The sequence below is a fragment of the Achromobacter sp. RT286_PF genome (genome assembly GCF_059760425.1).
Genome location: NZ_JCBAMR010000005.1, coordinates 172,441 through 227,576 on the forward strand (window position 1 = coordinate 172,441; position 55,136 = coordinate 227,576).

Here is a 55,136-nt window from a genome sequence, read left to right on the forward strand (position 1 = left end):
CAGCTGTGCAAGTAGCCGATGGGTTCAAGTCCCAGCGCCTCAAGCTTGTCTTCGGCCACGATCAGGCAGGCCGCCGCCGCGTCGTTCTGCTGGCAGGCGTTGCCGGCCGTCACGATGCCGTCTTTCATGATGGGCGTAAGGCGTGCCAGCTGTTCCAGCGTCAAGTCGCCGCGGATGCCTTCATCGCGCGATACCACGATGGGCTCGCCCTTGCGTTGTGGCACGCGCACCGGCACCACTTCGTTTTCGAACTTGCCGGATTCCCAGGCGGCCAAGGCGCGCTGGTGGCTGCGCAGCGCAAAGGCGTCGGCCTCTTCGCGCGTGATTGCGTACTCGCGCGCCAGATTCTCGGCGGTTTCTATCATGCCGCTGATCGTGCCGAACCGCGAAACAGGCTGCGAGCGTTCGCGGCCGCGTTCCAGCCGATCGTGAAAGCGGACCGTGCCCGCGCGCTTGCCCCAACGCATATCGGTGGTGTAGTACTCGACGTTGCTCATGCTTTCCACGCCGCCGGCCATGACCACGTCGGCCACACCGGTTTGCACCATCATCGCGGCGGTGGCGATGGCTTGCAGGCCGCTGCCGCAACGCCGGTCCAGCTGCATGCCCGCAACCTCGACGGGAAAGCCCGCTTGCAAGGCGACCCAGCGGCCCGTGCAGGGCACTTCGCCGTTGGCGTATGAATGCGCGAACACCACATCTTCAATGCGGGCCGGGTCCAGCCCGGTGCGTTCGATGATGGCGCGGGCAACGGTGGCGCCCAGCTCTTCCACGGGTACGGGGCGCAACGCGCCTCCGAATGCGCCGATGGGCGTGCGTAGGGGGGATACGATAGCGGCGCGTTTCATGCGGCCTCCTGGAGATGAGATCGAATCGGATCGAAGCAATGTCTGCGCGGTGCGATTGCCGCGCGCAAGTCCGGCAAAGCGTGGGCGTCAGCCATGTTCATGTCCCTGCCGCGCATCATGCAGCGCGTCCGGGAACCGGGGCGTTTCCTTGGCTAGAAAGGCGCGCACACCCTCGCGGGCTTCCGCCGAGGTAAATGCGCGTTCGGATAACGGCAGCGCGCGCGCAATCGCGCCGGCTTCCGTGTCGTCCCAGCTGTAGCCGATGGCGGTCTTGCACAAAGACATTGCCAGTGGCGGCCGTGCCCCAAGGCCCCCCGCCAAGGCCAGGGCCTGGGCCTGCGCCTGGCCCGCCTGCGAAACCCGATTGACCAGGCCCCACGCCAGCGCCGTCGCGGCATCAATGGGCTCGCCCAGCAGCATCATTTCCTTGGCGCGCGTCACACCAATACGGCGGGTGACCCGTACCGGCCCACCACTGCCCGGAAACACGCCCAGCTTGATTTCAGGCAGCGCAAAACGCGCCGCCGGGTCCGCCACGATGAAATCGCAGCACACGGCAATTTCCAGGCCGCCGCCGAACGCCACGCCATGCACCGCGGCCACCGTGGGCTTGGGAAAGTCAGCCAGCCGCGCGAACACCCGGTGCTGAAGCTCCAGCTTTTCGGGGCCGATGCGTCCGGGCTGCATCAGGGGTTGGAATTCGGCAATGTCCGATCCCGCGCAAAACGCCCTGCCCGCGCCGGCGAGCACCACGGCGCGGACGCGGGGCTCCACGGCCAACGCGTCCAGCGCCTGGCCCAGCGCCACCGTCAAGCCTCGGAACACCACGTTCAGCGGCGGGTTGTCCAGCGTCAGCACCGCGACGCCGTCGTCGCGGATGTCGCAGCGGATGGGCATGTAATCAGCCATAGCGACCACCCGTGACGTGCAGCACCTCGCCCGTGATGAAGCTGGCCGGCTCCGACACCAGGAATGCCACGGCGTTGGCAATGTCCTCGGGCTTGCCCACGCGTTTGATCGGCTGCATCTGCACCGCGCGTTCCTTGATGGTGTCGTAGGTGGGCAGCGCCTGCACCATCTCGGTTTCCATGAAGCCAGGCGCCACGCAGTTCACCGTGATTCCATAGCGCCCTTCTTCGATGGCCAGCGCCTTGGCCATGCCGATCAGGCCTGCCTTGGCGGCCGAGTAATTCGCCTGCGTCGGGTTACCGAAATACGCGCGCGAACTGATATTGACGATGCGGCCCCAGCCTTGCTCGATCAAGTGCGGCATGACCGTCTTGCATGCCAAAAAGGCGCCTTTCAGCATGACTTCCATGACCAGGTCCCAATCCTGCTCGCTCATCTTGACCAGGTACTTGTCGCGCGGAAAACCCGCGTTGTTCACCAAGATGTGGACGCCGCCAAAGGTGGCGATGGTCTCGTCAACCAGGCGTTGCACGTCAGCCGCCTTGGTGATGTCGGCCACGATGCAATGCGCCTGCAAGCCGTCGGCGCGCAGCGCGGCGGCGGTGGCTTCGGCCTGCTCGGCCAGGACGTCGGTGATCACCACACGCGCGCCTTCAGCGGCCAGCTTGCGGGCGGTGGCCGCGCCCAGGCCCCGGGCGGAACCCGTGACGATGGCCACTTTGTCGTTGATCTGCAGATCCATAACGGTCTCTCTTTATGCAAGGTAAGGCGCGCGCGGCATCGCGTGCGCGCGGATTCAGTCGGACAAGTCGATGCGGCCGGAACCGAGCACGACGACGCGGCGTTCCATGGCGGTAGTGCGCAGCGAGACGACGCCACCGTCGCGCCACATCTCGGTGCGCAAGGTGTCGCCCGGCAACACCGGCGCGGTAAAGCGCACCCGCATGCCGCGCACGGCACCGGCGTCATAGCCCAGCAGCGCGCGCAGCACGGCGTGCATGGCCACGCCCATCGTGGCCAGCCCATGCAGGATGGGCCGCTCAAACCCCGCCGCGCGTGCCGTGGCCGGGTCCGCGTGCAAAGGGTTGGCGTCACCGTTCAGGCGATACAGCAGCGCGGCCTGCGGCAAGGTGGCCAGGTCGCAAACCGCGTCCGCAGCCCGGTCGGGCAATACATGCGCGGGCAGCGGCGCGCGGCCATGCGTTGCCCCCTGCGTTGCGCCGAACCCGCCGTCGCCGCGCAGCATCGTGGTCTGCGTCACCGTGGCCAGCAGCTCGCCGCTGGCGCCGTCGACGATGCGCCGGTCTTGCAGCATCAGCGCTCCTTTTTCGGCGCCCTTGTCGTGCAGGCCCACGATGCGGTTTTCGCCGACGATGTGGCCGCTGGCGCGCAAGGGGCGTTGGAGTTCGATGTGCTGTTCGGCGTGCACCAGCTTGCGCCAGGTAATTCCGGTGTCGGGCTGGTCTGCCCAGAATCCGAAGTAGCCCAGGATGTTCGCCAGCGTCGGCAAGGCGCAAAGCCCGCCCGGCGCGTGTTCGTACACATAGCGAAGCTGGCCGGCATCCAGCGGATCGGCGCCCAGGCCGCAACCCAGCGCATACAGCACGGTGTCGCATTCACGGTAGCGATGCGAACGCGGTTCGAACGGCCGGTTCAACAGGAGGTCGGGATTGATCGGCATGATGGCCACCTGATCAGAGCGTGCCCGGGCCGGGGCCAAGGACAACATCCGCGCGCGCATCCCCGTCGGCGGCCAGTTCGATTACCGCGTCCACGGCATAGGCCCCCTGCCCCGCGGGCAAGGCGATCACCGGGTTGAGGTCTATCGATTGCAGGCGCGGCCCGGCCTCGTGTGCGAAGTGCGACAAGCGCGACAGCATGATGGCCAGTGCCTTCACATCAGCAGGCGGCTTGCCGCGCGCGCCTTGCAGCAGCGGCGCCCCTTTGATGGACAGGATCATCTGTTCAGCGGTGTCGATGTCGAACGGGCAGCGACGCAGGACGACGTCCTTCATGATCTCGACGAAGATGCCGCCCAGTCCGAACATGGCCACCGGGCCAAAAACCGGGTCGCGCTGGGTGCCCAGGATGCACTCGACGCCACCCGACAATTGGCGCGCGACCAGCACGCCTTCAATGCGTGCATCGGGTGCCGCCGTTGCCGCACGCTCCAGCAACCGGGCATGGCCCGCTTGCACCGCTTGCGCGTTTGCAACGTCCAACAGCACGCCGCCGATTTCCGACTTGTGCAGAATGTCTGGCGACAGGATCTTCATGACGACGGGGTAGCCGATTTGTTCCGCCGCCGCGACCGCCGCCCGGGCATCGGCGCACACGCGCTCTTCGGCCACGGCGATGCCGGCCTGCGCCAGGATTTGCTTGGCCGTGGCTTCGCTGGGCGTGGCGTCGGGCAGCGGGATCGACACGGGCGTGGATGGCGTCTTCTGCCCAGCCGGCCGCGCAAACGCAGCGCCGAATCGTCCCATGGCTTCAATGGCGGCCACGGCGCGGGCGGGGTCTTCGTAGACCGAGAACCCGTCGTCTTCGTACTGTTGCACCCGATCGCGCGAGGCCAGAATGCACAGCACGAACAAGCGGTCCGGATGCCGCTCACGCACTGCGTTCAGCTGCGCGCGCAGGCCGTCGGCAATCGAAGCCGCCCCAACGGTGTAGGTGAAGAATCCAAGAATGGATTGATAGCCGCCCTCTTGGACCACGGCATCCGCGAAGCGGCCCGCAATGGATAGGTCGTTCATGAACTGTGCAGTGCAATCCACAGGATTGCGCGGCGCGCAGAACGGAATCAATTCCTTCAAATGCCGTTGCGCGGCGGCAGGCATTTGGGGCATGGGCAAACCACACAGCTCGGCCGCGTCCGACACGATCACGCCGGCGCCGCCGCTTACCGTGATGACGCCCAGGGAATTGTGCACGGGGTAAATGCGGCGCGTAGCCAGCCGCGCCACGTCCAGCATGTGTTCGGTGGACCGGGCGCGCACCACGCCGTGTTCAGCCAACACGGCGTCCGTCACGGCGTCGTTGCCGGCGATGGACGCGGTATGCGATTGGGCGGCCGCGCTGCCCACTTCACTGGTGCCCACCTTCATCATGACCACGGGCTTGCGGGCCAGCCGCGCGGCTTCCAATGCGGCCAACAAGCGCTGCCCGTCGCGGATGCCTTCGGAGTACACGGCGATGACGTCGGTGTCGGGATCATCGACAAATGCCTGCACCATGTCGCCCAGGCTGATGTCGCTTTCATTGCCGCTCATGACGCAGGCGGACACGCCGATGCCGTAGTCGCGCGCAAGGCCCAGGATGTGGCTGCCATAGGCCCCGGACTGGCTGGCGATTCCGACGCGGCCTGCTTTGGGAAAACCGCTTTCCACCACCGACGTAAAGCTGCCGTAGAACCCGATGCGAGGATTCAACACCCCCAAAGAGTTAGGCCCTAGCAAGCGCAGCCCGTAGCGGCGCGCGGCGGCGATCATGCGGTCTTGCAGCGCCGCGCCCTGCGCGTCGGCCTCGGCAAAACCGGCCGAAAATACGATGGCGACACGCGTGCCGCGCTTGCCCAGTTCCTCGACCACATCGGGCGCCAGCTTGGCGGCCACGGCCACGATGGCCAGGTCGGGCGTTTCCGGCAGGTCGGCCACGCTGGCATAGGCGGGGACGCCTTGAATCGTGGAACGCTTGGGGTTCACGGGCATCAGCCGGCCCTGGTAGCCCTGCTGGCGCATGTAGGCAATGGGGCGGCCGCCGATACGCAGCGCGTCGTCGGAAGCACCGATGATGGCGATGGATCGTGGATGGATCAAAGACGCCAGGGCGTGACGGTCAGACATGAAGGGACGACTCCGGATTGAATGGCGGGTCAGGCGGCCGCAATGATGGTGGCCGCCCGGCATGGCTTACTGGACGGTGGCGCCCGACGCTTGGACAACCGGCGCCCAGCGCTTGATCTCGGATGCGATCTGCTTGTCGAAATCGGCCGGCGTCGACCAACTGGCGGGGAAACCCTGCGCGTCCAGGCGGGCCTTGATGTCGGGGTCGGCCAGCACCTTCTTCAGTTCCGCGTTCAAGCGGTCGACGACGGGCTGCGGAGTTTTTGCGGGCGCCATCAGGCCATTCCAGACCTCCGCGTCGAACCCGGCCACGCCGGATTCCGCCACCGTGGGCACGTCGGGCAACAGAGGCGACCGCGCCGTTCCCGTGATCGCAATGGCCTTCAGGCGGCCGGACTGCACCTGCGGCAATGCCGAGAACATCAAGTCCAGAACGACTTGCGTATTGCCGGCCATCACGTCCGACATGGCTGGCGCGCTGCCATTGAACGGCACATGGGTCAGCTTGATGCCGGCCTTGCTGGCCAGTAGTTCGGTCGTCAGGTGGGTGGACGAACCATTGCCCGCGCTGGAAAAGAACATTGCGCCTGGCTCGGCTTTCGCGCGGGCGATCAGGTCCTGGATATTGTTGATGCCCAGCTTGGGGTTGACCATCACCAGCATGGGGCCGCTGGACAAGCGGCTCACGCCCATCAGGTCTTTCGTGATGTCGTAGCGCAGGTTCTTGTATAGCGACGGATGAATGGCGTGCCCGGTCGTAACCAGCAGCAGCGTGTAGCCGTCGGCCGGCGCCCTGGCCACGCTTTCGGCGCCGATGTTGCCCGACGCGCCTGCCTTGTTTTCGACGATGATCGGCTGCCCCAGTTGTTCGCCCAGCTTCTTGCCGACCAGGCGCACGACGATGTCGTTGGTGCCGCCGGGCGGATAGGGAACGATGATCTTGATGGGCTTGTCGGGGTAGTCCGCGGCCTGTGCGGCGGCATGTGCGGGGGCAAGCGGCAAGGCGGTGGCGGATAGCGCGGCAAAGCCTAATGCAATGGCGGCCGACACGCGGCGGGCGAGTTTCATAGGGTTGTCTCCAGGTGTTATGACCGCGCCGTCATGGACGGCGCAGGGGCTGTTTTAGGTGCCCATCCTAGAGATGCCACCCATACTTGATCAAATACTTTGCATGTACACTTCTATTCATTCTGTGTATACCTGGCCGGCGACTTGGTCCGCGCCGCCCCCGCCCTGCCCCGCCTCACAAGGTCAATCACGATGGAACTGCGTCAACTCAAACAATTCGTGGCGGTTGCCCAGACGCAAAGCTTCAGCCGCGCCGCTGAACGCCTGTTCATGGCGCAGCCGCCGCTGTCGGTCGCCATCCGCAAGCTGGAAGACGAAATCGGCGTGGCTCTGCTAGAGCGCGGGTCGCGCGGCGTCAAGCTGACACCGGCCGGGCATGCGGCGCTGGCGGCGGCGACCAAATGCCTGGATAGCGCGGCCGATGTCATCACCGCTGCGCGCCAGGCGGCCAACGGTGAAAGCGGCGGCTTGCGCATCGGCTTTATCGGGTCCCTGACCTTCAGCCTGCTGCCGCGCCTGATCCAGCATTTCAGCCGGCGCTTTCCCCACATCAAGCTGGACCTCAGCGAATCGACCAACCTGGGCCTGCTGTCGATGATCGACGCGGAAACCGTGGACGTCGCCTTTGTGCGCGAACCGACCACGCATCCCAGCAACATGGTCTTCGAACCCATTTCGCGCGACGTGTTCTGCGTGGCCATGCCCGCGGATCATCCGCTGGCGCGCAAGCAATCGCTGTCGCTACAAGAGTTGCGCGATCAGGATTTCATCGGCTATACGCCGTCGCGCGTAGGCGGCCTGAACGCCGCCGTTATGCATTTGCTGCGCGAAGCCGGCGTGTCGCCGCGAGTGACGCAGGAAGCCGTCCAGGTGCAAACCGTGGTGGGACTGGTGCGCAGCGGCTTGGGCATCGCGCTGGTCCCGTCGATTAACGCGGAGTTCATGCCGGCCGACGTCGAATTCCGGCCCCTGAACGACTTGCCCGAATCGTCCAACATCGGCATCGCGCTGGTTTATCGCGAGCGCGACACCAATCCCGTCATCGCAAGGTTTGTCGCCAGCATTCAGCAAAGCATCGCGGACCATGGAGCGAGTTTGCAGCGCTAAGCCGCAATGCGTTCCCGACCCGTCCCGTTGCGGTAGACGCTTCCCAGCGTTGGAAGCCCCGCCGCCCCCACCGGGCGCGCCGGCGGCATGCCCACGGCAGGTAAACTCCCGCCTTCCATTTCATGGGACCTTTCTATGCCTCCAACCCAACGTGTTGCTCTTGTCACCGGCTCAACGTCAGGCATCGGCGCCGCCATTGCGCGCCGGCTGTCCAAAGACGGCTACGCAGTCGTTCTGCACTCGCGCAGCTCGGTGGACGTGGGCATCTCCATGGCGCGCGAACTGGGTCTGGCGGCTTATGTGCAAGCCGACCTTGCCCAAGACGCAGACCGGGTCCGCCTGGTGCACGAAGCCGTGGGGCAATGGGGCCGCCTGGATGTCGTCGTGAACAACGCGGGCATCAGCCGCGTGGTGCCGCATGCGGATATGGCAGCAGCCACCCCCGACATCTGGCGCGAGTTGCACGAGGTCAATGTCATCGCGCCGTTCCGTATCATCGCGCTGGCCGAGGCCGCACTGCACGCGTCCGCCGCAACCGGCACACCGGCCTGCGTGGTCAACGTCAGCTCGCATGCAGGCGTTCGTCCCAAAGGCGCGTCTATCCCCTACGCCGCAACGAAAGCGGCGCTAAACCACGTCACGCGCTTGCTGGCGGTCTCGCTCGCCCCGGATATACGCGTGAACGCCATCGCGCCAGGCTTGGTCGATACGCCCCTGACCGCCGACTGGACCGCAGCCCAGCAGTTATGGCGCGAACGCGCACCGATGCGGCGCGCCGCGAAGCCGGAGGATATTGCGCAGGCGGTGTCGATGCTGGTTGAGTCGAACTATCTGACTGGGGAAATTCTGCTGTCGGATGGTGGGTTGAATCTGACGTGATCCCGGGCAACGCCGAGTTGACAATCAACCCTCTGTACCCCGTTCCAGCGTCTCTGCGAACTTGCGCATCAGACGCACCAAGTCCGTGATGTCTTCGGCGGTCCAGTCCTGAAAGATGTCTTTTGCCAGGCGCTCGCGCGCCTGATCAAGCTTGTCGGTCACGGCCTTGCCTTCGGATGACACCACCGTTTCGCGCATTCGGCGGTCGTCCGGATTCTCGTGCCGCATCACCATCCCCATGCGTTCCAGCTTGGCGACCTGGCGGCTAATGGTGGTGTAGTCCCTGCCAAGCCGGTCCGCCAGATCGACCACGCCGATCGGCCCCACCCGTTCAATCACCACCAATAGGCGAAACAGCGCCTGGTCCAGCTGCACGCCGGCTTCCGCGATCAGGCGTTCGTCGTTCCTGGGGCGGTTCATCACGCTCACGATCGTGATCAAGGACCGATGAAGATCCTTCAGCTGCGCGGAGATATGTGTATCTTGCACTTTCTTTTTGGTGACCATAGACTCCCCTTTTAATGTGTGCATATTACACATACTTGGAGAGCGACATGCGTAACCCCGTTGACGTCCTGATCTGCGGTGCCGGCGCTGCCGGCCTGACCCTGGCAATAGAACTGGCGCGGCGCGGCGTGCGCTTTGCCCTGATCGAAAAACTGGCTTCCCCCTTTGCGGGCTCGCGCGGCAAAGGGATTCAACCGCGCACCCAAGAAGTATTTGAAGACCTGGGGATCCTTGACCGGGCCATGGCCGCCGGTGGCATCTACCCCACGATTCGCAAATACTCGGCCGACGGCAGCCATGTGGATCAGGAAGTCACGACGGTTGCCGAACCTACGCCTGCCGAGCCCTATCCGCTTCCGTTGATGGTTCCGCAGTTCAAGACCGAAGCGATCATGCGAGAGCGGCTGTTGGAACTGGGCCGTGCGCCGCAGTTTGGTGTCGAGCTGGTCGGGATGGAGATCAACGCCGACGGAATTGAAGCCGTGCTGGCCACCCCGGACGGGAAGCAGAGGGTCCACGCTCGCTACCTGGTGGGCGCGGACGGCGGGCGCAGCACGGTACGCAGCCACCTGGGCATCGGCTTTCCGGGCAAGACGTTAGGGGTGCGCGCCATCGTGGCCGATGTCGTGCTGGAAGGCTTGTCGCGCGATAGGTGGCACCAGTTCAACGGTCATGGCGCGGGTCCGCTGGCCATCTGCCCGCTTGCAGGCACCGACCTGTTCCAGATCCAGGCGCCGGTTTCTCTTGAGGGCGACGTCGACCTGTCCGCTGCCGCGCTGACGAAACGCGTTGCCCTGCACACCGCGCGCACGGACATCACGGTCCACTGCGTTGCCTGGTCTTCGACCTACAACATGAATGCCAGGCTGGCAGATCATTACCGGCATGGCCCCGTGTTCCTGGTCGGCGATGCGGCGCATGTCCATCCGCCCACCGGCGGGCAAGGCTTGAACACCAGCGTGCAAGACGCCTACAACCTGGGCTGGAAACTGGCCGCCGTACTCGCCGGCGCGCCCGAGGCGCTGCTGGAGACCTACGAAGCCGAACGCCGGCCCGTGGCCGCGAACGTGCTCGGCTTGTCCACCCGACTGCTTGCGGGTTTCAAGACCGGGGACAACAGGCGGACCCGTGAAGTCCAGCAACTGGACATCGGGTATCCGACCTCGCCGCTATCGCTTCCATTGCAAGCTGACAGCCGACTTGAGCCGGGCAGTCGCGCGCCCGATGCCGTTGTGCGCGGCGCGGGCGGCAGCCCAACGCGGTTGTTTAACCTGCTCAACGGCACGCACTGGACCTTGCTGGTCAACGGCGCATCAACCTTTCCGCCGCGCGCCGGCTTGCACATCCACTGCATTGGAGCCGGCCTGGAGATCGAAGACCCTCTGGACCAGTTCGCCAGCTTCTACAGTTTGGCCAAGGGGGCCGCCGCGCTGATCAGGCCCGACGGGTATCTGGCGGGCGTCTTTGCCCGGGATAGCGCCGCCGTGCTGCAAGCGCACCTGGATCGGTACTGCAAGATTCTGTGAAAAGACGCTGGCGTCGTGCCGGCAAGGTGGACAGGCTGCCGGGCCGGCCAAGCACAACGCCGCGCGACCGCCTCGATGTGAACGTTCATGGGAGTTCAGCGCGCGTCTCGGCTGGCGCCTGGGGGCAGACCGGTAACACGCTTGAACGCACGGCTGAATGCTGCTTGCGACGTATAGCCCAAGCGCTCGGCTACCGTGTCGATCGGTAGCCTGTCGTGCGTCAGCCATTGCCTGGCAAGACGCATCTTCAACTCGTTGGCGTAGCGCAGCGGTGGCGTTCCCACCGTTGCATGAAATCGCTCGGCAAAAACAGAGCGAGAAATATTGCACTCGCCCGCCAACTCAGCCAATTTCCAATCTCGGGCGGGTTGGCGGTGCAAGGCGAGGATGGCGCGCGCAAGCCGTGGATCCCGCAGCGCTGCGGCCAGGCCGGAGGCATTGTCGCAACCGCACTCGATCCATCCCCGGACAATCATCGCGGCGACCACTTCGGCCAGTCGCGCCAGAATGTCCGCGAACCCCACGCGTCTGGAACAGATCTCGCCTTTCATCGCGGACAGAATCGGGACCATGCCAGGAAAGCGGTCGCTGTCGGCGTTCACGCACATGACATCCGGCATCAGCTGCCCCAAAGCCCGCATGCCGCCAAGGTCGAATTCCATGCAACCGTAAAAGAAAATTGCGCTGGGGACGCTGCTGGTGCTTGGACACGCATCCACGTCGGTGACGGAATTGCCGATCAAGGCGGCTTCAAGCGTATCGATATCCTGCAAGTCCGCGTCCTCGGCGGAAAGCCATTGATGAGCTTGCCCATGGGGCAGAAACACCGCATTGCCGGCACTCAATTCGTGCAAGCCGCCCTCAGCGGTACGTAGTACGGCCGAGCCCACCGCCAAGTAGTAGAAGAAACCGTGGCCGGCCTTCGCGTCAATGCTTAGTCCAAAACTAGGCCCGGTCTGCACCCGCCGGTACTGCACCCCGCGCAGACGCATTCCGGCAAGCAGCTCACTAATCAAGTGCGGAGGAAGCGCGTAATTCTGTGAGGCCAGCATCGGATTTTCTATCAAAAACTTAGTACGCCGCATCATAGATCATCCCAAGCACACGTCCTAGACTGCACTCACTGATTTTTTAGGATGAGTGCAATGCGTAGTGTTGTTGATGTTTCAAACCCCGAAGGTTCAGCCAGCCCGGTGGACATTGAGCCGGTGTCAGCGGCATGGACCGCAGTGTTCTCGCTGGCGATGGGTGTATTCGGCCTGTTGACCGCGGAGTATCTGCCGGCAAGCCTACTGACGCCCATGGCAGAAGCTCTGCACGTATCAGAGGCCATGGCGGGACAGGCTGTGACGGTGACTGCGGTGGTGGCGTTATTTGCAGGCTTGCTGGTGCCCGGTCTTACCCGCGGCCTGGATCGCCGTACGGTGCTGCTGGGCTTTTCCGCTTTAATGATTGTGTCCAACCTTCTGGTTGCAGCGTCGTCGCAGATGTGGGTGCTGCTTTTGATGCGCGTTCTACTTGGAATCGCCCTGGGCGGGTTCTGGAGCATGGCGGCAGCTGTCGCCATGCGACTGGTGCCGACGGCGCTCTTGCCACGCGCGTTATCGATCATCTTCAGCGGCATTGCCGTGGGCACAGTGGTCGCCGTGCCGTTGGGTAGCTATCTTGGTGGCCAGTTTGGATGGCGCAGCGCCTTTGTCGCCGCCGCGGCGGTGGGTGTATTGACCCTGGCATTCCAATGGTTCACGTTACCGAGGATGGCGCCGCGCCGGCCCGCGCGGCTCCGAACGATCTTGGACGTTCTCTTGCGGCCCGGCATCGCGCTTGGCATGTTTGGCTGCATTCTGGCGCATACGGGCCATTTCGCTCTCTTCACCTATATTCGGCCGTTTCTGGAAAGCACTGCCGGCGTGGGAACGACCGGGCTGGCGCTGATGCTGCTTGGCTTCGGCGTGGCGAATTTCGCAGGCACCATGCTCGCAGGCTGGTTGATGCAGCGCAGCCTATCTGTGACCTTGGCCCTCATGCCGGCCCTGGTCGGTGGCAGTGCCTTGGCGATGGCGCTTTTCCCCGCGTCCCTACCGGGTCAGGCAACGCTGATTGCGGCATGGGGCCTCGCGTTCGGTGGCGTGCCGGTTGCATGGTCAAACTGGGTCGCGCGCGCCGTGCCGGATCAGGCTGAAAGTGCCGGCGGAATGGTGGTGGCGTCGGTGCAATCCTCAATCGCCATGGGCGCCGCGGCAGGCGGTGCCATGTTCAGCCTGACAGGCATTGAGGGCGTTTTTGTTGCGGGAGGCTGTGTCATGCTGCTTGCCGGCTTGTTCATCTGGATGCGCGTAACAGTACCCGCGCCTTCGATCAGAGCAGCCGCAACACCCGCCGTTCATCTGTGACCCTGTCGCCATAAAAAGCCAACCCTCCTTGCTCAATGCAGCTTGTGTAGCTTGTGTAGCTGCCTTCGTCTCGGTTCGGATCATCTTGGCGACTCGACACCTGTCGACGCTATGATGCGTCCGACCGATCGAATGGAAAGTCCAGTTGCCCACCGCCAACACAACAATGTCCAACCAAACACATGCCCGGTTTTCTCAAGCACAACCCCGTCGTGGTACGTAAAGGCAAGGTCATCGTGGTGGGCGGCGGCATCATGGGCGCGTCGGCAGCTTGGCATCTGTCCAAAGCGGGCGCATCCGTCACGTTGATCGAACGTGCGCCCGATTGCCTCATCAGTGCAACCGCCTGTTCTTTCGGCTGGGTCGGTGGCAGCGCCAGCACGCCTTCTGACAACCAGGCAGCGTTCGCTGAAAGATTGAAGGCGCTGGAGGAGTTCGCGTATATCGAGCGCGAGCTCAGCCCGCTGCCGATCGCAGCGCGCGGCGCGCTTCTCTGGCGGTCCACGGAGGACGAAACGGCAGCCATGATCGCAGAGCATCGGGCCGCCGGCACCCGAATCGAGCGGCTCACTCGGTCCCAAATTGCCGAGAAGGAACCGACGATTTCGAATCCGCCATCGCTCGCCGCCTGGGCACCAAGCGACTTCGCACTGGAAGCGGGCGCATTGGCACGCCAGCTGCGGGCAGGAGCGCAGGCCGCCGGGGCTTGCGTCCGCCGGGGAACGGTTCAAGCCGTCAATGCCGCAGGAAATCGGATCACGGGAATCGTCGTGGACGGAAAGGAATTTCCGGCCGACATTGTCGTGCTCGCCAATGGCTATCGCTCGCGCGCCCTTGCTCTGACGGTCGGCGTGGACCTTCCGATCTATGAGTCGCCGGCAGTGTTGCTTCGATTCGGTACTGAAGTTGCCGGCCTTCTTCACCTGGTTTGCGCGGAAGAAATGGAGCTGCGCCCATCCTTGGCAGGCGGGCTCGTTTCTGCCGCTGACTATCCAGAATGCGGCGAAACCGGCCTTCCCGCACTAGCCGCGCAAACCGGAAACGCGATTGCCCGACTGTTTGGGACCGCGGCGGCGGCTTCCCTGCTTTCCATAACCGCTGCGATGCGTCCTATGACGACCGACAGCAAACCGCTTTGCGGCCAGGTGGGAAGAATGGAGGGCCTATTTGCATTGGTCGGACATCCCGGCGTCATCCTTGCCCCCCTGCTTGCTCGCCGTTGCGCCGAAGCGGTTCTGCGTTCTTGATTCGACTATCACGGCTCCGGAATATTTTCCCGGAAGATGACCTGAAGCCGCGGCAGGTAGCTGGGTTCGGGCGCGCCCTTCACGGCCGCCACCAGCAGCTTGACGATTTCGCGTGCCTCGACGCGCGGGTTCTGGTCGATCACGGCGTCCATGGTGCGATCGAGCAACAGTCGGCGCGTGGCTTCGGTGAGGTCGTGACCCACGAAGACAATGCGATGAGCCGAGGCTGCCTGGTTTGAGCGAGCCTCGTTGGGCCATGCCTCGGTAAGCCGCGCCTCGGCCGGCCGCGCCTCTGCCGGCCGCGCCTCTTTCAGCGCCCGCGCGATGCCTTGATTGCCGGCGCCGATGTTGTAAATCGCGTGCGGCGGCTCGTTGCGCAGCAGCTCCTGCGTGACGGCAAAGGCGCGGTCGCGGTCGTCGCCGATCTCAAGAATGTGCGCAATGCGCAGGTGCGGAAACTCTTCGCTCAGCAGTGAGCGAAAGCCCATCTCGCGCTCTTCATGGCCGCGATACGCCAGTGACCCCACGAACACCGCGACCTTGCGCTCCGTATGCTGTGGCAGAAATCGGCCCAGCAACAGCGCGGCCAGGCGGCCCGCGGCGCGGTTGTCGATGCCCACGTAACCCAGGCGCGCCGAGATCGGAATGTCCGACACCAGGGTGCTCACATGCACGCCGCTGTCGCGCAGCGCCATGATGGCGTCGCGCACCTGTGGATGGTCCAGCCCGACCAGGCCAACGGCCTGGGTCTGGCCGCGCAGCTCGTAGAGCTTTTGCGCGAGCTTATTGGCGTCGAATCCCTCGATCAAATGCAGGCGTGCGCGCACATCGGGGCGGGTGGCGGCTTCTTCAAGCAGGTGCTGACCCAACGCGGTCATGAAGCTGTTGGTGCCGGCGGGCAACACGAAATCGACCCGCACATCCTGGCTTGCGGCATCGGCGCCCTGGACGAAGTAGCCAAGGCGATTGGCGATTGCCAGCACGCGGTCGCGTGTCTTGCCGCGCACGCCGTCGCGGTCGTTCAGCACCCGGTCCACGGTGGCGGTGGACATGCCGGCTTCACGGGCAATGAGGGAAATGGTGGGGCGCATGCGGGACCAGGCTGTCAAGACACCATCAGGACGATGGCAGCGAGGCGATCATAACCCATCATTTGCAATCATTCTGGATCAAAAAGGTAACGTTGCTGCCCTATGGGCGCCAGCCGCCTTTACCCCTGATTGTTTTGATGTGATTATCGCGGCTCAATAACATCAAACACAGCACGGCAGGATGCCAGGCAGTCGACAGTGCATACCAAGCCGGCAGGAGGAGCACATGTCGCACCCTACCCTGGTGCCCGACCCGCCCATTCGGGAACGGCGCTTTCGCATCGGCTGCATCGGCGCCGGCATGATCATGGCCGAATGCCATCTGGCGGCCTATCAGCAGGCCGGCTTCACGGTGGCGGCAATTGCGTCACGTACTCGCAGCAAAGCGGCCAAGGTCGCCGAACGCTACGGCATCCCGCTAGTGCATGAGAATCCCCTGGCCCTGATCGCCGATCCGCGGATCGAAATCGTGGACATCGCGTATCCGCCCGATATGCAGCCCGAGCTGATCCGCGCCGCCTTGCGCGCCCCGCACGTGCGCGGCGTGCTGGCGCAGAAGCCGCTTGCCCTCTCGCTGGATGAAGCCCGCGCCCTGCGCGACGAGGCTCGTGCCGCCGGCAAGATCCTGTCGGTCAACCAGAACATGCGTTACGACCAATCGATGCGCACGCTCAAGCAGCTGCTGGACCAGGGCGTGCTGGGCACGCCGGTGTTCGCGCAGATCGACATGCACGCGATCCCGCACTGGCAGGACTTTTTGCGCGGCTATGACCGGCTGACGCTCTCGAACATGAGCGTGCATCACCTTGATGCCCTGCGGTATCTGTTTGGCGAGCCCACCGAGATCACCAGCATCACCCGCCCCGATCCGCGCACCCAGTTCGCGCATCAGGATGGGCTGGTGAGCACCACGCTGCGCTTTGGCAACGGCCTGCTGGCGCTGTCGCTTGAAGATGTGTGGTCGGGCCCACGGGCCGAGGGATACCCCGACGACCAGCACATTCGCTGGCGCGTGGAAGGCACGGAGGGCGTCGCGCGCGGCACCATCGGCTGGCCCACCGGCGAGCCGTCGACCCTGAGCTACGCCTCACGCGCGGCCCAGGGCCATACCGACGGGCGCTGGGTAACCCCCACGTGGGACACGATGTGGTTTCCGCATGCCTTCATCGGCGTGATGGAGCAGTTGCAGTACGCGCTGGCCAGCGGCACCGAGCCTGCGTTGAGCGTGACCGACAACGTACGCACCATGGCGCTGGTCGAGGCCGCGTATACGTCCATCGCCGAAGGCCGCACAGTACGGCTGCCGGCTGTTGAATAACCAGACAAAAAACAGACGGAGACAAGCATCATGATCCAGACCGGAATCTTCTCGGGCTACTTTCCCTATGAGCTGGAGCGCACCGCCAAGGTGATCCGCTCGCACGGCTTCAACACCGTGCAGCTGGACCTGCATTTCAAGGACATGGAACTCGGCCCGGGGCAGTTGACCGCGCAGAAATGCACGCAGATCCGCGACACCTTCCGCCACTACAACCTGCCGGTGTCCTGCATCTCGGCCTATACCAATATCGTTCACCCGGATCCCGCCGAGCGCCAACGCCGCAACGGCTATCTCAAAGAGATCCTCACGCACGCGCGCCAGCTCGGTTCGCCTTACGTGATATCGGAAACCGGCACGTTTGCCACCGACAGCGACTGGGTGCATCACCCCAAGAACAAGACCGAGGAAGGCTGGGACCAGTGCCGCACGGTGATCGCCGAGCTATCCCAACATGCCTATGACCATGGCGCGGTGTTCCTGCTTGAAACCTACGTGAACAACGTGGTGGGATCCGTCGAGGAAACGCTGCGCATGTTCGCCGAGGTGGATCACCCCGGCCTGGGCCTCTTGATGGACCCGACGAACTACTTCGAAGCGCACAACATCGACCAGATGGACCGCACGCTGAATCAGGTGTTCGACGCGCTTTCCGACAAGATCTGCATCGCGCATGCCAAGGACGTGAAGCGTTCGGGCGATGACAAGTCGGAAAAGCACAGCGACATTGGTGACGACGGCGCGGCCGAAAGCCATACCTTCCGTGGCGTGGGCGAGATCGAGCTGCCGGCGCCGGGCCTGGGCGCGCTCAATTACGACCTTTACCTGCAACGCCTGGCCAAGAAGCACCCCAACATTCCCATCATCATCGAACACCTGACCGAAGACGACGTGCCGCGCGCCAAGACCTTCCTGGACGAGCGGCTGCGCGCGAACGGCCTGTAGGCCGCCCGCCGCAACAGAGGCGCGCCGCGATGCATCTTTGCATAAGGTCCCCGGCACGCCCGCGAACACGACTGCGAACACGATTCTGAACACCGACACCGGCAAACGCGCACCCGCGCCTTTGCCAGGGAGAACTCATGCCTGACATTTACGGAACCTGGATGACGCGCCGCGACGTGGAGGCGCGCACCGGGCAGCTTGCGCAGTTTGCCGGCGTACGCCTGATGACGCTGGACGACGGGCTGGAGCGCGGTATCCGCATGCTGGAGTTCCGCAGCGGTACGGGCCTGCGTTTCACGGTGCTGGTGGATCGCGCGATGGACATCGCCGATTGCGACTACCGCGGCTTCGCCATGGGATGGCAGTCGCCGTCGGGCTTTCGCCATCCCGGCCTGCATGACTACGAAGGCGAAGGCGGACTGGGCTGGATGCGCTCGTTTTCGGGCCTCATGATTACCTGCGGACTGGACCACATTCTGTTCATGTACGACGCGCCGGCCGACAACTACGTGTACGGCCCGCGCAAGACCGCCAAGCAGTCCATCCACGGCCGCGTGGGGACCATTCCGGCGCGCCTGACCGGCTACGGCGAACGCTGGGACGGCGATCGCTGCGTGCTGTGGGCAGAGGGAATCGTCAGCCAGGGCACCGTGTTCGGCGAGCACCTGGAGTTGCACCGCCGCATCGAGATCGAGGTGGGCACCAACGATATCCAACTGTCTGACCGCGTGGTCAATCGCGGCTTCTACCGCACGCCCCACATGCTCTGCTATCACATCAACCTGGGCTATCCGGTGCTGGACGCCGACTCGCGCTATCTGGCGCCGATCCGCGATGTGGTGTGGGCCGCGCACGAGCAAACCTACCGCAAGCAGGGCGTGGGCTACCGCCGCATGCCGGCGCCGCAGTTGGGCTTTCATGAGCAAGTGTGGCAGCACGAGATGGCCGCCGCCGCCGACGGCAGCGTCCCGGTGGCCCTGGTCAACGACAAGCTGGGCCTGGGCATGCAGGTCAGCACCTTCAAGCATCAATTCCCTTGCCAGTATCAATGGCAGAACCTGCAATCGGGCCAGTATGCGATGGGCATCGAACCCTCGACCAACCATGTGCTGGGCCAGGGCGCGGCGCGTGAGCGCAACGAGCTCATCTGGCTTGAGCATGGTGAAGAGCGCCGCTACGACACCACGTTCAGCGTGCTGGGCTCGCCCGCCGATATCGCGGCATGCGAAGCCCGCATCCGCGCGATCGCGGTGCAGCCCGAGGCCGATTATCCGCCGTTGTCGGGGCGCTTTGCGCCCATCGCGGGGCGCACATGAGCGCGCGCTTCTCATTGCAAGGCCGCCGCGTTTTGGTCACGGGCGCGGCGGGCGGCTTCGGTGTGGACACCACGATTGCGCTGCTGGAAGCGGGCGCCCGCGTGATCGCGCTCGACAACCACGCCGGGCATATCGATCGCCTGCGCAGCACCGTGCCCGCGCGGTTTTCCGGCCAGCTTCACATCGTGCAGGTCGATCTGGCCGACGCCCGCGCGCTGCAATCGCAGCTTGAGCAGCTGACGGCCCAGGGCCCGATTGATGTGGTCATCAACAACGCGGCCATCTACCCCTCGCGCCCGTTCGAGGAGTACAGCGACGCAGAGCTGGCGCGCGTACACCGCGTGAATGTGGAGGCGGCGATTCAGATCGTCCGCGCGGCGCTGCCCGGCATGCGCGAGCAGCAATGGGGCCGCGTGATCAACATCTCGTCGATCACGCTGTCCGGCGGCTGGGAAAACCTGCTGCCCTACGTGCAATCCAAGGGCGCGATGGTGGGCGCCACGCGCGCATTCGCCCGCGAGTTCGGCAAGTGGGGCATCACGGTCAACGCCATTTCGCCGGGCGCGTTTCCCACCGACGCCGAGAAGATTCATCCCGATCCCGAGGGCTACAACCGCATGGTGCTGGAACGCCAGTCGGTAAAGCGCCGTGGGCACGCGGGCGACATCGCCGCGGCCATCGTTTTCCTTGCCTCGGACGAGGCGGGTTTCATTTCCGGACAGACGCTGGCGGTTGACGGCGGCTGGGTCATGCATTGAAGCGCATCGGCGCACGCAGAGGGTAGAAGCATGAGTATTCTTTCTGGCTACAAGGTTCTGGACTGCTCCATCGCCATGGCGGGGCCGTTCGCGGCGCAGCGCCTGGGCGACCTGGGCGCCGACGTGATCAAGATCGAGCCGCCCACCGGCGAATGGCAGCGGCACGCGCCGGCCGGCGGCATCACGGGCAACAAGATCAACGTGTCCTTTCTTTCGCTGAACCGCAACAAGCGCTCGCTGGCGATCGATCTGAAGAGTGCCGGCGGCAAGGAGATCATCCACAAACTCGCGGCGCAGGCCGATGTGTTTATCCAGAACTACCGTCCGGGTGTCGCCGGCCGTCTGGGCGTTGACTACGAGACCCTGTCGGCGCTGAACCCGCGCCTGATCTATGTATCGATGTCGGGCTTCGGCGAAGACGGCCCCTATGCCACGCGCCCCGGTCAGGACCTGCTGTTGCAGGCGATGTCGGGCGCCATGCTGTCGTCGGGCCGTGCGGGCGAAGCGCCACGCGCGGCAGGCCAGTATGTGGTCGACGCCGTCACCGCGTACTGCGCCTTCGAAGGCGTGCTGGCCGCGCTGCTGCACCGCGAGCGTACCGGCGAAGGCCAGAAAGTCGAGGTCAATATGCTGGATGCGATCACCACGATCCAGATGCAGGAGCTCTCGGTCTACACCGTGGGGCACAAGCCGCAGGTGCGCAGTGCCGAGCCGCATGCCCACGTGTATATCCGCGCCCCCTATGGCACCTTCGCGACGACCGACGGCTATCTGGCGCTGGCCATGCCCGACATGAATGTGCTGGCGCGCGTGACCGAAGAGCCGCGCCTGGGGCAGTACACCGACGAGCGCGACGGCTGGGAAAAGCGCGACGAGATCTATGCGCTGGTGCGCGACACCCTCGCCAAGGCTTCCACGGCCGACTGGTTCGCCGAGCTTGATGCCGCCGGCATCTGGTGCAGCCCCGTCTATGGATACGCCGATCTGGTCGACGACCCGCAGATCGCGCACAACGGCACCTTCGTCGAGTACGAGCATCCGACCGAAGGCAAGATCAAGACACCGGGCTTTCCGATCCGTTTTTCCAAGACGCCAAGCCAGGTCGTGCGCGGGGCACCGCTGACCGGCCAGCACACCGACGAAGTCCTGCGCGATTTCGGCTTCAGCGCCGACGAGATCGCCGCGCATGCCGCCTCAGGCGCGGTGCTGCGTGGAGCCTCTGAATGAGCGAGCGCGCCCTGCCCTACCGCGGCCTGACCTGGGACCACCCGCGCGGCTTCAATGCGCTGCACGCTGCCACCGCGCACGCGCCACTTGTGCACTGGGACAAGCAGTCGCTTGAAGGCTTCGAATCGGCGCCCATCGCCGAACTCTGCGCCCGCTATGACCTGGTGGTGCTGGATCATCCCCATCTGGGCGAGGCCCTGGCGCACGACTGCCTGCAAGCGCTAGACACCGTGTTCGCGCCCGACGAGCTGGCGCGGATTGCGCGGGACAGCATCGGGCTGTCGTACGACAGCTATCGCATGGACGATCGCCAATGGGCGCTACCGCTGGACGCCGCCACGCAGGTCATGGCCACGCGCGCCGATCGGCTGGACGGCCCCGTGCCGCGCACCTGGCGCGAGGTGCTGACGCTGTCGCAACGCAGCGGCGCGGTCGCGCTCAGTTGGGGCGGTCCGCACCCGTTGTTGTCGCTGCTGTCGATTGCGGCCGCCATCGCGCCCGATACCGACCTGCGTCCGCACGGCGCCTGGCACGACGAGGCGACGCTAGCCGATGCGTGCGAGGTGCTCAGCGAATTGGCGCGGCTCACGCCCGCGCACGCCCTGGCGTACAACCCGATTGCGCTGCTTGGCCACATGAGCTCGCGCGATGACATCGCGCTCTGCCCGCTGGTCTATGGCTATGTGAATTACGCCACCTTGGCGGTCGCGAAACCGCTGACGTTCCGCGACGCGCCCGAGGCTGACGCGGGCACGCCCGGCTCGATCCTCGGCGGCACCGGCATTGCGATTTCACGGCGCTGCATCGTGGGGCCGGAATTGCGCGCGCATCTGTTGTGGTTGCTCGCAGCCGATACCCAAAGCCGCTTCATCCCGCAGCACGAAGGACAGCCCAGCCATCGCGACAGCTGGGCGGATGCGAACGTCAATGCAGCCAGCGGCAACTTCTATGTCAACACGGCCCGCACGCTTGAGGCTGCGTCGATCCGCCCCCGGCACGATGGTTACATCGCCTTCCAGGCCGAGGCCTCGCAATTCCTGCGTGACGGCGTCGCCGCCCGCGCATCCTCCCACTTATTGGCGCGCGGCCTGACCCAGCGTTTCCAGGCCAGCCTGGCCCGCGCCCCCAAGCACACCGCAACCTAAGGATTCCGACGTGAGCGCACTCGTCAACCTCAGTATCGATGGCCATGTCGCCATCATCGAACTCAATCGCCCCGAGAAGCTGAACGCGATGACGCCCGAGATGGCCGACCTGCTGATCGCCGCGGTGCAGCAATGCAACACCGACTCGCAGGTGCGCGCGGTGATCCTGACCGGCGCGGGCCCCAAGGCCTTCTGCGCCGGCTCGGACATTACCGAGCTTGACCGCTACGCCACCCCGTGGGATTTCCGCAATCGGCTTGACTACTGCGACTGCGTGCGCATGTTGAAAAAGCCCACGGTGGCGGCGATCAATGGCTATACCTTCGGCGGCGGCCTGGAGATGGCGTTGGCCTGCGATATCCGCATCGCCTCCGACAACGCGCGCCTGGGCGCGCCCGAGATCAAGCTAGGCTGGATTGGCGGCGGCGGCATGACGGCCCAGCTTGTCCATGCGGTAGGCCCGAGCAACGCGGCGCTGATGGTGCTGACCGGCGACCCCATCCGCGCCGAGCAGGCGCTGGCCTGGGGCCTGGTAAGCGAGGTGGTGCCGCAAGAGCAGTTGCGCGAACGCGCGCAAGCGCTTGCTGCCACCATTGCCTCGCGCGCGCCGATCGCGGCCGAGACGGCACGCGTCAATCTGCGCGCCGCGCTGTCGATGCCGCTTGAGAAGGCCGTGGAATACGAGCGCGACCTACAGGCGATCTGCTTTGCCACCGCCGACGCCAAGGAAGGCCGGCGGGCGTTCGAAGAAAAGCGCGCGCCGACGTTCGAGCGGCGCTGACCAGGGCGCTCAGGCAGTCAGGAAGCGCAAGACTTCGGCCCAGTCGTTCGTCGACAGGGCCACGTCCTCGAAGTCGCCCTCTTCCTCGTCGTAGCGGGACACACAGAAGCGCTGGCTCCTGCCGGACGGACGGTCGGCATAGTTGGCGTAGTCGATAAACACCTTCAAGCCGCGCTCTTTGTTCTCGAATGATGGCGCTGCATCGATATAGCTGGACGCGTCGAAATACCCTTCGGGAAGGGTCGGCAGGGTTGTGATGTCGTAGTCGGGAAATTCGCGACGGAGTCGTTCAAGGTTCATGTGGGAAGCACGTAGAAGGTGGAAGCCTGACATTTTACGTTGCTCGGCGCCGGCCACGGGGCCGGCACGCCACTTGCTACACCTTCCGCATGCGCTGGGGGTGTGGAAATGGCTATCAAAGGGTTCTATGCGTTAGTTAAGCAAACGGTGACGAACTGGCTGGACGACTACGCGCCCAGCATGGGTGCCGCCATCGCGTTCTACACGGTTTTCTCGCTGGCGCCACTTCTTATTATCGTGATCGGTATCGCCGGCTTCTTTTGGGGCCACGAAGCCGCGCAGGGGCAGTTGCTGGAGCAGGTCAGCGCCTTGGTTGGCGCAGAGGGCGGGAAGGCGGTGGAAAGTGTCGTATTGGGCGCGCAAGAACCCGCGCAGGGCATCGCGGCCACGGTCATCAGCGTCGTGGTGCTGGTGGTCGGGGCGACGACAGTATTTTCGGAACTGCAAAGCGCGCTGGACCGGATCTGGAAGGTCAACGCCAAGAAGCAGTCCGGCATCTGGGCCGTCATCCGCGCGCGTCTGCTTTCGTTTGGCCTGATTTTGACCTTGGCATTTCTATTGCTGGTCTCGCTGGTCGTCAGCACCGTGCTGGCGGCATTGGGCAGTTGGGTGGGTAGCGGCATCCCCGGCTGGGGGGTGCTTCTGCAAGTGCTCAACGAGGCAATTACGTTGGGCATACTCACCCTGCTCTTTGGGATGATCTACCGATTCATGCCCCAGGTCTCGGTCGCGTGGCGAGACGTCTGGGCAGGGGCGTTCGTCACCGCCGTGATGTTCGAAATCGGAAAGTTCCTGATCGGGCTGTACATGGCCAAGGCATCCGTCGCCTCGTCGTATGCGGCGGCGGGGTCGCTGGTGATCGTGCTGATCTGGGTTTATTACGCGGCCCAGGTGTTTCTGCTGGGCGCGGAATTCACCCGCGTTTATGCCCAAGCGCATGGATCGCGCAGAGAACGCAGCTAAAGACCCAAAAACCCGCCGTAGGGTCGGGTCGCCACGCGCACGAAGATCGAATCGGCTAGGATATGCGGCCCTACTGCTGCGCAAACCTGCCACTCATCATGGGCCGTGTCATTCCCGGGTGCCGAGGGCTGGGCGTATACACCAAGAATCCACATGCATCGACGTTTTCCAAATGCCCTGTTGGTCGCCCTTATTATCAGCTTCGGCACTGTTAGCGCTCCGACGTACGCTCAGGCCCCCTCCTCGCCCAGGATGCAAACTGGAAACGGGCACCCCTACGAGATCCCCGATAGCGAGGTATGGGACGTGCCCGATCCCATTTCCAAACGCGGCTACCAGGTCTTCGTCGCATTGCCGCCGTCCTATGCCACGCACCCGCAGCGGCACTACCCCGTGCTGTATGCGACCGACGCCGACTACGCTTTTCCGATCATCCGCCAGCTAGCGCGCCGCCTGAATGTTGAAGGCCCCCAGGTCGAGGAGTTCATTCTGATCGGCCTGTCCTATGGGAAAGGCGAGAACGGGGGTGTCAGCCGCCAGCGCGACTACACGCCGACACCAAACGGCCCGAGCACGGCATCGCCCAACGCCATCCACGGTCAGGCACAGGCTTATCAACAGTATCTGCGCGATCAGGTAAAGCCCTTTGTCAACGCTCAGTACCGGGCGGACCCTGCCAAAGCAATATTTCTGGGCCACTCCTACGGCGCACTGCTTGGGACACAAATCCTGTTCACCGAACCTGGCCTGTTCAGCAGTTATATCCTTGGCAGTCCATCGCTTTGGTACGACAAGCGACATGCGTTGAAGCTGGAAGCGAGCTATGCCAAGAAAAATCAGGATCTGAATGCGAAGGTCTATCTTTATGTCGGCGAGTATGAGGCCTTGCGCAAGGGTGATCGACGCTATAACCAGACCGTGGACATGGTCGCCGACAACCGGGCGTTGGAAGCGGCGCTGCAAAGCAGGAAGTACCCGAGCTTGACATTGAAATCAGCGGTCTTGAACGACGAGGATCATCTCACCGTCGCACCACGAGGCTTCATGCAGGCGATGAAATATCTACTGCCGGCGCGCTGAACCATCACATAGAGCCCAGCCCAACTCGCCCCCCGACCGGACCCTGAAAATGCCCCTGGATTTTGCACTGATCGAAGACGGATTCATGGACGTCTTGCGCCCTCACCCCGCGTTCGCCGGTTGGCGCAAAAAGCGTAAGCGTTGCCTGTGGCGCATGGTTGGCGAGGTGGAACAGGGGCTGGTGCTGAACCGCTACAAGGATTCCTTCGAGAATCGGCAGTTGGTCTCGATCGGCGTTTATGTTTCCGTGCCGCATGAAGGTGGCTGGCCGGTCTATGTACCCCCCGAAATCTGGGACAAGGGCCGCCTCTATCGCCGCGCCTACCTGGTGCCCGGAAAGGGCCTGGTCCCGGAAGACACGCTTGCCAGCGGCGCGCCGGGGGTGCTGTGCGAACCCGAAGATTTACGCGCATGGCTGGCAACGCTGCCGCAGGATATCGAGCAGTACATGGCGCCTTGGTTCGCCCGGTACCAAACGCTGGACGCCGCCCGATACGAATATCAGATCCCGAAGTGGCGGCTACAGCAAGCCGGGCACGCGCCGGTAGTGCATGGCGACGGCGCCGCCTCGTAGCGGCTTGGCGGAAATCAGCTCAAGCCGTCGCGAGCCGGGCGGCCCGCCCTCGAACAGAGTGGGACCGTGCCCGGCGATTATCGGGTGCACCAGGAATTGGTATTCGTCGATCAGGTCCAGCCGGTCCAACTCGGTGGCAAGCCGGCCGCTGCCCAGCAATACGCCGTCCGGCGTGGCGTTCTTCAGCTTCTGTACGCCGGCGCGCAGCTCGTCCGCCAGGTGGTGGCTGTTGGTCCACGGGTAGTCTTTTCGCGTCGAGGACGCCACGTATTTCGGCTTGGCCTGTAGCTTGATGGCCCACTCGCGCATGGCCGGTGATGCGTCCACGTCGCCCCGGGCGACCGCCGGCCAGTAGGCTTCCATCATCTCGTAGGTGACGCGGCCCCACAGCATCGCCCCGCACTCGTCCATCAGCCGGGTGAAGAAGGCATGCGTTTCCTCGTTAACGATGCCTTCTCGGTGGTCTACGCAGCCGTCAAGAGTGACGTTGAAAGCGAAAGTCAGCATTCCCATGATGTCGGTTTCCGAAAATAGGCGCCGTCACGCTCGCCGGGGTGCTGGAATGAATCCGCACCGCGAAGGCGGCCGGATGCACGCCTTCGCGGTGCCCTGCTCTGCTCCCCATTGCCTACGCCAGCCCTGGGGTCGATGCTTTGATTCTGACGTTAGGCGCCGACCGGAAAGTTCGGAAGAATCGTTGCCAGCACGTGATGCGTCTGCGTGGCCTTGGCGCGCAGGTAGCCGACGTTATGCGGGTTGGCGTGTACGCCCGTCAGCCGGCTTGCCACCTGGATGCCGTGCTGCTCCAGCTGCGACGACTTGTCGGGATTGTTGCTAAGCAGCTCGATACGCTGGAGCCCCAAGGCGCGCAGCATCTGCGCGGCCGCTGTGTAGTCGCGGGCATCCGTGCCGTGGCCCAGCTCGCGGTCGGCGGCGTAGGTATCGCGCCCCTGCTCTTGCAGGCGATACGCATCAAGCTTGGAATACAGGCCGATGCCGCGCCCTTCCTGGCGCAGGTACAGCAGGTAACCGCCTTCGTTGTTCAGCAGGCGCAGCGCTTCGTGCAGCTGCGGGCCGCAATCACAGCGCAGGGATCCGAACACGTCGCCGGTCAGGCATTCGGAATGCAGGCGCACCAGGGGCGCCGCGCCCGGCTTGCCGAACTTCAGGGCGATGTGCTCTTTGCCGTCGGCAAGACCATGAAAGGTGTAAACCTGCGCCTGGACGTCCCGCCCGTCCAGCAGCCGCATCGGCAAGCACACCTCTGTCCGCACTGTGGCCCCATCCAGCAAGGCAGCGGTGGGGGTATTTGATGTGTCGCTCACTACGGGGAACTCGCGTGTTAAAGGGTTGCCGACGATTGTATACCCGACGTCATCCCCCGGAAGCTGGCGCGCAAAGCCGGGCGGCGGGGCGATCAGGGGATTTTTTGTTCACGTTCAAGGCGGGATCGGCGTAGATTCTTAGCGTAACTCCGACGGGGATGTCGACCCCGGACCCGGACCCGGACCCGAACCCCGACACGAACCGACCCCAGGCCCAAAGCTGGAGCTTCCATGAACGTGTTGCTTCGCTACCCTCTCGCGCTGATCGTCGTGGCGGAACTATGCGGTACATCGTTGTGGTTCAGCCCGAATAGCGCGGCGGCCAGCCTTTCGGCCGAATGGGCGCTTAGCACTGCCCAGTTCGGCCAACTGACGGGCGCAACGCAGATCGGTTTCATTCTGGGCACATTGGTCCTGGCCGCCAGCGGCGTGGCGGACCGCTACCCGGCCAGCAGACTGTTCGCCGGCGCCTGTTATCTGGGCGCCATATTGAACGCCTGCTTCGCCTGGTTCGCGTCGGATTTCACGGAAGGCCTGGCGCTACGCTTTGCCGTCGGTATCTGCCTGGCGGGAATCTACCCCCTGGGCATGAAAATGGTGATCGGCTGGACCCAGACCGCCGCCGGATCCACATTGGGTTTACTGGTGGGCATGCTGACGCTGGGCACCGCCCTGCCCCACGCCGTGCGGGCCGGCGGCGGCGCCCTGTCCTGGCACGAGGTGGTGCTGGCTTCCAGTCTGCTGGCCATTGCCGGCGGCGCGTTGGTTCAGGCCTTGGGGGACGGGCCGTATCTGCCCCGCGCGCAAGCGTCGCGGGTGGGATGGGGCATGGCGCTCACCGCTTTCAAGGGCAGGCAGTTTCGTGCGTCGGCGCTAGGCTACTTCGGGCACATGTGGGAGCTGTACGCGTTTTGGACCTTGGTTCCCTTTTTCGTGCACGACTTGATAAGCACGACGGAGGTCGCCGCCGATACACGGCCTGCACTGGCACCGGCCTTGTCGTTTTCCATTATCGGCATCGGCGCATTGGGCAGCATCATCGGCGGCCGATTAAGCCAACGCGTGGGCAGCCCGATCGTGGCAGCGGCATCGTTGGGCGTATCCGGCTTGATGTGTCTTGCCTATCCGTTTGCCAGGCCCTTCGGCATGGGGCTTTGTGTTCCGATATTGCTGCTATGGGGCCTGACGGTCGTGTCTGACTCGCCGCAGTTCTCCGCGATATCCGCGCGCGCCTGCCCGCCGGAACTGGTGGGCGGGGCGCTGGCAATCCAGAACAGCATCGGCTTTTTGATCACCGTATTTTCAATCACCTTGGTGACGCATGGCTTTCCGATGCTGGGCGCAAGCGTGGCCTGGTATCTGCTGCCTGGCCCGCTATTGGGTCTGGCGTGCTTCATACCGGTCATGCTGCGGCGCAAACCCGCTGCCCTACCCTAAATGCCCGCCCGCCACGTACATCACCTGCCCCGTGATGTACGACGCTTCCGGCGCCGCCATGAAGCAGATGGCGGCGGCGACCTCTTCCATGCTGCCCATGCGGTGCATCGGCGTGGTCGCCAGGCAATCCGTATACATCTCGCGTTGCCAGGCCTGGTCTTGTTCCGACGGCGGCTCGGTGTTGCGCGGGATGGCGCGCACGCCGTTGTCCAGCGCGCCGGGCGACACGCAATTGACGCGGACGCCGCTTTCGGCAAGCTCCAGCGCCATGCAAATGGTGGCGGCGTGCACGCCGCCCTTGGACGCCGAGTACGGCACGCGGTAGATGCCGCGCGTGGCGTTCGAGCCCACGTTGACGATGGCGCCGCGGCCTTGCTTGCGCATCACCGGAATGACTTCGCGGCATGACCATAGCGTCGGCCACAGCGAGCGGTTGACCTCGCGCTGCATCTCGTCCGGGGTGTATTCCCAGAACGGTTTCATCCAGATGGTGCCGCCCACGTTGTGCACCGACACGTCGATGCGGCCGTGAGTGTCCAGCGTGTACTCCACCATCGCCTGCGCACCGGCATGGGTCTCCAGGTCGGCGCTGATGAAGGAAGCGCGGCCGCCCGCCTCGCGGATCTCGCGGGCCACGGCCGCGCCCAGGTCGGCGGCGCGGTCAACAAGGACCACGCTGGCGCCCTCGGCGGCGAGCCGCCGCGCCGTCGCGCGCCCCACCCCCTGGGCGGCGCCCGTCACCAATGCAATCTGATCTTCAAAACGGTTCATGAAACGCCTTTTTATTTAGTGGGCGCGCGACAGTTCGCCCGGCACGGGCCGCGACGTTTTCGTGTCGACAAGCAGCACGGCCAGCAAGGCGCCCGCCAGCGGAACGGCCAGCGCCAGGAAGAAGCCCGACGGGCCGAACCAGCCCAGGAAGCTGCCGCCGATGGCCGAGCCGATGATGGCGCCGGCACGTCCCACGCCGATGGACCAGCCCGTGGCCGTGGCGCGCAGCGCGGTGGGATAAGCGCCAATCACCAGGTAGTTCAGCGCCAGTTGCTGGCCGCCGATACCCAGGCCGGCTGCCCCCACCAGAATGAAGACCATCGTCCAGTCGGTGCCCGCGTAGCCCAGGCCCAACGACACCGCGATACCCAACGCGAACATGGCGATGAGCAACGAACGCGTCGGCACGCGCGGCATCAGGTAAGACAAGGGAATCGCGCAGACGATGAACACCAGGTTCACGGTGAACGTGCCCATGGGCGCCTGGTCGGCGGGCAGCCCGGCGGCCTTGAGCACGGTGGGCAACCACGACAGCAGCATGAACCACGCCACCCAATTAAGCAGATAGATGGACCAGATTGCGATGGTCTTGCGCGCATAGCCATCGGCGAACAACGCCTTGACGCTGGCGCGGATCGTGGCGTCTTCCGGCACGGTAAAGCGCGTGCCAGCAGGCAGCGGCTGGCCCGAGATCCTGGCAAGGATGCGGGCCACATAGCTTTGTCCGGCGGCATCGCCGCGCATGGCCTTGAATTGCAACGATTCGGGCAGCAGCACGAACAACGCAAGCAGCAACAGCAACGGCGCAACGCCGCCCACGATGAAGATGCCTTGCCAGCCAATCACGGGCAGCATGCGCGCGGCCAGCAGGCCGCCCAGCATGGCGCCGGCGGGCAGGCCCAGCAGCACGCCGGTGATGACGGTGCCGCGCAAGCGCGCGGGGGCATACTCGGCAGCCAACGCCAGCACGATAGGCGTGCAGCCGCCCATGCCCAGGCCGGCAATGAAGCGCAGCGCCAGGATCTGCCAGGTCTCGGTGGCACCGGCCGTCATCAGCGTCGCCACACCAAATACGGCAACACCCATCAAGGCGGCGGGCCGTCGGCCGATGCGGTCGCCCACCAGGCCCAACAGCATGGCGCCCACGGTCATGCCCACGATGCCGGCAGTAAGAATGGGCGCCAGTTCGCCCGACTGAAGCTTGAAGGCCACCAGAATCGCGGGGCCGGTAAAGGCCATGGCCTGCGTGTCAAAGCCGTCGAACAGGGCAATCAAAAAACACAGAATCAAGACGCGCCATTGGAAGGCGCTCATTCGATTCTTATCGATCAGGCTGGGTATGGATAGCGTTGCTGACATGAAAGTCCCCTCGTGATTTCGCTTGGTGCGTTATGCGTTATTGGTATGTGGTCAAGACTGCACTGCAATGCGGAAATAAAAGGCCCCGCGCATCGCCGCGCGAGGCCGTGGGCGATTACGCCTGGGCGCTGGCGCGCAGGCGGTTCACGATCTGGTTGTCCTTGCCTTGCAACAGGCTGGTCAACGCAAAGTTGAATTCGATTTCCTTGTAGGTATCGGCCTTCAAACCCAGCTTGTCGCCGCCGGCTTTTTCAACCACCGGCGGAATCAGGCCTTCACGCGTGGCATAGGCAAAGTCGTCCCAGATGAGCGGGTCGCCTTCGATGTTGAATTGCGTGGTCAGCTTGCGGTGCTGGTCGGCGCTGACGAAGAAGTGCACGTGCGCGGGGCGGTTGCCGTGGCGGCCCAGCGAGTCCAGCAGTTGCTGGGTGGCGCCCTGCGGCGGACAGCCGTAGCCGACGGGCATCAGCGTGCGGAATTCGTATTCGCCATTGGGGCCGGTCTTGACGGCGCCGCGCAGGTTGAAATCGGTTTGCGCGCCGGTGGGGTCGAAGTGCGAGTAGAAGCCGTTGGAGTTGGCGTGCCAGCATTCGACGACCGCATTGGCCAGCGGCGCGCCATTGGTATCGGTGACCACGCCGCGAATCACCAGCGGGCCGGCGGCGTCGTCCGGGTCCAGATCTATGCGCGACACACCGTCGCGCAGCGGCGCACCCGCTACATACAACGGGCCTTCAATGGTGCGCGGCGTGCCGCCGTCCAGGCCCGCCCGCTTGTCCTCTTCGTCCATGCGGATGTCCAGGTACTTTTCCAGGCCCAACCCGGCCGCCAGCAACGCGGCTTCGCCGTCGCTGCCCAGCTTGTTCAGGTAGTTCACGCCCGCCCAGACCTCGTCCGGCGTGATGTCCAGGTCGTCAATGGCCTTGAAAAGATCGCTTAACAGGCGGTGCACGATCTGCTTGAAGCGCGGCGTGCCCTCGCCGCCTTCCACGTTCGAGGCGGCGGTCAGCAGGTCCTGCACTTCCTTGCTGTTAAAAATGTTGAGGCTCATGATTTTGTCTCCGTTTGGGTATCGCTGGGGTATCGCTGGGGTATCGCTAGCGTTTCGCTGCACGCGGGGCACAACGCCCGCGATCAATGCCGTTTGTCCGTCACCTTGATCAGCCCGTCACGCGTAAAGCGTTTGATGCGGGCTTCGTCCAGTTCAATGCCCAGGCCGGGGCCCTTGGGCACGGTCAGTTCGAAGTCGCTGTAATCCAGCGGCTGCGTCAAAATCTCTTCGGTGATGAGCAAGGGGCCGAACAATTCCGTGCCCCATTGCAGTTGCGCAAAGGTGGCGAACAGATGCGCGGCGGCAATGGTGCTGACGGCGCCTTCCAGCATCGTGCCGCCGTACAGTTCTATACCCGCCGCATCGGCAATCGCGGCGACGCGCTGGGCGGCAAACAGGCCGCCGTTCTGTTCGATCTTGATAGCGAACACATCCGCGCCGTGCCCCCGCGCGATCTCGAAAGCGCTTTCGGGGCCTTGCAGCACTTCGTCGGCCATCAAGGCGACGGGAAAGCGGCGCATCAATCGCGCCAACGACACGGCGCTGGCCACGGGCTGCTCGACCAGTTCACAGCCCACTTGCGCAAGCGCCGGGATGGCCCATGCGGCCTGCGTCTCGCTCCACGCCATGTTGACGTCCACCCGCACCGACGCCCGGTCGCCCAGCGCGCTTTTGATATCGGCCACATGCTGGATGTCGACCTTCGGGTCCCTGCTGCCAATCTTCAACTTGAAAATCCGATGTCGCCGCGTATCCAGCATTTGCTCGGCTTCGGCGATGTCGCGGGCGGTATCGCCCGAGGCCAGCGTCCAGGCCACCGGCAGGCGGTCACGGCGGCGCCCGCCCAGCAGTTCGCTGACGGGCACACCCAGGCGCTTGCCTTGCGCATCCAGCAACGCCGTTTCCAGCGCGCTCTTGGCAAAGTGGTTCACCTTGACCAGCTTGCCCACGTGCGCCATCAGCGCCTGAATGCGGGTGGCGTCCTGGCCGATCATCGCGGGCGCGAAGTAGGCGTCGATGGCCAGCTTCATGGCCTCGGGGCTTTCCGGCCCGTACGCCATGCCGGCAATGGTGGTGCCTTCACCGATACCCTCGACGCCATCGCTGCACACCACGCGAACAAGCATCAGCGTCTGCCCGTGCATCGTGGCCACGGACAGCTTGTGAGGCCGAATGGTCGGGAGGTCGACAAGAGACGTTTCGATGCGTTCGATAGTTGCTACGGGCATGTTCGGCACAGGAATGGTTAAGGGTCGGGATGTGGATTTATAGGTCCGACGCACTTTTATCGTCCAATACTTTGAACGTCCAAATTGATACCTTGACGGTATATATGGCGGAATTTCCTGGGTGAACCGGATGCTTCACCGCTACGGAATTCCGGGATCCATACGGGTTTACCATCAGTGAAAATCGATGACTCACACGCGAAACGCACGCGCGCCATACCCAGGCGTCTCATACCTTTCTGATATGCACGCCCACACCGCAGCCCTTTGAAAGGAAAAAACGGTGACGCCGATCCAGTTAATAATGCGGGTCCTCGAAACCAAGACAGAGAGACCCTGCGATATGAGTCAGAACACCCCCGGCCTTTGGCATCGACTGCGCCGCCCGTTCTTCGCGCTGCTTCTGGGCATGCTGCCTTTCTGGCTATTCATGGGTACGACCCAGCAGGCTTCGGTGAACGGCATGGTGGTGCAGGACACCCGTTTCAATATCCTGGGCCTGATCCTGGCTATTGCCGGTTTGGTGATGGCGGCAAAGATGCTCAAGAACGACGGCTCGTACGGCGAGCCCGCGCGCGGGTGGCCGCGCACGGTGCTGTGCGTGGCGGCGGGTCTGCTGTGCATTTTCCAGATCGGCCAAAGCGCCGGCCTGTACAACGTCAACGTCGGCCAGTCGATTGAAAACCTGCAAAGCCGGCTGTTCGGCCCCAGCGAGCCGCGTCCGAAATCCCTGGCAAGCGAGCTGGACAAGGACGTGCGCGCACGCACCGAGCAACGCTCGGCCACGGTCAGCCAGGTGCTGCTGCGTGATGACATCGCCACGTCGCTGGCGCGTATCCACGCCAACGCCACGCTTTACAACCTGTATGCCGAAAAGTGCAACAACCCCGGCAAACGTTTCGTGCTGGACGAGATCCCCGCGCTGCTGACCGATAAAGACAAGGCCTACGTCGAAAAAGCGCAGCAACTGGCGGCGCGCAACGCGTCGGACCGCTTTGACTGCCAAGGCGAGCCGATGCGCGACTTCATGAGCAACTGGCTGGCCGGCGACGTTCTGCGCGACCGCGCCAACCTGGCCGTGCAAACCGCCGCCTATCGCGAACGCTTTGGCGACAAACCGGCAGGCGCGGGCGACGACACGCTGGTGACGACCGGCCTGGGCGTGTGGCTGGGCGATTCGATCAGCCAGGTGCAAACGGCCTTTGGCACCACGGCCATGCCCGTGCCCGCGGGCAAGTCCGGCAAAACCAAGCTGGACTTTTCGGATCGGGGCATGGAGCTGGTGTTCGACTTTGCCGGCAAGGTGGACACCATCACCGTGCGCGCGCCGTTCACGGGCAGCATCGTCGGCCTGAAAATCGGCGATGGCCGTCGCACGGTCAACCGCCTGCTGGGCGAAAGCTGGATCGATGTGCGCCTGCCTTACGACAACGCCGCCGCCGATTACGACATCCAGTTCCGCAAAAAGACGCCGGGGACCCAATCGCAATGGATCGACCGGCGCCAGGGCAACCCGCAAACGGTGCTGCTGCTGCAAGGCGCCAGCTATGCCAGCCAGATCGACGAGATCAAGCTGGTAACGCCGCGCCCGCCGGGCTAGCACCGGTACGGCTGAGGGCTTGGCTTACTTGGCCAGCGCCCCCATCGCCTGCCGCATGAACGTCAGCGTCGCCCCGTCGGCCCAGGTGCCGGCGGTCAACTCGGGCTCGGTCATCAACGCCTGCCGGAACTTGGCGTGTGTGGCCGGGTCCTTGCCCGCGTACGAACTGAACAGTTCCAGCCACTGCCGCGCCAGAGCCTGGCCGGTTTCCGAATCGGGCGCCACGCCCGCATCGATGGCGTTTCGGACCTCAGCGATCAGCGACGGCCATTCCGAGATCCGGTCGCCGTAATGTTCGCGCATGAACCGGGCTTCGTCCGGCGCCAGGTGTTTTTCGTAGATCAGCAGTTTGCTTTCCGAGAAGGCGCGCAGCACATAGTCGCGCATGGCTTTGGAAATGCCGACGTGCGTCTGCATGCCGGGTTCCTGCTCGTGCATGCGATTGAGCTTCACCAACAAGCGCGGATCGCCGTTGGTATCGCGCAGCAGCAGTTCCATCCAGCGCCGGGCAAGCTCGCGTGGCTTGGCGTCCTCGGGCGCCACGCCCTGATCCATCTGCTGGCGCACTTGCTGAACCAACGCAAGCCAGTCCGGGTCGCCGTCCGGCCCACGCGTGTACATGGGCAGGCGCGCCAGTTCTTCAGGCGAAAAATAGTTATCGTACATAGTCATCATTTCCAGAGTTTTTAGCCAATCGGCCAGCTCGGGCTCCGTGCCGTCCGTCAACTGCCCGTGCAGTTGCGCCAAGCGCTCGCGCAAGCACGCGGCCTGCTGCATCTGACGGTCCAGCATGGCAATCTGCCGAGAGATCACGTCCGCCAAGGGAACGCCGGGCTGGTCCAGGTAGGCGCCGATTTCCGCCAACGCCAATCCGAAGCAACGCAATGCCTGAATCTGATGCAGACGGGCAATTTCGTCGCGACCGTACAGGCGATAGCCGTTGTCGGCGCGCGCTGAAGGCGTCAGCAAACCAATCGCGTGATAGTGGTGAAGCGTGCGCACGGTCAGCCCGCTACGCTTTGCCAGTTCTCCTACGGTCAGCTGCATGTTCCCTCCTTCGAATGCGCAGGCCAAACTCTGGGCCATCACGTTACGTGAGGGTCAAGCCGTGCTGCAAGTCCTGTGGCGACATGGGTGCTGTATGTACTGCCGGCCGCCGAAACGTGCCGGAAACGTCACACGCGGGGTGACCGCGCAACGCCGCCGGGCGATATCATGGCGGCCCAACGAATCGAGACACGAGGAGAGACGATGGAAGATAAATCGTACCGAGCGCGCCTGGTCCCGGAGCTGATGGTTCGAGACATGGCGCAAAGCCGGCGCTTCTGGATCGACCTGTGTGGATTCGAGGTCGTCTACCAGCGCGAGGAAGAGGGTTTTGTGTTTCTGGATCGGGACGGCGCGCAGTTCATGCTGGACGAGATCCGGGGAGACGATGGCTGGATCACCGCCCCGCTGCAAGCGCCATTGGGGCGGGGTGTGAATTTTGAGATCAAGGTGAAGTCCATCGGGCCGTTATACGAACGGCTGCTGGCGGCGGACTGGCCGATGTACCGGGCGATGCAGCAACGTTGGTATCGAAACGGGCAGATCGAGATCGGGGTCCAGCAATTCCTGGTGCAGGACCCCGACGGCTATCTGCTGCGTTTTTCCGAATGGATAGGCGACCGGCCCGTGGCGACCGTTGCGCTATCTGTTGCAGCGGCGGCTTGACCTGACGTTGATCCTATTGCGGCGCGGTGGCGGGTTGCTGGGGGGAGCCTGGGCTGGGGGCTGGGCCGGAGCTTGGGGCTGAGCTTGGGGTTGGGGCCGCGCTTGGGCTGGAACCGGAGCCTGTGCCTGTGCCTGTGCCTGTGCCTGTGCCTGTGCCTGTGCCTGTGCCTGTGCCGGTTCCTGAGCCCGGGCCTTTGCCTGCCCCGGCCCCCGCTTCCGACGTCGGCGTGATACGCCAGATCACGTTTGCCAGGTCGTCCGCCACGATCAGCGCGCCCTTCGGGTCTACCGTCACGCCTACCGGGCGGCCGCGCGTGGTGCCGTCGCTATCCCGAAAGCCTGCCACAAAGTCCTGCGGCGGACCGGACGGGCGCCCGTCGCGGAACGGCACAAAGACGACCTTGTAGCCCACCGGGTCGCTGCGGTTCCAGCTGCCGTGTTCGCCGACGAACACGCCATTGGCGAATTTTGCGCCCATCGCCTCGGACGAAAAATCAACGCCCAGGGCCGCCACGTGCGCGCCCAGGCTGTAGTCCGGTTTGATGGCGGCCGCCACCTTGTCCGGGTTTTGCGGGCGCACGCGGTCATCGATATTCTGCCCCCAGTAGCTATACGGCCAACCGTAGAAGGCACCCGCCTGCACGGCGGTCAAATAGTCGGGAACCAGGTTCGGACCCAGCTCGTCGCGCTCGTTCACCACGGCCCACAGCTGCCCGGAGCCCGGTTCAATCGTCAACGCGGTGGGATTGCGCAGCCCCGTGGCGTAGACCTTGTGTTCGCCCGTGCGGGCGTTGATCTGCCAGATTCGCGCGCGGTCCGCTTCCACGTCCATGCCGCGTTCCGTGATGTTGCTGTTAGAGCCGATGCCCACGTACAAATGCTGACCGTCGGCGCTGGCGGCCAGCGCTTTGGTCCAGTGGTGATTGATCTCGGACGGCAACTCGGTCACGGTTTCAGGCGGGCCGCTGGCCCGTGTCTGGCCCGGTTGGTAGTCAAAGCGAACCAAGGCGCCCTGGTTGGCGACATAAAGCTTGTTGTCGATCAATGCCAGGCCATAGGGCGCGTCCAGATTTTCCGCGAACGTCGAGGCCGAGTAGGTGCCGTCACCATCGGCATCGCGCAGCAAGGTCAGGCGGTTGCCGCCTTTTACCGAACTGGTGCCGCGCGCCTTGATGATGCCGGCAATGACGTCCTTGGGCTTGAGCTTGGGCGCATTGCCTCCCCTGCCCTCTGCCACCAGGATGTCGCCATTGGGCAATACCAGCGTCTGGCGCGGTATTTTCAGGTCCTTGGCGATGGCGGTGATCTTGTAGCCCTCTGGCACCGTGGGCATCTTGTCGCCCCAGTCCGCGGGTTTGGCGATGACCATGTCAGGCAGCAGCCCCTGCTCGGGCTTGGGTAGTTCCGGCGCGGGTCCGACCTGAGACGGCTGGCCCTGGGCCAGGCAAATTCCGGCTGCGGCGGCAAGCGGGATAACGGCAAGCAAGCTGGCGTGTTTCATTTGGCCCCTCTGATGTGCGGCGTGCGAAAGCCCAGCCAGATCGCGGCGCACGCAAGCACCGCCACGATCACCGACAGAATCAAGCCCAGCGGCATGCTCGCCCAGGCATCGCGCGCGTGGATCAAGGCGTTGATAATGCCCAACACCCAGGTGGCCAACAGCACCACCGTGTACGGAACGATGCCGCGTGCGCGCTGATAGGCCCGGAAAAGATCCACGATGGCGAACAGCAGCGCGATGCCGCCGAACACCAGGCCGCCGATGATCAGCCACGACGCGAAATTATTCCACTGGATGTGAAAAGACTGCGCATAGGCGGCATCGGCCAGCGCGGCGCCTAGAAACCACGGGAACATGCCCGCCAGGAAGACTGCCGGCACGGGGTGCACGGTCAGGGCATATCTGTTTTCGATAAGTTGGGTCACGTCTGATCGCCTCTTAAAGTAGCGGACTCACGCGCGGAAACATCGACGTCGGCAGCAATTGCCGTTCCCGGCTTCACAACAAAAAAGCCCAGCATCGGCTGGGCGTTTTCAGAAATCGGTGTGCGGCGCCGCGTGTCGTGGCGGCGCTGGGTCGATCAGTTGCTGTTGACCCAGTCCTGCGTATCCTGGATGAACCAAGGCAGATTCAACCTTTCGCCTTCTCCAGACTGTATGGTCAAGCGCTGGCCTGATGAACCCGGGTTACCGGTTGCGGACTGCGTCGTGGAAGACGGCCGGCTGTGATAGTCCATATCGGTTTGCCGCGCAGGCTGACTCGTGCAAGCGGCCATTGCCCCGAAACAAAGCGGGGCAATGACGCACCGTACTGCTGAACGAAGAATCTTCATGATGATCGGTTTCCTGCTGGCGGCACAGGCCGATGTGCCGGGCAATCAGGCCTTAAGCGTGTAAACCGCTACCTTACTCGCAATGCCGGGCTGCGTCAGCGCGCAGAGGCCGCCAACGGCCGCCCGCAACGCGCAATCATCCGGCGATAATGTTCCACCGTTGCCTCCAACCGCCCAAAGAAAAAGCCATGCAGCCCTTCGTTTTCCAAGGCCTATTGTTCCGTGAATTTCGCGATACCGACGCCCAAGATTTCGCGAATGCCGCGCGGGAATCCGTCGATACCGTCGGCCGCTGGATGCCGTGGTGCACGGCTTCGTTTTCCGAGCAAAACGCGCTGGACTGGTTTGCGATGTGCCGCGCCAGCCGCGATGCGCAGACGGGCCATGAGTTCGGCGTGTTCTCGGAAGACGCTGGCCGGCTGCTGGGTGGCGTGGGACTGAACGCGATCAATCAGCAGAACCTGTTCTGTAATCTGGGCTACTGGGTAAGGCAGTCGGCCCAACGGCAAGGCGTCGCGCATCGCACGGTGCGGGCGATGCTGCCCTACGCCTTTAACACCCTGGGCATGCACCGCGTGGAGATCGTGATTGCAGCGGGCAACGTGGCAAGCGAGGCGGTGGCGCGCAAGGCAGGCGCGCAATTTGAATGCACCGCGCGCAATCGGCTGCAACTGCACGGAGGCCCGGTGCCGGCGTCCATCTACTCGGTCATCCCCTAGCCCGCGCGTTGCGATCAGGGGCGGCGGGCCGCATGGGTCTCCAACAGATGCGCCTGGAAAGCCGCCACGCTACGGTTGCGCGGTTCGGTACGGCTGACCAGGCCCAACGGCGGCAAGGTGTCGGCCAGCGTGCAATCCAGCCGCGCCAGCGCGCCGGAATCCAGGCCCTCGCGCACGAAGCTCAAGGGGCCCATCATCAGGGCCTGGCTGGCGCGCAGGTAATGCACCATGGTGGCAAATGAGCGCGTGCTGAGCGGTTGCTGAGGCGGCAGTTCCCCGCATTCGGCAAACAGCGCCTCGAACGCGCGATAGGTCTGGCTATCCAGCGGTGGGCTGGCCCAGGGGTAGGCCAGCAGATCGGCGGGTTGCAGATTGCGGCGGCCCAGCAGCGGGTGCCCGGGCCCCGAGGCCACCACGCAGATATCGGCCAGCAATGCCTGGAATTGGGAATCGGGCGCCAGCTGCGCGGGTTCGCGCGCAACCAGAAAATCCAGTTCGCCATCCGCATAACGACCCAGCAATACCGGCAACGCGTCTTCGAACAATTCCAGACGAACCTGCGGCTGCCGGGCAAAGAACTCGGGCAGCGCGGGGTTGATGACGCCGCTGACGCCAGCCGTGATCGCGCCCACGCGCACCGTGCCTTCAAAGCCCGCGCCCGCCGCCGCCAGGGACTCCGCGCAACCGGTCAGGCTGTTCATCACGTTGCGCAGCAACGGCAGCAAATCCCGGCAGGCAAAGGTGGGCCGCATGCCGCGCGCGTGTCGTTCGAACAAGCGCGCTTCCAGCACGCGCTCTACTTCCAGCACCATCTTGGTGGCGGCCGACTGGGTCAGGCCGATCTGCGCGGCTGCGTGCTGCACGCTGCCCAATTCGGCCACCAGCACGATCAGCTGCAAATGCCGCAGCCGGGTGCGCGCGATCAGGCGGTTAAAGAGCGTGGCGGCAGAAGACGGGCTGCCGGGGGTGGGGGTGGGGGTGGGGGTGGGGGTGGCGTTACGCATGGATTCAGCTATTCCGAAACGGCATATCTTTTATTGATATTTCACTTTTCAAGTATAGCTATTCAAGGCGCAATAGCGGCCTGACACCAACAAAACAAGGGGTTTGAAATGCTGCACTTTTTCCGTCGGGCGCGGGTTCGCGCCGCGCTGTCCGCGGCGCTGATCGCGGGGGCCTGGTTGGCGCCCGTGCAAGCGCAAACCTGGCCCGACAAGCCGGTCACCATCATCATCCCCTTCCCAGCCGGCGGATCGATCGACGCCGTGATGCGGGCGATTTCCCCGCAACTGAGCGAACGCCTGGGCCAAACCGTAGTCATTGAGAACGTGGGCGGCGCCAGCGGCGCTATCGGCGCGGGCCGCGTGGCGCAGGCCAAGCCCGACGGCACGACGCTGCTGGCCGGCAGCATCAACGACGTGGTCTTGCAGCCGCTGGTCAATCGCAACCTGCGGTATGCCACGGACAGTTTCGACCCGGTGTCGCTAGTGTTCACGTCGCCGCTGATTCTGGTGGCCCGCAAGGATCTTCCCCAATCGAATATCGACCAGGTCGTGCAGGCGCTGCGCGCCGCCCCGGAAAGCCTGAGCTATGGCAGCCCGGGCCAAGGCACGTTTCAGCAAGTGGTGGTTGAAGACCTGCAACGCCGCACCGACACCAAGATGCTGCACGTGCCGTACAAGGGCGCGTCGCCGCTGGTCAATGACCTGCTGGGCGGGCAGATCGACATGGCCGTCATGGCGCCGCCCACCGCGCTGCCGCATCTGCAACAAGGCCGCATCAAATCGCTGGGCGTGATCAGCCGCCAGCGCCTGGCGGCCTACCCCGACCTGGCCACCATCAACGAAAGCCAGACGGTCAAGGGCATGGAGATGGTCGGCTGGGTGGGCGTGCTGGCCCCCAAGGGCGTGCCGCCCGAGCGCCTGCAACGCGTGCGCGACGCGCTTGCGGCCGTGATGGACAAGCCCGAGGTGCGCGAACGCGTACTGGCCATGGGCATGGAATCGGCAACCGCCTACGACAAAGCCAGCTTCGATGCCCGCATCCGTGACGACGTCACCGCGTTGCGCGCCTTGAACCTTCCGACGCAGCCTTGAGGAACCGCATGACGACCCACCAAGACCCCGACGCCGGCCGCGACAACATTGGCATTGCCCTCGCCGACGCCGCCGACGCCGCCGACATACTTGCCACCATCAGCGCCAACCCGGCGTTTCGGGCCATCCGCCGCGATGTGCACGCGCATCCGGAAATCGGCTTTGAAGAACACCGCACCGCATCGCTCGTCGCCCGCGAACTGGCCGCCTGGGGCTGGCAAGTATCGACCGGCATCGGGGGCACCGGCGTGGTCGGCACGCTGACGCGCGGCACGGGCGCGCGCCGCATCGGCCTGCGCGCCGACATGGACGCCCTGGCGATGCCCGAAGCCAACGCCTTCGCGCACAAGTCGCAACACCAGAACCGCATGCACGCCTGCGGTCACGACGGCCATACCGCCATCCTGCTGGCCACGGCCTGGTACCTGGCGCGGCACGCGCAGTTCGACGGCACCATCCACTGCATCTTCCAGCCCGCCGAAGAAGGCGGCCAGGCCGGCGCGCGCGCCATGATCGAAGACGGCTTGTTCGACCGCTTCCCCTGCGATGCGGTGTTCGCGCTGCATAACTGGCCGGACCTGCCCGTGGGCAGCTTCGGCGTGCGGGCCGGGCCTTTCATGGGGTCCAGCAACCGCTTTCGCATCGACATCACGGGCAAGGGCGCGCACGCCTCGCAGCCGGAACTGGGCGTCGACCCGTTGGTCTGCGCCGGCCACATCCTGCTGGCGCTGCAAACCGTGATCTCGCGCAACCGGGCGCCCGACGAACCGGCGGTGCTGTCCGTCACGCAGATCCACGGCGGCGACGCGGTCAACGTCATCCCGCAGGCGGCGTGGCTGGGCGGCACGGTGCGCACGCACCGCGACGACACGCTGGACATGATCCAGCGGCGCATCGAAGAAATCACCAACGGTGCCGCCACCACGTTCGGCTGCACGGCCACGCTGACATTCGAACGCTGCTATCCGTCGCTGGTGAACGACCCGGAACAGACGCGCTTTGCGGTCGAGGTCATGCGTGAAGTCGCGGGCCAAGAGCGCGTGTCGGATGACCTTGCCCGGCTGATGGGGTCCGAGGACTTCTCTTTCATGCTGGCCGAACGACCGGGCTGCTACGTGCTGCTGGGCAACGGCGCGGGCGCGCATCGGGACGCGGGGCACGGGCCCGGGCCTTGCCGCTTGCACAACCCGTCGTATGACTTCAACGATGAAGCAATCCCGCTGGGGGCCGCGTATTTCGTGCGCCTGGCGCAGCGGTTCCTGGGTAATGCAGACGCGCGGGCCTAGCGCGCGCCCCCTTCACTGGCGCGGTTCCGGCGCGATGGCATCCAGCGCCTGGATGTCATCGTCGCTCAGGCGCAACGCGGCGGCATCGACGTTTTCGCGCAGGTGCTTCACCGACGAGGTACCCGGAATCAACAGGATGTTGGGCGAACGCTGTAGCAACCAGGCCAGCGCCACCTGCATCGGCGTGGCTTGCACCTTGTTCGCCACGTCCGACAACACCGCCGACTGTAGCGGCGAGAAACCACCCAGCGGGAAGAACGGCACGTAGGCAATGCCGTCGCGGGCCAGTGCATCGATCAGCGCGCCGTCGCCGCGATGGGCCAGGTTGTATTGGTTCTGCACGCAAACGATGTCGGCAATGCCGCGCGCCTGCTCCACTTGCCGCGCGGTGGCGTTGCTAAGGCCGATGTGACGCACCAGGCCCTTGCGTTGCAGTTCGGCCATCGTGGTCATGGATGCTTCGATGTCGCCTTCCGCCGGGCCGGCCACGTCGAACATCAAGCGCAGGTTGACGACGTCCATCACGTCGCGCCCCAGATTACGCAGGTTGTCGTGCACGGCCGACTCCAGTTCAGCGGCAGAAAAGGCGGGTATCCAGGACGCATCGGCGCCGCGTCGCGCCCCCACTTTTGTCACGATGACCAGGTCGTCGCGATACGGATGCAGTGCTTCGCGGATCAGTTGGTTGGTGATGTGCGGCCCGTAGAAATCGCTGGTGTCCAGGTGGTTGATGCCCAGTTCCACGGTCTCCTTCAGGACGGCGATAGCCTGCTGTTTGTCCTTGGGCGGACCGTACACGTGTGGGCCGGCCAGTTGCATGGCGCCGTAGCCAAGGCGGTTGACGTTGAATTCGGCCAGGCGGTAGGTGCCGGCTTGTTGGGCGTGGGTCATGGGGTATTCCTTGAACGGGGGTGAATGCCTGGCAGTCTAGGCCTGGATTGGCCGTGCGACAATCGGGCACAATCGCACAGCTTGTGCGGAAATCCGAACAATCGAGAAACGCCGTGGTCGACCTTCAAGACATCAGCGCCTTTGTTGCCGTTGCCACGCATGGCGGCTTTCGTGGCGCTGCGCGCATGACCGGGGCCAGCGCATCGCAATTAAGCGAGGCCGTGCGCCGGTTGGAAACGCGGCTGGGTTTGCGGCTGCTTAACCGAACGACGCGCAGCGTGGCGCTGACGGTTGCCGGACAGCGCTTGCTGGAACAGCTGACGCCCGCGCTTAACGCGGTGGAATCGGCGCTGGACGTGGCTAATCACTTTCGTGATCGGCCGGCGGGCAGGCTGCGGCTGAATGTGCCGCTGGCGGCATCCAAGCTGGTGCTGCCGCGCATCGTCCCACCGTTTCTGGCCGCCTACCCGGAGATCTGCCTTGAGGTCGTTGTCGAGGACCGCTTTGTGGACCTGTTGCAATCGGATTGCGATGCGGGCATTCGCTACGAAGAAAGCATGGACCAGGACATGGTGGCGATTCCAATCGGCCCCAAGCGCCAGCGCATGGCCGTCGCGGCGTCGCCCGCGTATCTGGCCAAGCATGGGCGCCCGCGTCGCCCTGAAGATCTGCGCAAGCACATCTGCCTGCGCGGCCGCTTTTCCAGTGGCGCCATGCCCTCGTGGGACTTCGAGCAACAGGGCAAAACCGTCACGGTGGACGTGACGGGCCCCTTGATCGTGGGCCTGGGCGCTGCAGCCGACCTTGCCGTGGATGCGGCCGTTGCGGGCACCGGCGTGGTTTACCTTTTTGAGGAATGGCTGCAACCCTACATCGATCGTGGCGAGCTCGCGCCCGTGCTGGAACGCTGGTGGCCCGGCTTCAACGGCCCGTCGCTCTATTTCCCGGGGCGCCGCTATCTGCCGGCGCCGCTGCGCGCTTTCGTCGACTTTGTCCAAACCGTGCGCTGGTAGCGCAAACCTGAAATGACCACTCTTGAAGAACTTGGTCCACGCATCTGCCTGATGGGCCCATCAAACAGCGGAAAGTCCACGCTTGCCGAGGCGATGTCGCGCAAGCTGGGGTTACCCGCCATACATCTGGACCAGCTTTTTCACCAGCCGAATACCGATTGGGAGCCGCGCCCCCAGGCAGAATTTTTGCACTTGCACGGGCAGGCGATCTTGCAAGACCGCTGGATCATGGAAGGCAATTACACGGGCAGTCTTGCCTTGCGGCTGGAACGCGCCACGGGCTTTATTCTGTTGGAAGTACCGACCATGACGAGCCTTATCCGATACCTGCGCCGATCGTGGCTCGAACGTGATCGGCGCGGCGCGCTGGAAGGCGGAAAGGATTCGGTGAAGTGGGGAATGATCCGCCATATCACCGTGGTGACGCCGGCCAACCGCAAGCGATATGCCGAAATGTACGAGCGCATTGAGCTGCCGAAGATCAAGCTTGCATCGACCGATGCGTTGAATCGGTTTTACAAGATGGAAGGGCTTTCGGGTCGGGCGTAGCGCCGTGTTGCGGTAGCACCCGTAGTGCACGGGGCGCACGGGGGGCACGGGGGCGCACGGGGCGCACGGGGCGCACGTAATGGTGCCCGTCCGGCGCAATATCCGACGCGCCGCCCTACCCGCCCGACCGTTGCCGACCACGGCGATGCGGGTCGGCGCCGAACGCGTCGTCGGTACTGTGGCGCGGTTTTGCGGCGGTACCGACCGGCCCGACCCTCAACGGCGCCATGCCCGCTGCCGCCGTAAAAGGCGGCGGCAGCACGGCCGCCACGCCAGCGGAAAATCGATAGGCCTGGTACGGCAGCAGGCCTTGAATCGTGCCCAGGTCATGCGCCGCGTCGGCCCGCGCTTGCAAGGCGGTTTGCTCGTCGCGCAGCTGGCGATTGGCCGCGACGGAACGCGCATCCAGCCGGGCTTGCTGATCGTGGTAGGCCTGGATGGCGTTTTTAAGGCAATGGGCCGTGTATTGATCCCGCATCGCGTCGACGGACGCGGGGGGCTGAGCAGCATCAACGCCGGCGGGTCGATGGGCGGCGGGCGCGAGGGGCGCCCCTGCCGCCATCGCAACCGATCCCTGCGCGGCTTGGACCCGCGCGTAGGAGGCCGGGCGCAATTGCGTCGAAGGCGCGGCACGCGTTGGCGCCCGCAGGCGTTCGCTGCGGTAAGGGTCATGAATGTAGCGGTCTTGAACGTATGGACGCTGAAAATCGGCGATACGGACCTGGCCGGTCGGATCAATAGCGCGGGCAGTCATGGCGGCCTCCTTGGTGATGCGTGGGCGACGGGTCGTGCCCCGGCAATGTCGGCTTCGGTTGCACCGCTACGGTCGCCCGGCGGCATTGGCGGGCATGCGGCGTTGGGCTGCCATCCACAACAACTGCGCCGCCGACCCCACCACGAAAATCGCCAACCACACCCCTAGCGCGCCGCGCACCAGGGGCGATTGCGGGCCGTCGGCAAGCGGATGGGAAACGGGCAGGCGCGTCAGCGTTTCGGCAATGCCGGGCACCCACATCAAGAAAAAGCTGAACGAAAACCCCAGCTGCGACAGATAGGGACGCGACCACGACAACCAGGACAGGCGCGGCGCCAGCAACGCCCCCGACACCGCCAGCAACGCCAGGATTCCCAACGCATGCCCGGCATTGAAGCCACCAGAGCTGGACAGCCCGAACGACGTCAGCACGGCCAATAGCAGCCCGCCCAGATAAAGCTTGCCCGTGCGCGTTGCCGGGTCGATGCCTCGATACCGCGCAAAGCTGTACAGGCCGACAACGGCGGGGACAAGGCTGATGAGGGTGTGGGCGGCGCCCAAGGTGGAAATAGGATGTGGCATGGCAAGGACTCCAGACAGGAAACAAACCGACTAGTTGGTCGGCAACCAAGGCAAAAAAAAGCGGGATAAAGCGGCACTGCAAATGCGAGGGTGTTAACGGTCAACGGCGCGCACCCCGAGGTGCGCGCATTCCACTGTCAGCCCGCCGCGCTCAACTGCTTGATGGCGGCGCGTGAAATCGATTCGAATACCTTGGGGTCGCCAAACGCACGGGCGGTCAACATCGCGCCGTGCACCATCGACATGAACGCCTGCGCTTCGGCCTCGACCTTGTCGCGCAATTGGAATTGGCCCTTGGCCGCCCCGCTGGCCAGCACGGAACCGATCCAGGCTGCCAGCTCGGCAAAATAGGCGCGGACCTCAGCGGCGACGGCGCTGGGAATCAAGGGCGCCTCGGCAGCCAGCATGGCGCATATGCACATGGGCATGGTGCCCTCGCGGATGCACTTGGCCCAGTATTCCGTGTAGGCGGTCAAGCGGGCTTGCGGATCTTCAACGTGCTGGTCAAGCTTGGCCAGCCCCTGGCGCGCTTGTTCACGGTGCACGGTCACCACACTCAGGACCAGGTCTTCCTTTGTGGGGAAATGATGGTGGATGCTGGGTTTGCCGATGTGCACCTTTTCGGACACATCGGCATAGCTGAACCCGTGATAGCCGCCGGCGGCAAGCAGCAGTCGCGTCTGCTCGACAATTTCAAGGGCTCTGGGCGAGAGTTCCAAACTCATGGATTTCCAGTTCGGTTTACGAGTTGGCCCCTACTGGGATATTCGGCAGGGGCGCGCATGGCAGCCAATCTACTAGTTGGTCGGCTGCGAGTCAACAATTTCGTGCCGATGGATTCATGTCAGCAAGCGATTGGGCACCGCGCGCCTTCCTTGCCCGGGGTGCTTCAAACATCCCACCCGGCAGGAGCGCGCGTGTTCGTTAGGCTACAGTGCCGGGGGGCCGACAAAATTTTGGACGTCGAACCCCGAAATCCTGGAGAAACACCGCAGTGAACGACACCCGCCTACCCGATCCTGACAGCCCCGAAGACCGCAAGGAACAGGAGCCCAGGCTTTGGCGCGATGACGGCTGGACCGCCCGGATCATCAAGAACGAGGAAGACGACGGCTGGGCTGTCGAAATGACGATGGACGGGCAATCCGAGCCGGCCTTGGTCGGGCCATGGACCATGGGCCGCGACAAGAAAAACCCCAAGCCGCTGGATTCTCCCGCCTTCATCACCCTGGTCAAAACCGCCAACGAAGTGCTGCGCCGCCACGAACAGCAGCTGCATGCCACGCTGCACAAAAGCGTGAAGATCGACGCCGAGGCGGGCCGCTTGACGGTCAAGCTGGACATCGTGCCCGACGAAGACGAGCCTTACGCCGTGCTAAGCGCGTACGATGAATCCGGCGAACAACTGGCCCAGGTCAACGTGCCGCCGACGTACAAGCTGACCGTGCAGCGCGCATCGGAATGGGCCAGCGGCGGTTTCGGCAAACAGGGCTGAAGGGTCGTACCGGCGTTCCGGCGGTCCGGCGTTCCGGCGGTCCGGCGTTCCGGCGGTCCGGCGATCCGGCGATTAGCGGTTCGGCGTCTCATCCCCCCTCTGCAAAGGACTTCTCATGCCTAAATTCGTGACGATAGGATATGGCGACCAGGCAGGTTACGACCGCACCCCGGTCGCCCTGCGAGACGCCGCGCACGCGCACGACGCGCAATTGCAGAAAGAAGGTGTGCTGATGGGCATTGCGGGCACGCCGGTTCAGGTGCGCAACACCGGCGCGGCCGGGGTGGAAACCACGGACGGCCCCTACTTGCAGTCGCCCTTGCCCGTGGCCGGCTTTGCCATCATCGAAGCCGCTGACCTGGCCCAGGCCATCGCCATCGTGTCGCAAACACCATGCGCGGTGGCGCACGGCGTGGTCGAAGTCTGGCCGCTGGAACAAACCTAGCGCATCGCCCGCCGGGTGGGGCTTGTTCACGGCAACGGCCTCTTGCCGGCAGCCGCGGACCAGGCCGGATGACGTCAAGCCTTGCGGCCTGGCGCTGCGTTCACGCCCAGGGCGATCGTTTCGGCCAGGGCCGCCACCGCCCCAATCGCCCAGATGGCGCCGGCGCCCAACACCGCCGCGCCTAAAGCGCTGCCCACCGAAAACCCGAAGTACATGGTCGAAGTGTTAAGCGCCAACGCGACAGGCGCTTGCGACGGCATGCCCGCCCCGATCAGCCTTGCCATCTGCGCCGGAAAGAACGACCACACGGTGAAGCCCCACAAAGCGACGGCAAGCAGCACCAGGCCCAGCAAGACGCCCCTGGACAACGCCGTCGCCATCGGCAACGCCACAATCGCCAGCACCACAAACGCCAGCCCCAGCAATATCAGCGATGCGCGCACCACGCGGCCAGGTCCGAAGCGGTCGTTCAGGACCCCGCCCGTCATGACACCGGCCGCCGCCGACAGCCCCCACAACGACACCGACGCGGTGATCTCCAACGGCCCGAAGCCCAACACGGCGTTCAAGTATTCGGCGAGGTACGGATAGGCGGTAAACGCGCCGATGGACCAGAACAAGCTCACCGCCAGCAAACGCAGCACGGCGGGCTGGCGCACCACGGACGCGCGCTGGCGCAGGCTTGCGACCGCGATTCCCTGCCCCGCGTCGCGCTCGATGCCGGTCAGGATGCCCGCGATTGCCACGACGCTCATCGCGCCCACCAGCAGGAAGGTGGCGCGCCAGCCGAAGGCATGCCCGATCAGCCCCCCCAGAGGCAGACCCAGCGCAATGGCCAGCGTCTGCCCTGCGCTGACGATGGCAAGGGCGCGCCCGCGCATCGCCACCGGCACGATGACGCCGGCAAGCCCGTTGGCGGCCGGCACATACAGCCCCGCCGCAATCGCCATCAGCACGCGCGCCAGCATCAGCACGGCGAACGACGACGACAGCGCGGCCACAACGTTGCCGATGGCGAACAAGCTCATGGCGGCCAGCAGCACCTGCTTGCGCGCCATACGCCCGGTTGCCACCGTGGCCACGGGCGATGACAAGGCCAGCACCAATGTGAAGATGATGACCAGCAAGGCGACGGTGGGCACGGGCAGCGCAAAGTCCTGCGCCATGACCGGCAGCAGCGGCGCAATCATGAAGCCTTCGGTGCCGATGGCGAATGTGCCAAGGGCCAGGAAGCCGGCGGGCAGCAAGACGGCGCGCGAGTCTTGCGCAAGTGACGCGGACATAACGCGGTGCTCCTGATAGGCGCTGCCGCCGGAGTCGCGCAAACGCGGCCCCGGCAGCAGACATGCCTTGCCTTAGACGGGAATGGGATTGGCGGCGATTTCGGCGTTGAAGCCGTGTACCAACGCGTGTTCACCCAGGCCGGGGTTGTCGCGCAAGGCGCGGATTGCCTCGACGAACACTTCCGGGGCATCCGTTGCCAGCCCGGTCATCGTCTCGGCGATAAAGGCGTCCAGCGGCATGGCGCGCGGGTCGCCGCTCTTTTTGATCAGGTCGGTATCGACCCACGGCGGCGCAATTTCCTGCACGGTGACGCTGGTGTCGCGCAGCATGAAGCGTTGCGACAGCGCGTACGAATGCAACGCCGCCTTGGACGCCGAGTAGACCGCGTTGGTGGCGATGGGCACGTAGGCCAGCACCGAGGTGTTATGGATGATGGTGGCGCGCGGCTGGGCCTTCAGATGCTCGACCAGTGCCGAGGTCAGTCGGATTGGCCCAAGCAGGTTCGTGTCCAGGATCTGGCGCGAGACGGCGTCGTCGATCCGGCCCGAGGGATCGTCAAACGGCATGATGCCCGCGTTGTTGATCACGACGTTCAGCGTGGGATAGTCGCGGACCAGTTGCGCGGCCACGCGTTCGATATCGGCGGCATCGGAAATGTCCAGCGCCACGCCGTCGATCCCGGGGTTGGCGGCGGCCACTTCGTCAAGCAGCGCCTGGCGCCGCCCGGCGACGATGACCTTATTGCCCAGCGAATGAAACTGTTCCGCCAGCGCCCGGCCAATGCCCGAGGTGCCGCCGGTGATGAAGATCGTATTGCCCGTCATTTGCATGATTTGTCCTTGAGTGGCACCTGAATGGCGCCTTCCATGGACGAACTATGCGCGGTTCGGATGAAGTCTTAAATGTCGTAGATCCGGCATTTACGGACATGACGACCGCAGCCCGCCCCCACGCGCTGAGGTGGTTGGGCGGTCAGGCGGCATCCTGCATCAACGCCAGGCCGCGCTTGACGCTGGCCGGCGGCTGGCCCAGGTTGCGCAAGAACGCGCGCCGCATCCGGTCGCGGTCAGCAAACCCGGTGTCGCGCGCGACGACTTCCAGCGGGTACCGCCCGTCTTCCAGCATGACGCGCGCGGCCTCCAGCCGCAGCATCTCGACGGCTTTAGCCGGCGACCGCCCCGTCTCTTCCCGAAATACGCGGCTGAACTGACGCGGCGACAAGCTGGCCGCTTCGGCCAATTCCTCGACAGACAGGGCGTTGCGCAGGTTTTCGCGGGCATAGGCCAGCGCGCGCTTGACCCGATCAGAGCGAGGCTCCAGCGCCAGCAGCGCCGAAAATTGCGACTGACCGCCGTGGCGGCGGTGGTACACGACCAGCTTGCGAGCCAGCAGGCGGGACAGGGTCGACCCGTGGTCCTCTTCAATCAACGCCAGCGTCAGGTCGATGGCCGACGACATGCCCGCCGATGTCCAGACGTTGCCATCACGAACGAAGATGCGATCTTCATCCACCCGCACCTTTGGAAAGCGCGCCTGTAGCGTGCGCGCATGAGCCCAATGGGTGGTGGCGGCGCGGCCATCCAGCAAGCCGGCTTGCGCCAGCACAAACGCGCCCGTGCAGACTCCGGCAACCCGCCGGGCGTCTATGCCCGCCCGCGCCACATACGCCCGCACGCCGGGCGAAATTTCCTGAGGCACCAGTTGCCCCGCCACCATCAGCGTGTCCGGTATGACCCCGAACGGCGTCGTTTCAATGCCCGCATTCATCGACGACCGAATGGTGCCGCCCTGCTCGGACAACACCGTCAACCGATATCCGTCATCGCCCAACTCGGCATTGGCCAGTTCAAACGCCGACAGCGCCGCCAGGCCCATCAGCTGGAAGCCGTCTTCAAGGATCAAACCCACCTGCCGCATCGCGCTTCCTTCGAATAATGGAGGGCACAGGCATTCAATAAAACGAGATTAATTTGTGCTTCCCTCGACAATTTGCGCATATTACTATCGGTCATCGCACGGCTTATCGCTGACGTTCGGATACAGGCGCAGCGCCGGGATTTATACAGAATGTATAGCGCTGACCGTGCGGCGTCAGTCAATTCGATCTGGTTGTTAGCGGCGGTTAACGGCGGCTTGCCTGTGGCGTCCGATCCAGCCCGAACGTCGGCTCGCCGACGGTGGCAAGCGCTTGTCAGTCACTCGGCCGGTATATCCGGCGAAGGAGTTGGCGTGGCGCAACATCTGAACGACGAAAGCCCGCAAGCCCACCCTCTTCGCAGCACGCTATCGCTGATGTTGATGGGGGTCGGCCTTTTGGCGGACGGCGCTGCACAGGCCCAACCTTGCGGCACGATTCCAGCGGGGACCTATTCAACGGCCGTATTGTGCGGCCCCCCGGCGGGCACCGACGCGGTCATCACCACGACGCCCGGCACCCGCCTGAACATCACGGTTTCCCCCGCGCTACGCGCCTTGGCAAATGGGGCTGCGGCATCGGTAGCTATCAATGGCAACACCGACGTCCAGATGACGCCTTCGTCGGCGTCCAGCGCCGTGCTGGCGCAAACCAATGCCACCGGCACGTCGGCGTCCGTGTCCATCCTGCAAGGCGTGAACAACATCACGCTGGGCGGCAACGCACACGATGGCGTGGCAATCATCAACGCCGGCGCGGGCCCGTCGACCATCACCGTGGCGCCAGGCGCCGCGCTCAATATCACCCATAACGTCGTCGGCAATGAACATGATGGCATTGACGTCAATGCCAGCGGCGGCGGCAATATCAACGTGGATCATCAGGGCACGGGCACCATCTTCGTGCGCGGCGGCAACGCCATCTGGCTGAAAGCGCAAAGCACGGGGTCGGCCAACGCCACCATCGGCAGCGGCGTGACGCTACAGGTGGACAGCAGCGACGCGAGTTCCGCCGGCAATCACGCCGGCATCCACTTGCGCGCGCTAGGCACCGGCAGCGTATCGGTGAACTCGGCCGCGGCCATATCCGCCGTCGGTACGAACGGCTTCGGCGTGTTCACGGAGTCGGCCAGCGGAGCGAACACCGTACAAAACAGCGGCGCCATCACCACCACGGGCTTGAATGGTTTCGGCGTGCGCGCCCAGGCTAATGGGGGCGACATCACGGTGGTGAACTTGGGCGCCATCACCACCCGGGGGCCCGGCGCACACGGCATCTATGCCACGGGCGCGTCCACCACGGCGCAGTCCAACGTCAACATTACGAATCAGGGCGCGCTATCTGTGGGCCTGGACGGCGACCTTGTCGGCTCCCGCGCCATATACGTGATTGCGCGAAGCACCGGCAACGTTGCGATTTCCGGTTCCGGTCCCATCACCGTCAATGGCAATCCGAACGCCCTGCGCGCCTACGGCATTATCGTCAGCGCGGACCAAGGCGCCATCAACATTGACTATGGTGGCAGCATTTCGGTACGCGGCCAGGGCGCGGGCGGCATCCGCGCGGATTCGGTGGGCGGGAATGTGGACGTGCGCTTTACCGGCGCACGGATCGAAACCTGGCAAGCGGATGCCAACGGCATCTACGCCACCACGGCGTCGCCCACCGGCACGTTAATGTGGCGGCTCAAGGCGTCATCGTTACCCACGCCGACGCGGGCGGCGGCGACGGCAGCGGCGGGGGGGCATTCGGGTTGCAAGGCCTGACCCGCGGCGGTGACGTCAAGGTGGCGTTCACCGGGTCATCGATAGACGTCAATGGCGCCGGCGCCGCCATCCTGGCTGATCGCGGCGCCGCGATCACCCGTCACCCTTCAGAACACAGGTACGTGGAACTTGCGCCATTTTTCGGATGCGAATGGCGACGGGGTACGCGAACGCTGGACGAACGCCGTCAATACGCTAAGCGCGCTGCCCAACAATACCGTCACCAACAGCGGCACGATACGCTTGTCACCGCAGACGGCCGGCATTACCGACTACGACGCCAGCGGCGCCTATCTGCCGTTTGCAAACCCCGTCAATACGCCCGCCCTGGGCGGCCCCGTGCAGGCGCAGTTGTTGAACGTCAGCGAATTCCGAAACTCGGGCGGCCTGGATATCGGGGGTGGGAGTAACGCGGTGGGCAACGTACTGGTGATCTCCGGTGGCACCGTGCCCGGCGCGGACGGCGGCGGCGTATTCATCGCCAATGGCGGCGTCGTCAGGTTGAACACCGTGCTGAACGAAGGCGGCGCCAACAGCAAGTCCGACATCCTTGTTGTGGATTCAACCCGTGCCGAGGGCGCGCCCACGGGCATCCGTGTCCGAAATGTAGGCGGCGACGGTGCGCTGACCCAGGGTAACGGCATTGCCGTCGTCGAAGTCGCCAACAAAAGCCCAGCCGCGAGCGCACCGGGCGCCTTTGCGCTGGACGGCCGCGCGGTGGCGGGCGCGTATGAATATCGGCTGTACCGTGGCGCGCAAGACGGCACGGCCACCGACGCGTGGTATCTCAGGTCGGACCGCGAACCCTCGCCTCCGGACCCTTACCCCCCCGGCCCGACGCCAACGCCGCGCCTGGCGTTGTTCAGGCCCGAGGTGGCGGCGTATCTGGCCAACCAGCGCCTGGCGGCGCAAATGTTCGTGCACAGTCTGCACGACCGGCTGGGCGAACCGCAGTACATCGAAAAGCAGACGTTCCAGGACGACAACGAACGCCGCAAGTCCACGTGGATGCGCGTCGTTGGGAAATGGGAAGGATCGACCAGCGCCAACGACATCTACAGCGTCAGCACGGATTCGGTCTTGATCCAAGGCGGCGGCGATCTTGCCCAATGGAAGCTCGGCAAAGAAGATGACCGACTGCATCTGGGCGCCATGCTGGGCTATGGCAACGCGCGCAGTTCGGCGCGTGCCGAAGGCAATCCCTACAAGGCCGTCGGGCGTGTCGAAGGCTATCTGGCGGGCCTTTATGCCACCTGGTTCCAAAACGACGCCGATCGCCTGGGCGCCTATGTCGATAGCTGGCTGCAATATGGCTGGTTCCGCCAAAAGGTCGACGGGCAACTGCTGGAAAGCGTGTCTTATAACGGCCGGGGCTGGGCCGTGTCGGGGGAAACGGGCTACGCCTTCAAGGCACGGGGCGACTGGGTGCTGGAACCGCAAGCGCAACTGATTTACGTCAGCTATGACCCGGATGGCGTCACGGAACCGAACGGCACCCGGGTCACTGCGGGACGGTCGGATGGCACGATCTGGCGGTTGGGGCTACGCACCTATCGAACCTACGAGATGAAGGACGGGCGACACATCCAGCCTTACGCCACCGTGAACTGGTGGCGCTCGGACACGCGCAGCGGTATGACCTTCAACACCTTGCCGCAAGGCACGCTGTACCCGAAGGACCGGTATGAGCTCAAAC

At 64.5% G+C, this 55,136-nt stretch carries 54 protein-coding genes and 1 pseudogene (2 of these 55 only partly in view); 27 read left to right on the top strand and 28 right to left on the bottom strand.

Annotation, left to right across the window (positions count from 1 at the left end):
• The 6 genes from AC6LJY_RS06935 to AC6LJY_RS06960 form a co-directional block, all read right to left on the bottom strand.
• Positions 1–848, bottom strand: partial view of an acetyl-CoA C-acetyltransferase gene (locus tag AC6LJY_RS06935; RefSeq protein ID WP_498135587.1) — the 5' portion only. It extends 349 nt beyond the left edge of the window; only the first 848 of its 1,197 coding nucleotides appear in the window; its start codon is at positions 846–848; its stop codon lies beyond the left edge, outside the window.
• Positions 849–935: 87 nt separating this feature from the next.
• On the bottom strand, positions 936–1,757 hold the full coding sequence (locus AC6LJY_RS06940) for an enoyl-CoA hydratase/isomerase family protein (RefSeq protein ID WP_498135588.1): 822 nt from the start codon (positions 1,755–1,757) through the stop codon (positions 936–938).
• Positions 1,750–2,499 carry a 3-oxoacyl-ACP reductase FabG gene (gene fabG / locus AC6LJY_RS06945; protein ID WP_314355798.1) on the bottom strand — a complete coding sequence of 250 codons (750 nt, stop codon included), beginning with the start codon at positions 2,497–2,499 and terminating at the stop codon, positions 1,750–1,752. Before fabG ends, AC6LJY_RS06940 begins: the two co-directional genes overlap by 8 nt.
• Before the next feature lie 54 nt (positions 2,500–2,553).
• A complete protein-coding gene (locus AC6LJY_RS06950; RefSeq protein ID WP_120157509.1) occupies positions 2,554–3,438 on the bottom strand; it encodes a MaoC/PaaZ C-terminal domain-containing protein in 885 nt (294 codons plus the stop codon).
• A gap of 13 nt (positions 3,439–3,451) precedes the next feature.
• The gene (locus tag AC6LJY_RS06955) at positions 3,452–5,602 is read right to left on the bottom strand and encodes an acetate--CoA ligase family protein (RefSeq protein WP_498135589.1); all 2,151 of its coding nucleotides are present in this window, start codon (positions 5,600–5,602) and stop codon (positions 3,452–3,454) included.
• Between the two features lie 66 nt (positions 5,603–5,668).
• Positions 5,669–6,670 carry a tripartite tricarboxylate transporter substrate-binding protein gene (locus AC6LJY_RS06960; protein WP_314355795.1) on the bottom strand — a complete coding sequence of 334 codons (1,002 nt, stop codon included), beginning with the start codon at positions 6,668–6,670 and terminating at the stop codon, positions 5,669–5,671.
• A gap of 192 nt (positions 6,671–6,862) precedes the next feature.
• Between AC6LJY_RS06960 and AC6LJY_RS06965 the strand changes: the two genes are divergently transcribed.
• Both AC6LJY_RS06965 and AC6LJY_RS06970 read left to right on the top strand, forming a co-directional pair.
• Entirely contained in the window at positions 6,863–7,777 is a 915-nt protein-coding gene (locus tag AC6LJY_RS06965) for a LysR family transcriptional regulator (protein ID WP_314355794.1), read from the top strand.
• A 135-nt stretch (positions 7,778–7,912) separates the two neighbouring features.
• Positions 7,913–8,656, top strand: coding sequence for an SDR family NAD(P)-dependent oxidoreductase (locus AC6LJY_RS06970; protein WP_498135590.1), 744 nt, complete (start codon positions 7,913–7,915; stop codon positions 8,654–8,656).
• A 24-nt stretch (positions 8,657–8,680) separates the two neighbouring features.
• Here the strand turns inward: AC6LJY_RS06970 and AC6LJY_RS06975 are convergent, their stop codons facing one another.
• Positions 8,681–9,163: a MarR family winged helix-turn-helix transcriptional regulator gene (locus tag AC6LJY_RS06975; RefSeq protein ID WP_498135591.1), complete on the bottom strand. Its 483-nt coding sequence runs from the start codon at positions 9,161–9,163 to the stop codon at positions 8,681–8,683.
• A 47-nt stretch (positions 9,164–9,210) separates the two neighbouring features.
• Between AC6LJY_RS06975 and AC6LJY_RS06980 the strand changes: the two genes are divergently transcribed.
• Entirely contained in the window at positions 9,211–10,689 is a 1,479-nt protein-coding gene (locus AC6LJY_RS06980; RefSeq protein ID WP_498135592.1) for an FAD-dependent oxidoreductase, read from the top strand.
• Positions 10,690–10,784: 95 nt separating this feature from the next.
• On the opposite strand, the gene AC6LJY_RS06985 is transcribed toward AC6LJY_RS06980, so the two are convergent.
• Complete coding sequence (locus AC6LJY_RS06985) at positions 10,785–11,741, bottom strand: AraC family transcriptional regulator (RefSeq protein WP_498135593.1); 957 nt, start codon at positions 11,739–11,741, stop codon at positions 10,785–10,787.
• A gap of 93 nt (positions 11,742–11,834) precedes the next feature.
• Here AC6LJY_RS06985 and AC6LJY_RS06990 point away from each other — a divergent pair, with 93 nt between their 5' ends.
• Both AC6LJY_RS06990 and AC6LJY_RS06995 read left to right on the top strand, forming a co-directional pair.
• Positions 11,835–13,082 carry an MFS transporter gene (locus AC6LJY_RS06990; RefSeq protein WP_498135594.1) on the top strand — a complete coding sequence of 416 codons (1,248 nt, stop codon included), beginning with the start codon at positions 11,835–11,837 and terminating at the stop codon, positions 13,080–13,082.
• Positions 13,083–13,264: 182 nt separating this feature from the next.
• A complete protein-coding gene (locus AC6LJY_RS06995; RefSeq protein WP_498135595.1) occupies positions 13,265–14,329 on the top strand; it encodes an NAD(P)/FAD-dependent oxidoreductase in 1,065 nt (354 codons plus the stop codon).
• A gap of 8 nt (positions 14,330–14,337) precedes the next feature.
• On the opposite strand, the gene AC6LJY_RS07000 is transcribed toward AC6LJY_RS06995, so the two are convergent.
• Positions 14,338–15,438: a LacI family DNA-binding transcriptional regulator gene (locus AC6LJY_RS07000; RefSeq protein WP_498135596.1), complete on the bottom strand. Its 1,101-nt coding sequence runs from the start codon at positions 15,436–15,438 to the stop codon at positions 14,338–14,340.
• A 208-nt stretch (positions 15,439–15,646) separates the two neighbouring features.
• On the opposite strand from AC6LJY_RS07000, the gene AC6LJY_RS07005 reads away from it, so the two are divergent.
• From AC6LJY_RS07005 to AC6LJY_RS07035, 7 genes are all read left to right on the top strand, one after another.
• Positions 15,647–16,738 carry a Gfo/Idh/MocA family protein gene (locus AC6LJY_RS07005; RefSeq protein ID WP_046806370.1) on the top strand — a complete coding sequence of 364 codons (1,092 nt, stop codon included), beginning with the start codon at positions 15,647–15,649 and terminating at the stop codon, positions 16,736–16,738.
• Positions 16,739–16,768: 30 nt separating this feature from the next.
• On the top strand, positions 16,769–17,683 hold the full coding sequence (locus tag AC6LJY_RS07010; RefSeq protein WP_104145284.1) for a sugar phosphate isomerase/epimerase family protein: 915 nt from the start codon (positions 16,769–16,771) through the stop codon (positions 17,681–17,683).
• Between the two features lie 137 nt (positions 17,684–17,820).
• Positions 17,821–18,999: an aldose 1-epimerase family protein gene (locus AC6LJY_RS07015; RefSeq protein WP_498135597.1), complete on the top strand. Its 1,179-nt coding sequence runs from the start codon at positions 17,821–17,823 to the stop codon at positions 18,997–18,999.
• Entirely contained in the window at positions 18,996–19,757 is a 762-nt protein-coding gene (locus tag AC6LJY_RS07020; protein WP_498135598.1) for an SDR family NAD(P)-dependent oxidoreductase, read from the top strand. Before AC6LJY_RS07015 ends, AC6LJY_RS07020 begins: the two co-directional genes overlap by 4 nt.
• Positions 19,758–19,787: 30 nt before the next feature.
• Positions 19,788–20,984, top strand: a complete 1,197-nt coding sequence (locus tag AC6LJY_RS07025; RefSeq protein WP_498135599.1) for a CaiB/BaiF CoA transferase family protein — start codon at positions 19,788–19,790, stop codon at positions 20,982–20,984.
• Positions 20,981–22,129: a type 2 periplasmic-binding domain-containing protein gene (locus AC6LJY_RS07030; RefSeq protein WP_498135600.1), complete on the top strand. Its 1,149-nt coding sequence runs from the start codon at positions 20,981–20,983 to the stop codon at positions 22,127–22,129. Before AC6LJY_RS07025 ends, AC6LJY_RS07030 begins: the two co-directional genes overlap by 4 nt.
• Positions 22,130–22,139: 10 nt before the next feature.
• Positions 22,140–22,910, top strand: a complete 771-nt coding sequence (locus tag AC6LJY_RS07035; protein ID WP_046806376.1) for an enoyl-CoA hydratase/isomerase family protein — start codon at positions 22,140–22,142, stop codon at positions 22,908–22,910.
• Between the two features lie 9 nt (positions 22,911–22,919).
• Here AC6LJY_RS07035 and AC6LJY_RS07040 read toward each other — a convergent pair whose 3' ends face one another.
• Positions 22,920–23,210: a hypothetical protein gene (locus AC6LJY_RS07040; protein WP_120156030.1), complete on the bottom strand. Its 291-nt coding sequence runs from the start codon at positions 23,208–23,210 to the stop codon at positions 22,920–22,922.
• 108 nt (positions 23,211–23,318) lie between these two features.
• On the opposite strand from AC6LJY_RS07040, the gene AC6LJY_RS07045 reads away from it, so the two are divergent.
• The 3 genes from AC6LJY_RS07045 to AC6LJY_RS07055 all read left to right on the top strand — a co-directional run bounded on the left by AC6LJY_RS07045 (position 23,319) and on the right by AC6LJY_RS07055 (position 25,827).
• Positions 23,319–24,173 (top strand): YhjD/YihY/BrkB family envelope integrity protein, encoded by an 855-nt coding sequence (locus AC6LJY_RS07045; RefSeq protein WP_314355780.1) that lies wholly within the window; start codon positions 23,319–23,321, stop codon positions 24,171–24,173.
• Between the two features lie 306 nt (positions 24,174–24,479).
• A complete protein-coding gene (locus AC6LJY_RS07050) occupies positions 24,480–25,253 on the top strand; it encodes an alpha/beta hydrolase (RefSeq protein WP_498135601.1) in 774 nt (257 codons plus the stop codon).
• A 49-nt stretch (positions 25,254–25,302) separates the two neighbouring features.
• Positions 25,303–25,827, top strand: coding sequence for a hypothetical protein (locus tag AC6LJY_RS07055; RefSeq protein WP_498135602.1), 525 nt, complete (start codon positions 25,303–25,305; stop codon positions 25,825–25,827).
• Here the strand turns inward: AC6LJY_RS07055 and AC6LJY_RS07060 are convergent.
• Positions 25,774–26,340 carry a dihydrofolate reductase family protein gene (locus AC6LJY_RS07060; RefSeq protein WP_498135603.1) on the bottom strand — a complete coding sequence of 189 codons (567 nt, stop codon included), beginning with the start codon at positions 26,338–26,340 and terminating at the stop codon, positions 25,774–25,776. The two genes, AC6LJY_RS07055 and AC6LJY_RS07060, sit on opposite strands and share 54 nt — an antisense overlap.
• A 152-nt stretch (positions 26,341–26,492) precedes the next feature.
• On the bottom strand, positions 26,493–27,077 hold the full coding sequence (locus AC6LJY_RS07065; RefSeq protein WP_498135630.1) for a GTP cyclohydrolase II: 585 nt from the start codon (positions 27,075–27,077) through the stop codon (positions 26,493–26,495).
• Between the two features lie 306 nt (positions 27,078–27,383).
• Between AC6LJY_RS07065 and AC6LJY_RS07070 the strand changes: the two genes are divergently transcribed.
• Positions 27,384–28,589: an MFS transporter gene (locus tag AC6LJY_RS07070; protein WP_498135604.1), complete on the top strand. Its 1,206-nt coding sequence runs from the start codon at positions 27,384–27,386 to the stop codon at positions 28,587–28,589.
• Here AC6LJY_RS07070 and AC6LJY_RS07075 read toward each other — a convergent pair.
• The 4 genes from AC6LJY_RS07075 to AC6LJY_RS07090 form a co-directional block, all read right to left on the bottom strand.
• Entirely contained in the window at positions 28,581–29,360 is a 780-nt protein-coding gene (locus AC6LJY_RS07075; RefSeq protein ID WP_046806384.1) for a 1,6-dihydroxycyclohexa-2,4-diene-1-carboxylate dehydrogenase, read from the bottom strand. The two genes, AC6LJY_RS07070 and AC6LJY_RS07075, sit on opposite strands and share 9 nt — an antisense overlap.
• A 15-nt stretch (positions 29,361–29,375) precedes the next feature.
• On the bottom strand, positions 29,376–30,719 hold the full coding sequence (locus AC6LJY_RS07080) for an MFS transporter (RefSeq protein WP_485132903.1): 1,344 nt from the start codon (positions 30,717–30,719) through the stop codon (positions 29,376–29,378).
• A 115-nt stretch (positions 30,720–30,834) separates the two neighbouring features.
• Positions 30,835–31,770 (bottom strand): catechol 1,2-dioxygenase, encoded by a 936-nt coding sequence (gene catA / locus AC6LJY_RS07085; protein ID WP_314355775.1) that lies wholly within the window; start codon positions 31,768–31,770, stop codon positions 30,835–30,837.
• Positions 31,771–31,853: 83 nt separating this feature from the next.
• Positions 31,854–32,999: a muconate/chloromuconate family cycloisomerase gene (locus AC6LJY_RS07090; protein ID WP_498135605.1), complete on the bottom strand. Its 1,146-nt coding sequence runs from the start codon at positions 32,997–32,999 to the stop codon at positions 31,854–31,856.
• Between the two features lie 343 nt (positions 33,000–33,342).
• Here AC6LJY_RS07090 and AC6LJY_RS07095 point away from each other — a divergent pair, with 343 nt between their 5' ends.
• On the top strand, positions 33,343–34,599 hold the full coding sequence (locus AC6LJY_RS07095) for a hypothetical protein (protein ID WP_498135606.1): 1,257 nt from the start codon (positions 33,343–33,345) through the stop codon (positions 34,597–34,599).
• A gap of 24 nt (positions 34,600–34,623) precedes the next feature.
• Here AC6LJY_RS07095 and AC6LJY_RS07100 read toward each other — a convergent pair whose 3' ends face one another.
• Positions 34,624–35,646 (bottom strand): MerR family transcriptional regulator, encoded by a 1,023-nt coding sequence (locus AC6LJY_RS07100; protein ID WP_498135607.1) that lies wholly within the window; start codon positions 35,644–35,646, stop codon positions 34,624–34,626.
• 204 nt (positions 35,647–35,850) lie between these two features.
• Between AC6LJY_RS07100 and AC6LJY_RS07105 the strand changes: the two genes are divergently transcribed.
• Entirely contained in the window at positions 35,851–36,312 is a 462-nt protein-coding gene (locus tag AC6LJY_RS07105; RefSeq protein ID WP_314355771.1) for a VOC family protein, read from the top strand.
• 223 nt (positions 36,313–36,535) lie between these two features.
• Here the strand turns inward: AC6LJY_RS07105 and AC6LJY_RS07110 are convergent.
• From AC6LJY_RS07110 to AC6LJY_RS07120, 3 genes and pseudogenes are all read right to left on the bottom strand, one after another.
• Positions 36,536–37,813, bottom strand: a pseudogene (locus AC6LJY_RS07110) (PQQ-dependent sugar dehydrogenase); the annotation flags it as partial.
• A complete protein-coding gene (locus tag AC6LJY_RS07115) occupies positions 37,810–38,238 on the bottom strand; it encodes a DUF2231 domain-containing protein (RefSeq protein ID WP_104145302.1) in 429 nt (142 codons plus the stop codon). The gene AC6LJY_RS07115 and the pseudogene AC6LJY_RS07110, both read right to left, overlap by 4 nt.
• A gap of 155 nt (positions 38,239–38,393) precedes the next feature.
• The gene (locus AC6LJY_RS07120; RefSeq protein ID WP_498135608.1) at positions 38,394–38,645 is read right to left on the bottom strand and encodes a hypothetical protein; all 252 of its coding nucleotides are present in this window, start codon (positions 38,643–38,645) and stop codon (positions 38,394–38,396) included.
• A 188-nt stretch (positions 38,646–38,833) separates the two neighbouring features.
• Here AC6LJY_RS07120 and AC6LJY_RS07125 point away from each other — a divergent pair, with 188 nt between their 5' ends.
• Entirely contained in the window at positions 38,834–39,364 is a 531-nt protein-coding gene (locus tag AC6LJY_RS07125; protein ID WP_314355769.1) for a GNAT family N-acetyltransferase, read from the top strand.
• Positions 39,365–39,378: 14 nt separating this feature from the next.
• Here AC6LJY_RS07125 and AC6LJY_RS07130 read toward each other — a convergent pair whose 3' ends face one another.
• On the bottom strand, positions 39,379–40,368 hold the full coding sequence (locus AC6LJY_RS07130) for a LysR family transcriptional regulator (RefSeq protein WP_498135609.1): 990 nt from the start codon (positions 40,366–40,368) through the stop codon (positions 39,379–39,381).
• A gap of 108 nt (positions 40,369–40,476) precedes the next feature.
• Here AC6LJY_RS07130 and AC6LJY_RS07135 point away from each other — a divergent pair, with 108 nt between their 5' ends.
• Positions 40,477–41,460 (top strand): Bug family tripartite tricarboxylate transporter substrate binding protein, encoded by a 984-nt coding sequence (locus tag AC6LJY_RS07135; protein ID WP_046807791.1) that lies wholly within the window; start codon positions 40,477–40,479, stop codon positions 41,458–41,460.
• Positions 41,461–41,468: 8 nt separating this feature from the next.
• Entirely contained in the window at positions 41,469–42,746 is a 1,278-nt protein-coding gene (locus AC6LJY_RS07140; protein WP_498135610.1) for a M20 aminoacylase family protein, read from the top strand.
• 12 nt (positions 42,747–42,758) lie between these two features.
• Here the strand turns inward: AC6LJY_RS07140 and AC6LJY_RS07145 are convergent, their stop codons facing one another.
• Complete coding sequence (locus AC6LJY_RS07145; protein ID WP_498135611.1) at positions 42,759–43,637, bottom strand: aldo/keto reductase family oxidoreductase; 879 nt, start codon at positions 43,635–43,637, stop codon at positions 42,759–42,761.
• A 113-nt stretch (positions 43,638–43,750) separates the two neighbouring features.
• Here AC6LJY_RS07145 and AC6LJY_RS07150 point away from each other — a divergent pair, with 113 nt between their 5' ends.
• Both AC6LJY_RS07150 and AC6LJY_RS07155 read left to right on the top strand, forming a co-directional pair.
• Positions 43,751–44,650 carry a LysR family transcriptional regulator gene (locus tag AC6LJY_RS07150; protein ID WP_046807789.1) on the top strand — a complete coding sequence of 300 codons (900 nt, stop codon included), beginning with the start codon at positions 43,751–43,753 and terminating at the stop codon, positions 44,648–44,650.
• A 12-nt stretch (positions 44,651–44,662) separates the two neighbouring features.
• Positions 44,663–45,199, top strand: coding sequence for a P-loop NTPase family protein (locus tag AC6LJY_RS07155; RefSeq protein ID WP_046807788.1), 537 nt, complete (start codon positions 44,663–44,665; stop codon positions 45,197–45,199).
• A gap of 115 nt (positions 45,200–45,314) precedes the next feature.
• Here the strand turns inward: AC6LJY_RS07155 and AC6LJY_RS07160 are convergent, their stop codons facing one another.
• The 3 genes from AC6LJY_RS07160 to AC6LJY_RS07170 form a co-directional block, all read right to left on the bottom strand.
• Positions 45,315–45,953 carry a hypothetical protein gene (locus AC6LJY_RS07160; protein ID WP_498135612.1) on the bottom strand — a complete coding sequence of 213 codons (639 nt, stop codon included), beginning with the start codon at positions 45,951–45,953 and terminating at the stop codon, positions 45,315–45,317.
• A gap of 66 nt (positions 45,954–46,019) precedes the next feature.
• Positions 46,020–46,535, bottom strand: coding sequence for a hypothetical protein (locus AC6LJY_RS07165; protein WP_498135613.1), 516 nt, complete (start codon positions 46,533–46,535; stop codon positions 46,020–46,022).
• A 137-nt stretch (positions 46,536–46,672) separates the two neighbouring features.
• A complete protein-coding gene (locus tag AC6LJY_RS07170; protein ID WP_120156074.1) occupies positions 46,673–47,260 on the bottom strand; it encodes a TetR/AcrR family transcriptional regulator in 588 nt (195 codons plus the stop codon).
• A 269-nt stretch (positions 47,261–47,529) separates the two neighbouring features.
• Between AC6LJY_RS07170 and AC6LJY_RS07175 the strand changes: the two genes are divergently transcribed.
• Positions 47,530–48,030: a hypothetical protein gene (locus tag AC6LJY_RS07175; protein ID WP_104145316.1), complete on the top strand. Its 501-nt coding sequence runs from the start codon at positions 47,530–47,532 to the stop codon at positions 48,028–48,030.
• 115 nt (positions 48,031–48,145) lie between these two features.
• Positions 48,146–48,475, top strand: coding sequence for a YciI family protein (locus AC6LJY_RS07180; protein WP_046807783.1), 330 nt, complete (start codon positions 48,146–48,148; stop codon positions 48,473–48,475).
• Positions 48,476–48,549: 74 nt separating this feature from the next.
• Here the strand turns inward: AC6LJY_RS07180 and AC6LJY_RS07185 are convergent, their stop codons facing one another.
• The 3 genes from AC6LJY_RS07185 to AC6LJY_RS07195 all read right to left on the bottom strand — a co-directional run bounded on the left by AC6LJY_RS07185 (position 48,550) and on the right by AC6LJY_RS07195 (position 51,676).
• A complete protein-coding gene (locus tag AC6LJY_RS07185; RefSeq protein ID WP_498135614.1) occupies positions 48,550–49,758 on the bottom strand; it encodes an MFS transporter in 1,209 nt (402 codons plus the stop codon).
• A 72-nt stretch (positions 49,759–49,830) separates the two neighbouring features.
• On the bottom strand, positions 49,831–50,589 hold the full coding sequence (locus tag AC6LJY_RS07190; RefSeq protein WP_485798967.1) for an SDR family oxidoreductase: 759 nt from the start codon (positions 50,587–50,589) through the stop codon (positions 49,831–49,833).
• Positions 50,590–50,731: 142 nt separating this feature from the next.
• Positions 50,732–51,676, bottom strand: a complete 945-nt coding sequence (locus AC6LJY_RS07195; RefSeq protein WP_046807794.1) for a GlxA family transcriptional regulator — start codon at positions 51,674–51,676, stop codon at positions 50,732–50,734.
• 312 nt (positions 51,677–51,988) lie between these two features.
• Between AC6LJY_RS07195 and AC6LJY_RS07200 the strand changes: the two genes are divergently transcribed.
• Complete coding sequence (locus tag AC6LJY_RS07200) at positions 51,989–53,440, top strand: hypothetical protein (protein WP_498135615.1); 1,452 nt, start codon at positions 51,989–51,991, stop codon at positions 53,438–53,440.
• Positions 53,441–53,569: 129 nt separating this feature from the next.
• Positions 53,570–55,136, top strand: partial view of an autotransporter family protein gene (locus tag AC6LJY_RS07205; protein ID WP_498135616.1) — the 5' portion only. 119 nt of this gene lie beyond the right edge of the window; 1,567 of the gene's 1,686 nt are visible here — the first part of the coding sequence; the start codon lies at positions 53,570–53,572; the stop codon falls past the right edge of the window.

What these genes read in the sequence shown, in the direction of transcription:
- AC6LJY_RS06940 (WP_498135588.1), bottom strand. Translation starts at nt 1,757, where the DNA reads ATGGCTGATTACATGCCCATCCGCTGCGACATCCGCGACGACGGCGTC.
- fabG (WP_314355798.1), bottom strand. Translation starts at nt 2,499, where the DNA reads ATGGATCTGCAGATCAACGACAAAGTGGCCATCGTCACGGGTTCCGCC.
- AC6LJY_RS06950 (WP_120157509.1), bottom strand. Translation starts at nt 3,438, where the DNA reads ATGCCGATCAATCCCGACCTCCTGTTGAACCGGCCGTTCGAACCGCGT.
- AC6LJY_RS06955 (WP_498135589.1), bottom strand. Translation starts at nt 5,602, where the DNA reads ATGTCTGACCGTCACGCCCTGGCGTCTTTGATCCATCCACGATCCATC.
- AC6LJY_RS06960 (WP_314355795.1), bottom strand. Translation starts at nt 6,670, where the DNA reads ATGAAACTCGCCCGCCGCGTGTCGGCCGCCATTGCATTAGGCTTTGCC.
- AC6LJY_RS06965 (WP_314355794.1), top strand. Translation starts at nt 6,863, where the DNA reads ATGGAACTGCGTCAACTCAAACAATTCGTGGCGGTTGCCCAGACGCAA.
- AC6LJY_RS06970 (WP_498135590.1), top strand. Translation starts at nt 7,913, where the DNA reads ATGCCTCCAACCCAACGTGTTGCTCTTGTCACCGGCTCAACGTCAGGC.
- AC6LJY_RS06975 (WP_498135591.1), bottom strand. Translation starts at nt 9,163, where the DNA reads ATGGTCACCAAAAAGAAAGTGCAAGATACACATATCTCCGCGCAGCTG.
- AC6LJY_RS06980 (WP_498135592.1), top strand. Translation starts at nt 9,211, where the DNA reads ATGCGTAACCCCGTTGACGTCCTGATCTGCGGTGCCGGCGCTGCCGGC.
- AC6LJY_RS06985 (WP_498135593.1), bottom strand. Translation starts at nt 11,741, where the DNA reads ATGCTGGCCTCACAGAATTACGCGCTTCCTCCGCACTTGATTAGTGAG.
- AC6LJY_RS06990 (WP_498135594.1), top strand. Translation starts at nt 11,835, where the DNA reads ATGCGTAGTGTTGTTGATGTTTCAAACCCCGAAGGTTCAGCCAGCCCG.
- AC6LJY_RS06995 (WP_498135595.1), top strand. Translation starts at nt 13,265, where the DNA reads ATGCCCGGTTTTCTCAAGCACAACCCCGTCGTGGTACGTAAAGGCAAG.
- AC6LJY_RS07005 (WP_046806370.1), top strand. Translation starts at nt 15,647, where the DNA reads ATGTCGCACCCTACCCTGGTGCCCGACCCGCCCATTCGGGAACGGCGC.
- AC6LJY_RS07010 (WP_104145284.1), top strand. Translation starts at nt 16,769, where the DNA reads ATGATCCAGACCGGAATCTTCTCGGGCTACTTTCCCTATGAGCTGGAG.
- AC6LJY_RS07015 (WP_498135597.1), top strand. Translation starts at nt 17,821, where the DNA reads ATGCCTGACATTTACGGAACCTGGATGACGCGCCGCGACGTGGAGGCG.
- AC6LJY_RS07020 (WP_498135598.1), top strand. Translation starts at nt 18,996, where the DNA reads ATGAGCGCGCGCTTCTCATTGCAAGGCCGCCGCGTTTTGGTCACGGGC.
- AC6LJY_RS07025 (WP_498135599.1), top strand. Translation starts at nt 19,788, where the DNA reads ATGAGTATTCTTTCTGGCTACAAGGTTCTGGACTGCTCCATCGCCATG.
- AC6LJY_RS07030 (WP_498135600.1), top strand. Translation starts at nt 20,981, where the DNA reads ATGAGCGAGCGCGCCCTGCCCTACCGCGGCCTGACCTGGGACCACCCG.
- AC6LJY_RS07040 (WP_120156030.1), bottom strand. Translation starts at nt 23,210, where the DNA reads ATGAACCTTGAACGACTCCGTCGCGAATTTCCCGACTACGACATCACA.
- AC6LJY_RS07045 (WP_314355780.1), top strand. Translation starts at nt 23,319, where the DNA reads ATGGCTATCAAAGGGTTCTATGCGTTAGTTAAGCAAACGGTGACGAAC.
- AC6LJY_RS07055 (WP_498135602.1), top strand. Translation starts at nt 25,303, where the DNA reads ATGCCCCTGGATTTTGCACTGATCGAAGACGGATTCATGGACGTCTTG.
- AC6LJY_RS07060 (WP_498135603.1), bottom strand. Translation starts at nt 26,340, where the DNA reads ATGGGAATGCTGACTTTCGCTTTCAACGTCACTCTTGACGGCTGCGTA.
- AC6LJY_RS07065 (WP_498135630.1), bottom strand. Translation starts at nt 27,077, where the DNA reads ATGCGGCTGCTGGACGGGCGGGACGTCCAGGCGCAGGTTTACACCTTT.
- AC6LJY_RS07070 (WP_498135604.1), top strand. Translation starts at nt 27,384, where the DNA reads ATGAACGTGTTGCTTCGCTACCCTCTCGCGCTGATCGTCGTGGCGGAA.
- AC6LJY_RS07075 (WP_046806384.1), bottom strand. Translation starts at nt 29,360, where the DNA reads ATGAACCGTTTTGAAGATCAGATTGCATTGGTGACGGGCGCCGCCCAG.
- AC6LJY_RS07080 (WP_485132903.1), bottom strand. Translation starts at nt 30,719, where the DNA reads ATGTCAGCAACGCTATCCATACCCAGCCTGATCGATAAGAATCGAATG.
- catA (WP_314355775.1), bottom strand. Translation starts at nt 31,770, where the DNA reads ATGAGCCTCAACATTTTTAACAGCAAGGAAGTGCAGGACCTGCTGACC.
- AC6LJY_RS07090 (WP_498135605.1), bottom strand. Translation starts at nt 32,999, where the DNA reads ATGCCCGTAGCAACTATCGAACGCATCGAAACGTCTCTTGTCGACCTC.
- AC6LJY_RS07095 (WP_498135606.1), top strand. Translation starts at nt 33,343, where the DNA reads ATGAGTCAGAACACCCCCGGCCTTTGGCATCGACTGCGCCGCCCGTTC.
- AC6LJY_RS07100 (WP_498135607.1), bottom strand. Translation starts at nt 35,646, where the DNA reads ATGCAGCTGACCGTAGGAGAACTGGCAAAGCGTAGCGGGCTGACCGTG.
- AC6LJY_RS07105 (WP_314355771.1), top strand. Translation starts at nt 35,851, where the DNA reads ATGGAAGATAAATCGTACCGAGCGCGCCTGGTCCCGGAGCTGATGGTT.
- AC6LJY_RS07120 (WP_498135608.1), bottom strand. Translation starts at nt 38,645, where the DNA reads ATGAAGATTCTTCGTTCAGCAGTACGGTGCGTCATTGCCCCGCTTTGT.
- AC6LJY_RS07125 (WP_314355769.1), top strand. Translation starts at nt 38,834, where the DNA reads ATGCAGCCCTTCGTTTTCCAAGGCCTATTGTTCCGTGAATTTCGCGAT.
- AC6LJY_RS07130 (WP_498135609.1), bottom strand. Translation starts at nt 40,368, where the DNA reads ATGCGTAACGCCACCCCCACCCCCACCCCCACCCCCACCCCCGGCAGC.
- AC6LJY_RS07135 (WP_046807791.1), top strand. Translation starts at nt 40,477, where the DNA reads ATGCTGCACTTTTTCCGTCGGGCGCGGGTTCGCGCCGCGCTGTCCGCG.
- AC6LJY_RS07140 (WP_498135610.1), top strand. Translation starts at nt 41,469, where the DNA reads ATGACGACCCACCAAGACCCCGACGCCGGCCGCGACAACATTGGCATT.
- AC6LJY_RS07145 (WP_498135611.1), bottom strand. Translation starts at nt 43,637, where the DNA reads ATGACCCACGCCCAACAAGCCGGCACCTACCGCCTGGCCGAATTCAAC.
- AC6LJY_RS07155 (WP_046807788.1), top strand. Translation starts at nt 44,663, where the DNA reads ATGACCACTCTTGAAGAACTTGGTCCACGCATCTGCCTGATGGGCCCA.
- AC6LJY_RS07160 (WP_498135612.1), bottom strand. Translation starts at nt 45,953, where the DNA reads ATGACTGCCCGCGCTATTGATCCGACCGGCCAGGTCCGTATCGCCGAT.
- AC6LJY_RS07165 (WP_498135613.1), bottom strand. Translation starts at nt 46,535, where the DNA reads ATGCCACATCCTATTTCCACCTTGGGCGCCGCCCACACCCTCATCAGC.
- AC6LJY_RS07170 (WP_120156074.1), bottom strand. Translation starts at nt 47,260, where the DNA reads ATGAGTTTGGAACTCTCGCCCAGAGCCCTTGAAATTGTCGAGCAGACG.
- AC6LJY_RS07180 (WP_046807783.1), top strand. Translation starts at nt 48,146, where the DNA reads ATGCCTAAATTCGTGACGATAGGATATGGCGACCAGGCAGGTTACGAC.
- AC6LJY_RS07185 (WP_498135614.1), bottom strand. Translation starts at nt 49,758, where the DNA reads ATGTCCGCGTCACTTGCGCAAGACTCGCGCGCCGTCTTGCTGCCCGCC.
- AC6LJY_RS07190 (WP_485798967.1), bottom strand. Translation starts at nt 50,589, where the DNA reads ATGCAAATGACGGGCAATACGATCTTCATCACCGGCGGCACCTCGGGC.
- AC6LJY_RS07195 (WP_046807794.1), bottom strand. Translation starts at nt 51,676, where the DNA reads ATGCGGCAGGTGGGTTTGATCCTTGAAGACGGCTTCCAGCTGATGGGC.